Source organism: Fibrobacter sp., from assembly GCF_017545445.1.
Classification (GTDB): domain Bacteria; phylum Fibrobacterota; class Fibrobacteria; order Fibrobacterales; family Fibrobacteraceae; genus Fibrobacter.
Genome location: NZ_JAFWOM010000123.1, coordinates 1 through 45,026 on the forward strand (window position 1 = coordinate 1; position 45,026 = coordinate 45,026).

At 48.5% G+C, this 45,026-nt stretch carries 33 protein-coding genes; 22 read left to right on the top strand and 11 right to left on the bottom strand.

What is annotated here, in order from left to right; all coding sequences use genetic code 11:
* From rpoB to IKG78_RS13560, 6 genes are all read left to right on the top strand, one after another.
* Positions 1 to 2,844, top strand: a 2,844-nt coding sequence (rpoB, locus tag IKG78_RS13535; protein ID WP_290944395.1) for a DNA-directed RNA polymerase subunit beta, incomplete at its 5' end; no start/stop codon positions are given.
* Positions 2,845 to 2,846: 2 nt separating this feature from the next.
* Positions 2,847 to 7,286 (top strand): DNA-directed RNA polymerase subunit beta', encoded by a 4,440-nt coding sequence (gene rpoC, locus IKG78_RS13540; RefSeq protein WP_290944398.1) that lies wholly within the window; start codon positions 2,847 to 2,849, stop codon positions 7,284 to 7,286.
* A gap of 66 nt (positions 7,287 to 7,352) precedes the next feature.
* On the top strand, positions 7,353 to 7,742 hold the full coding sequence (rpsL, locus tag IKG78_RS13545) for a 30S ribosomal protein S12 (RefSeq protein WP_072980597.1): 390 nt from the start codon (positions 7,353 to 7,355) through the stop codon (positions 7,740 to 7,742).
* Positions 7,743 to 7,758: 16 nt separating this feature from the next.
* A complete protein-coding gene (gene rpsG, locus IKG78_RS13550) occupies positions 7,759 to 8,235 on the top strand; it encodes a 30S ribosomal protein S7 (protein ID WP_290944405.1) in 477 nt (158 codons plus the stop codon).
* 432 nt (positions 8,236 to 8,667) lie between these two features.
* On the top strand, positions 8,668 to 9,741 hold the full coding sequence (locus IKG78_RS13555; RefSeq protein WP_290944407.1) for a hypothetical protein: 1,074 nt from the start codon (positions 8,668 to 8,670) through the stop codon (positions 9,739 to 9,741).
* A gap of 10 nt (positions 9,742 to 9,751) precedes the next feature.
* Positions 9,752 to 10,738, top strand: a complete 987-nt coding sequence (locus IKG78_RS13560; protein ID WP_290944409.1) for a hypothetical protein — start codon at positions 9,752 to 9,754, stop codon at positions 10,736 to 10,738.
* Between the two features lie 9 nt (positions 10,739 to 10,747).
* Here IKG78_RS13560 and IKG78_RS13565 read toward each other — a convergent pair whose 3' ends face one another.
* Positions 10,748 to 12,010, bottom strand: coding sequence for a glycosyl hydrolase (locus IKG78_RS13565; protein WP_290944411.1), 1,263 nt, complete (start codon positions 12,008 to 12,010; stop codon positions 10,748 to 10,750).
* Between the two features lie 201 nt (positions 12,011 to 12,211).
* Here IKG78_RS13565 and IKG78_RS13570 point away from each other — a divergent pair, with 201 nt between their 5' ends.
* The 3 genes from IKG78_RS13570 to IKG78_RS13580 all read left to right on the top strand — a co-directional run bounded on the left by IKG78_RS13570 (position 12,212) and on the right by IKG78_RS13580 (position 18,154).
* Positions 12,212 to 16,507, top strand: a complete 4,296-nt coding sequence (locus IKG78_RS13570) for a DNA translocase FtsK (protein ID WP_290944414.1) — start codon at positions 12,212 to 12,214, stop codon at positions 16,505 to 16,507.
* Between the two features lie 257 nt (positions 16,508 to 16,764).
* Entirely contained in the window at positions 16,765 to 17,562 is a 798-nt protein-coding gene (locus IKG78_RS13575; protein WP_290944416.1) for a hypothetical protein, read from the top strand.
* A gap of 1 nt (position 17,563) precedes the next feature.
* Positions 17,564 to 18,154 carry a hypothetical protein gene (locus IKG78_RS13580; RefSeq protein ID WP_290944418.1) on the top strand — a complete coding sequence of 197 codons (591 nt, stop codon included), beginning with the start codon at positions 17,564 to 17,566 and terminating at the stop codon, positions 18,152 to 18,154.
* Between the two features lie 6 nt (positions 18,155 to 18,160).
* Here the strand turns inward: IKG78_RS13580 and rsmG are convergent, their stop codons facing one another.
* Complete coding sequence (gene rsmG / locus IKG78_RS13585; RefSeq protein ID WP_290944420.1) at positions 18,161 to 18,952, bottom strand: 16S rRNA (guanine(527)-N(7))-methyltransferase RsmG; 792 nt, start codon at positions 18,950 to 18,952, stop codon at positions 18,161 to 18,163.
* 339 nt (positions 18,953 to 19,291) lie between these two features.
* On the opposite strand from rsmG, the gene IKG78_RS13590 reads away from it, so the two are divergent.
* The 5 genes from IKG78_RS13590 to IKG78_RS13610 all read left to right on the top strand — a co-directional run bounded on the left by IKG78_RS13590 (position 19,292) and on the right by IKG78_RS13610 (position 25,411).
* Positions 19,292 to 20,671, top strand: coding sequence for a hypothetical protein (locus tag IKG78_RS13590; RefSeq protein WP_290944422.1), 1,380 nt, complete (start codon positions 19,292 to 19,294; stop codon positions 20,669 to 20,671).
* A gap of 192 nt (positions 20,672 to 20,863) precedes the next feature.
* Entirely contained in the window at positions 20,864 to 21,250 is a 387-nt protein-coding gene (locus tag IKG78_RS13595; protein ID WP_290944424.1) for a hypothetical protein, read from the top strand.
* Between the two features lie 45 nt (positions 21,251 to 21,295).
* On the top strand, positions 21,296 to 21,973 hold the full coding sequence (locus tag IKG78_RS13600; RefSeq protein ID WP_290944426.1) for an epoxyqueuosine reductase QueH: 678 nt from the start codon (positions 21,296 to 21,298) through the stop codon (positions 21,971 to 21,973).
* Positions 21,974 to 22,060: 87 nt separating this feature from the next.
* Positions 22,061 to 23,020 carry an FISUMP domain-containing protein gene (locus tag IKG78_RS13605; RefSeq protein ID WP_290944428.1) on the top strand — a complete coding sequence of 320 codons (960 nt, stop codon included), beginning with the start codon at positions 22,061 to 22,063 and terminating at the stop codon, positions 23,018 to 23,020.
* 66 nt (positions 23,021 to 23,086) lie between these two features.
* Positions 23,087 to 25,411, top strand: a complete 2,325-nt coding sequence (locus IKG78_RS13610; protein ID WP_290944430.1) for a YgiQ family radical SAM protein — start codon at positions 23,087 to 23,089, stop codon at positions 25,409 to 25,411.
* Positions 25,412 to 25,609: 198 nt separating this feature from the next.
* Here IKG78_RS13610 and IKG78_RS13615 read toward each other — a convergent pair whose 3' ends face one another.
* Positions 25,610 to 26,455 carry a 50S ribosomal protein L11 methyltransferase gene (locus tag IKG78_RS13615; RefSeq protein WP_290944432.1) on the bottom strand — a complete coding sequence of 282 codons (846 nt, stop codon included), beginning with the start codon at positions 26,453 to 26,455 and terminating at the stop codon, positions 25,610 to 25,612.
* A gap of 467 nt (positions 26,456 to 26,922) precedes the next feature.
* On the opposite strand from IKG78_RS13615, the gene IKG78_RS13620 reads away from it, so the two are divergent.
* The 5 genes from IKG78_RS13620 to IKG78_RS13640 all read left to right on the top strand — a co-directional run bounded on the left by IKG78_RS13620 (position 26,923) and on the right by IKG78_RS13640 (position 30,937).
* A complete protein-coding gene (locus tag IKG78_RS13620; RefSeq protein ID WP_290944434.1) occupies positions 26,923 to 27,957 on the top strand; it encodes a DUF4172 domain-containing protein in 1,035 nt (344 codons plus the stop codon).
* A 275-nt stretch (positions 27,958 to 28,232) separates the two neighbouring features.
* The gene (rpmH, locus tag IKG78_RS13625; protein WP_014546417.1) at positions 28,233 to 28,388 is read left to right on the top strand and encodes a 50S ribosomal protein L34; all 156 of its coding nucleotides are present in this window, start codon (positions 28,233 to 28,235) and stop codon (positions 28,386 to 28,388) included.
* Between the two features lie 38 nt (positions 28,389 to 28,426).
* A complete protein-coding gene (locus tag IKG78_RS13630; RefSeq protein ID WP_290944462.1) occupies positions 28,427 to 28,765 on the top strand; it encodes a ribonuclease P protein component in 339 nt (112 codons plus the stop codon).
* Positions 28,749 to 29,000: a membrane protein insertion efficiency factor YidD gene (gene yidD, locus IKG78_RS13635; RefSeq protein WP_290944436.1), complete on the top strand. Its 252-nt coding sequence runs from the start codon at positions 28,749 to 28,751 to the stop codon at positions 28,998 to 29,000. Before IKG78_RS13630 ends, yidD begins: the two co-directional genes overlap by 17 nt.
* Positions 28,997 to 30,937 carry a YidC/Oxa1 family insertase periplasmic-domain containing protein gene (locus IKG78_RS13640; RefSeq protein ID WP_290944438.1) on the top strand — a complete coding sequence of 647 codons (1,941 nt, stop codon included), beginning with the start codon at positions 28,997 to 28,999 and terminating at the stop codon, positions 30,935 to 30,937. Before yidD ends, IKG78_RS13640 begins: the two co-directional genes overlap by 4 nt.
* A 90-nt stretch (positions 30,938 to 31,027) precedes the next feature.
* Here the strand turns inward: IKG78_RS13640 and IKG78_RS13645 are convergent, their stop codons facing one another.
* Positions 31,028 to 32,185 carry an LD-carboxypeptidase gene (locus IKG78_RS13645; protein ID WP_290944440.1) on the bottom strand — a complete coding sequence of 386 codons (1,158 nt, stop codon included), beginning with the start codon at positions 32,183 to 32,185 and terminating at the stop codon, positions 31,028 to 31,030.
* Between the two features lie 169 nt (positions 32,186 to 32,354).
* Here IKG78_RS13645 and IKG78_RS13650 point away from each other — a divergent pair, with 169 nt between their 5' ends.
* The gene (locus IKG78_RS13650; RefSeq protein WP_290944442.1) at positions 32,355 to 33,416 is read left to right on the top strand and encodes a hypothetical protein; all 1,062 of its coding nucleotides are present in this window, start codon (positions 32,355 to 32,357) and stop codon (positions 33,414 to 33,416) included.
* Positions 33,417 to 33,485: 69 nt separating this feature from the next.
* A complete protein-coding gene (locus tag IKG78_RS13655; RefSeq protein ID WP_290944444.1) occupies positions 33,486 to 34,232 on the top strand; it encodes a hypothetical protein in 747 nt (248 codons plus the stop codon).
* Between the two features lie 63 nt (positions 34,233 to 34,295).
* Here the strand turns inward: IKG78_RS13655 and IKG78_RS13660 are convergent, their stop codons facing one another.
* From IKG78_RS13660 to IKG78_RS13670, 3 genes are read right to left on the bottom strand one after another with little or no spacing between them, the layout of a single operon-like run.
* Entirely contained in the window at positions 34,296 to 35,207 is a 912-nt protein-coding gene (locus IKG78_RS13660) for a hypothetical protein (protein WP_290944446.1), read from the bottom strand.
* A 3-nt stretch (positions 35,208 to 35,210) separates the two neighbouring features.
* The gene (locus tag IKG78_RS13665; RefSeq protein ID WP_290944448.1) at positions 35,211 to 37,607 is read right to left on the bottom strand and encodes an RNB domain-containing ribonuclease; all 2,397 of its coding nucleotides are present in this window, start codon (positions 37,605 to 37,607) and stop codon (positions 35,211 to 35,213) included.
* Between the two features lie 2 nt (positions 37,608 to 37,609).
* Positions 37,610 to 38,389, bottom strand: a complete 780-nt coding sequence (locus IKG78_RS13670; RefSeq protein WP_290944450.1) for a lysophospholipid acyltransferase family protein — start codon at positions 38,387 to 38,389, stop codon at positions 37,610 to 37,612.
* Between the two features lie 140 nt (positions 38,390 to 38,529).
* On the opposite strand from IKG78_RS13670, the gene IKG78_RS13675 reads away from it, so the two are divergent.
* Entirely contained in the window at positions 38,530 to 39,597 is a 1,068-nt protein-coding gene (locus IKG78_RS13675; RefSeq protein WP_290944452.1) for a glucokinase, read from the top strand.
* A 73-nt stretch (positions 39,598 to 39,670) separates the two neighbouring features.
* Here IKG78_RS13675 and IKG78_RS13680 read toward each other — a convergent pair whose 3' ends face one another.
* The 4 genes from IKG78_RS13680 to IKG78_RS13695 all read right to left on the bottom strand — a co-directional run.
* Complete coding sequence (locus IKG78_RS13680; RefSeq protein ID WP_290944454.1) at positions 39,671 to 40,729, bottom strand: FISUMP domain-containing protein; 1,059 nt, start codon at positions 40,727 to 40,729, stop codon at positions 39,671 to 39,673.
* An 84-nt stretch (positions 40,730 to 40,813) separates the two neighbouring features.
* Entirely contained in the window at positions 40,814 to 41,146 is a 333-nt protein-coding gene (locus IKG78_RS13685) for a hypothetical protein (RefSeq protein ID WP_290944457.1), read from the bottom strand.
* Between the two features lie 38 nt (positions 41,147 to 41,184).
* Positions 41,185 to 44,328 (bottom strand): FISUMP domain-containing protein, encoded by a 3,144-nt coding sequence (locus tag IKG78_RS13690; protein ID WP_290944459.1) that lies wholly within the window; start codon positions 44,326 to 44,328, stop codon positions 41,185 to 41,187.
* A 20-nt stretch (positions 44,329 to 44,348) separates the two neighbouring features.
* Positions 44,349 to 45,026: FISUMP domain-containing protein (locus IKG78_RS13695; protein ID WP_290944460.1), on the bottom strand; the 678-nt coding region annotated here is incomplete at its 5' end.

Below are 45,026 nucleotides of genomic sequence, written 5' to 3' on the forward strand. Positions count from 1 at the left end.
GGCCAGAGCCAGTTGTCCCAGTTCATGGACCAGATGAACCCGCTTTCTGAACTTACTCACAAGCGTCGTCTCTCCGCTCTCGGTCCTGGTGGTCTTACCCGTGAACGTGCAGGCTTCGAAGTCCGTGACGTTCACTACACGCACTATGGCCGCCTCTGCCCGATTGAAACTCCGGAAGGTCCGAACATCGGTCTTATCAACTCCCTCGCATCTTACGCCGTGGTGAACCACTTCGGCTTTATCGAGACTCCGTACCGTATCGTGGGCCTCATCGAATTCAAGGATGCTCAGGGCAACAAGTGCTTCTTCCCGGAAGAGAAGTGGCATTTCGGTATCTTCAAGGGCTTTGTCCATGATCCGCATCTCTTTGTGGAACTGGAACTCACCCAGAAGGAAATCGACACGGTTCGCTTGAACCTCGACAACCGCCAGCGCGAATTGTTCGAAGGTTTCGTGAACAAGGTATTTGCAATCAAGGATGCCGAAGGCAACGTTACTTATCACAAGAACGGCTTCGCTCTTGATGACTTTGACGGTACTGCTGACTACGAACAGGTGGGCGATGTCGTGGAACAGGTCGTTTCCGACTATATCACTTACCTCACCGCTGACGAAGAAGACGCTTTCAAGGTGGCTCCGGCTTCTACCGAACTCGATGATGACAACCGCTTCAAGGGCGACATGGACGGCTACGTCATCGTCCGCGACAAGAGCGAATACCCGCACTTGATGAAGCAGGACTCCATCGCGATTGGCGACGACGAAACCGAACGCATCGACCTCATGGACGTGGCCCCGATGCAGATCGTGTCTGTCGCAGCTGGTCTTATTCCGTTCCTCGAACACGACGACGCTAACCGTGCTTTGATGGGTTCCAACATGCAGCGCCAAGCTGTGCCTCTGCTCCGCGCCGAAGCTCCGGTCGTGGGTACTGGCCTCGAACGCCGCGCCGCTCTCGACTCGGGTACGGTCGTCCGTGCCAAGCACGACGGTCGCGTGACTTTCGTTGACGCTCGCAACATCACTGTGCAGCGTGGCAACATGGTGAACGGCGTATTCGAGCCGCTTACCGGTCTCGGTGAAAACTATGAATTCCTCGGCAAGGATCCGATTGACGAATACACGCTCCGCAAGTTCGAACGTTCCAACCAGGATTCCTGCATCAACCAGAAGCCGATTGTGAACGTGGGCGACTTTGTGAAGGTCGGTGACGTCTTGGCTGACGGTGTTTCTACCGACCATGGCGAACTCGCTCTCGGTAAGAACATCCTCATCGGCTTCCTCCCGTGGAACGGTTACAACTACGAAGACGCTGTCATTATTTCCGAAGAACTCGCTATCAAGGACACGTTCACTTCTATCCACATTGAAGAATATGAACTCGAAGTCCGCGATACCAAGCGCGGTCCGGAAGAATTGACTCGCGAAATTCCGAACGTCGGTGAAGACGCTCTCCGTAATCTCGACGAAAACGGCGTGATCCGCGTCGGTGCCGAAGTCGGCCCGGACGATATCCTCGTCGGTAAGGTGACTCCGAAGGGCGAAACCGAACTCACTCCGGAAGAACGTTTGCTCCGTGCCATCTTCGGTGAAAAGGCCGGCGATGTGCGTGACTCTTCCCTCAAGGCTCCTCCGGGAATGAAGGGCGTCGTGCTCGAAACCCGTATCTTCAGCAAGAAGGACAAGGCCGACAAGAAGAGCAAGGAAAAGGATCAGGAAACCATCGAAGAAATTCGCATGAATTTCCAGAGCCAGATTGATCGCATCAAGGATGCATGCCGTGAACACTTGTTCGACCTCCTCGCCGGTAAGTCCGCTGGCAAGGTCATGGACAACGAAACTCACGAACTCCTCATCCGTGAAGGCCAGACTTACAACGAACAGAACCTCAAGTTCATCGACGTGACGAAGGTTTCTCCGCTCTCCACGTTCGTCGTGGATGACGATGACCTCCAGGACAAGGTACTTTCTCTCGTTCTCGTCGCTCGCGACAACCTCGATACCCTTACCCGCACGATGGAAAAGGAAATCGACAAGGTCACGAAGGGTGACGAACTCAAGCCGGGCGTGCTCAAGTGCGTCAAGGTCTATATCGCGAAGAAGCGTTGCCTCTCCATCGGTGACAAGATGGCTGGTCGCCATGGTAACAAGGGTGTCGTTTCGAGAATCGTCCCGGTCGAAGACATGCCGTTCACTGAAGACGGCCGTCCGCTCCAGATTCTTCTGAACCCGCTGGGCGTGCCTTCCCGTATGAACATCGGTCAGGTGCTTGAAGTTCACTTGGGCTGGGCTGCAAAGACGCTTGGCTTCAAGGTGACGACTCCTGTGTTCGACGGTGCGAAGTTCGAGGACATCTGCAAGGAACTCGAAAAGGCTTACCAGAAGAACCCGATCGTGAACTACGAAATGGATCCGGAAAACAACAAGATTATCGGTAAGGCTAAGCTTTACGACGGCAAGACCGGCGAAGCTCTCCTCAACCCGGTGACCATCGGTTACATGTACTACCTCAAGCTCGGTCACTTGGTCGACGACAAGATTCACGCACGTTCTATCGGTAGCTACGCTCTCGTGACGCAACAGCCTCTTGGCGGTAAGAGCCAGTTCGGTGGCCAGCGCTTCGGTGAAATGGAAGTGTGGGCTATGGAAGCTTACGGTGCTGCTTACACGTTGCAGGAACTCCTCACCGTCAAGTCTGACGATGTGCAGGGCCGTTCCAAGGTCTATGACGCCATTGTCAAGGGTCAGAATACTCCGAAGCCGGGTATCCCTGAATCCTTCAATGTTATGATTCGCGAAGTTCATTCTTTGGGTCTCGACATTGAGACCACTGGAGACAAGTAATTATGGCTGAAGAAATGACTGAACAGTTTGGCGACATTTCTATTCATCTCGCCTCCCCGGACCTGATCCGTTACTGGTCCTATGGCGAAGTGACAAAGCCGGAAACGATTAACTACCGTTCCTTCAAGCCTGAAAAGGATGGTCTTTTCTGCGAAAAGATCTTTGGACCGGTTAAGAACTGGGAATGCAACTGCGGTAAGTTCAAGCGCATCCGCTACAAGGGCGTCATCTGCGACCGTTGCGGCGTCGAAGTGACTCACTCCAAGGTCCGTCGCGAACGCATGGGCCACATCGAACTTGCTATTCCTCTGACCCACACCTGGTTCGTGCGTAACCAGCCGTGCGTCATCGGTGCACTCCTCAACCTCAATACCAAGGACCTCGACCATATCATCTACTACGAAAAGTACGTGGTGATTGATCCGGGTACGACCGACCTCGAACCGAATTCCCTCATTGACGAAGCCCAGTATCAGGACCTCGTTGCCGAAGGACGCGAATTCGAAGCCAAGATGGGTGCTTCTGCTATCAAGCAGCTCCTCGACCGCGTCGATTTGACCAAGCTCTCCGAAGAACTCCGCTTGCAGGCTACTTCCAAGTCGAAGACCAAGCAGGACGATGCCGTGAAGCGCCTCAAGGTCGTCGAAGCTTTCAAGAAGTCCCAGATGGAAAGCTTCAAGAGCTATTACAAGAATCCGGACCCGTCCCGCGATTCCAGCAAGGCTTGGCTCAAGGGTCTTGCCGAAGCTGTCGCCGAATTCAAGGTCGATTACGAATCCAAGCACGAAGACTTTGTGCTTGCCGATGCTTACGAAGAATTCCGTCACCGCTATCCGAGCGAAGCTCGTTTGCTCGCAAACCAGCCGTCCTGGATGATTCTCGACGTTCTTCCGGTGATTCCGCCGGATCTTCGTCCGCTCGTTCCGCTCGAAGGTGGCCGTTTCGCAACGTCTGACTTGAACGAACTTTATCGTCGCGTCATCAACCGCAACAACCGCTTGAAAAAGCTCATCGACATCCGTGCCCCTAACGTGATTCTCTGCAACGAAAAGCGTATGTTGCAGGAAGCTGTTGACCAGCTGTTCGACTGCGGCAGACGCACCGCTCGTGCAGGTTCTGCACGTCCGCTTAAGAGCCTCGCCGAACTCCTCAAGGGTAAGCAGGGCCGCTTCCGTATGAACCTCCTCGGTAAGCGTGTGGACTATTCCGGCCGTTCCGTGATTGTCGTGGGACCGGAACTTCGCATGCACCAGTGCGGTCTCCCGAAGCGCATGGCTCTCGAACTTTACAAGCCGTTCATCATCCAGCGTTTGGAAGAAGAAGGCATCGTTTATACGCTCAAGTCTGCAAAGAAGTACGTTGACGCAGAACGTCCGGAAGTTTGGGACATTCTTGAACAAATTATTGAAGACCACCCGGTCATGTTGAACCGTGCTCCGACGCTTCACCGCTTGGGTATCCAGGCGTTCTATCCGAAGCTCATCGAAGGTAACGCGATTCGTCTCCACCCGCTCGTCTGTACGGCTTTCAACGCTGACTTCGACGGTGACCAGATGGCTGTGCATCTTCCGCTTAGCTTCGAAACTCAGCTCGAATGCCGCGTGTTGATGCTTTCTTCGAACAACATTTTGCACCCGGCTTCCGGTCAGCCGATCGCTGTGCCGGGCCAGGACATCGTGCTAGGGCTCTACTACCTGACCAAGCCGCGTCCGAACCGCAAGGGCGAAGGCATGCACTTCTACGATGCTGCCGAAGCTATCCGCGCTTACGAAAACGGCGCTGTCGATTTGAACGCGAACGTCTATCTCAAGCTCAAGGCCGGTCGCAAGATTTACATGGGCGCTGTCGAAAAGGATTGCACCTGCGTTCGCGAAATGGCCGATGACAATGGCAATATCGAAGTCAATGTCAAGGCAGGCGAAAAGGTCAAGTTCCTCACGCTCAAGGAAGACAACGTCATCAAGACGACTGTCGGCCGTATCATCTTCAACGAATTCGTTCCGGCAGCGCTTGGCTACGCCAACGAAACCTTCGGTAAGAAGGTCATTGCGAAGTCCATCGACGACCTCTATCGTCGTACCGGCAACCGCGTGACTGTCGATTACCTCGACGACCTCAAGGCCAACGGTTACAAGTGGGCAACGCGTGCTGGTTCCTCCGTGGCTATCGCCGAAATGGTGATTCCGAAGGAAAAGCAGGAAATGCTCGACAAGGCTGCCGAACAGGTTTCCAAGATTCGCGCCCTTTACGAAGACGGTGTCATTACCGACGGTGAACGTTATAACCAGACGATTGACGTGTGGTCCAAGACGACGTCCGACGTTGCTGCAAAGCAGTGGGATTTGCTCTCTCACGACCGTGACGGTTTCAACCCGGTCTATATGATGGCTGACTCCGGCGCTCGTGGTAGCCGTGAACAGATTAAGCAGCTGTCCGGTATGCGTGGTTTGATGCAGAAGCCGATCAAGCAGCTCGGTGGTCAGGAAGTTATTGAAAACCCGATTAAGTCCTGCTTCCGTGAAGGCTTGAACGTGATGGAATACTTCATTTCGTCTCACGGTGCTCGTAAGGGTCTTGCTGATACCGCTCTTAAGACGGCTGACGCTGGTTACCTTACCCGTCGTCTCGTTGACGTGGGCCAGGACCTCGTGATTACCGAACCGGACTGCGGTACGACGAATGGTATCGAAGTTTCCGCATTCAAGGACGGTGACGATACTGTCATTCCTCTTGAAGAACGTTTGCTCGGTCGCGCCCCGGTCGAAGACATCAAGCACCCGGTGACGGGCGAAGTGATCGTGAAGGCTGGCGAACTCGTGACTGAACGCGACCTCCCGAAGATTTCTGCTACGGGTCTTGAACACATCAAGATGCGCTCCGTGCTCACTTGCGATTCCAAGACGGGCGTTTGCGCCAAGTGCTATGGCCGTATGTTGGCTTCCGGTCGTCCGGTTGACCTCGGCGAAGCGGTCGGCGTGCTTGCAGCACAGTCCATCGGTGAACCGGGTACGCAGCTTACCCTCCGTACGTTCCATATCGGTGGTGCTTCTTCCCGTTTGACTGTCGAAAGCGACAAGAAGGCTATTGTCGATGGCCGCGTCGAACTCGAACAGGTCGAAACGGTTGAACACGAAGGCCAGAAGGTCGTCGTCTCCCGTATGGGCGAACTCGTTATCTTTGACAATACCGGCATCAACAAGGGCCGTTACCAGATTCCGTACGGTGCTATCATGCACGTCGAGAACAACGCTACCGTCAAGAAGGGCGACAGCATGTTCGAATGGGATCCGTATAACAGCCCGATTATTACGAACGTTGCCGGTACGATTGCATTTAGCAACCTTATTGAAAACAGAACTTACCGTATTGAACGCGATGAAATGACCGAAGTCGAAACTTGGATCGTCATCAGCGACAAGCAGCACGGTAAGAACCAGCTGCGTCCGGTCATTATCATCAATGACGAACGTGGCGAAAAGGTTGGCCACTTCATGTTGCCTGACGGCGCTATCCTCGCCGTGCACCAGGGCGACAAGGTCACTTCTGGCCAGGTTATCGCGAAGCTCCCGCGTGCTGCTGGTAAGACCCGCGATATTACCGGCGGTCTTCCGCGCGTCGCAGAACTCTTCGAAGCCCGCGTGCCGAAGAACAAGGCCTTCATCGCACCGGTTGACGGTCTCGTCAAGTACGGTAACGAAGTGCGCAACAACCAAGAAGTTATTATTCAGCAGATGGACGGCAACGAAGAGAAAGTGCTGGTTCCGCGTGGCGTACATCTGGCGGTCAATGACGGTGACCGTGTCCGTGCTGGTCAGAAGATCAGCGAAGGCAGTGTGGATCCGCACGATATCCTCGACGTTCTCGGACCCGAGGATGTGCAGCGCCACTTGGTGAACGAAATCCAGGCAGTGTATCGCCTGCAAGGTGTGGCTATTGCAGATAAGCACATCGAATGTATCGTTCGTCAGATGATGCGCAAGGTCCGCATTATAGATCCGGGTGAATCCGAACTCTTGCCGGGCGAAGAAATTTCCAAGACCCGTCTCCGTACCGAAAACGAACGTCTGCGCGCTCTCGGTAAGGCCGAAGCTAAGTATCAACCGATGCTCCTTGGTATCACTAAGGCTTCTTTGGCAACGGACAGCTTCATTTCTGCAGCGTCCTTCCAGGAAACCCAAAAAATCCTTACCCGCGCCTCCATCGAAGGTTGCGTGGATCCGCTCATGGGTCTTAAGGAAAACGTGATTATGGGAAGACTCATTCCGTGCGGTACTGGTGCCCGTCACTTGAGGAACGTCCAAGTGATTGATGCCGATGCCGACGAAATGGAAGAACGCTCTCGTTTGCAGAATGTACAGGCCGATAATTATGATTCTGGTTCCGGAATCCAGCTTTTGGATAACGAAATCGGGTCTTCTGATGACGAAGATACGGATAATTAAGGCTAAGTACTTGAAATATTTGGAAATAAAACTATATTTGCACTCCAAAATCTAGGAGATTAAACAGTGCCAACTATTCAACAGCTCGTCCGTAACGGACGTGAACAGATCAGCAACAAGACCGCTTCCGTGGCCTTGAAGTCTTGCCCGCAGAAGCGCGGCGTTTGCACCCGTGTTTACACCAGCACCCCGAAGAAGCCGAACTCTGCTCTTCGTAAGATTGCTCGTGTGCGCCTTTCCAACAAGATGGAAGTTACCGCTTACATCCCGGGTGAAGGCCACAACCTCCAGGAACACTCCATCGTGCTTATCCGCGGTGGTCGTGTGAAGGACGTTCCGGGTGTTCGTTATCACATCATCCGTGGTACGCTCGATACCCAGGCAGTGAACGGTCGTCAGAATGGCCGCTCTAAGTACGGTGTTAAGAAAAAAGGTGCCGCTCCGGCCAAGAAGTAAGGAAAGGAAGTAATCTATGTCTAGAAGAAGAAAGGCTCTCCATCGCTCCATCCTCCCGGATCCGCGTTTCCACTCCACGCTCGTCACCGAACTCGTCGGTGTCGTGCTCAAGCAGGGCAAGAAGACCATCGCTGAACAGATCGTCTATACCGCTCTCGACCTCCTCGACAAGAAGGTTGAAGGCAAGGAAACCCCGCTCGAAAAGTTCGAAATGTGCCTTGAAAACATCAAGCCGCGTGTCGAAGTCAAGTCCCGTCGCGTTGGTGGTGCAAACTACCAGGTCCCGATGGAAGTTGCTCCGGATCGCGCCAAGGCTCTCGCTCTCCGCTGGCTCCTCGATGCAGCTCGTAACCGCAACGAAGCCAACATGGCAGAACGCCTTGCTGCAGAACTCGTTGCCGCCAAGAACAGCGAAGGCAACGCAGTCCGCAAGAAGAACGATACGCATAAGATGGCCGAAGCCAACAAGGCTTTCGCTCACTTCCGTTTCTAATTCCTGCGCGCAAGCACAGAATTATCCTAGAGAAGGGTCCGCGACTTTATCGCGGACATTTTCTGCTTTTATGCGAAATGCCGGGAAAAGAGTATACTCATTCTTGCTGCTCTCGCCTTGCTTGTCATTGAGCAAGCTCATGACTCGGCGGGTATCAAATGAGAGTCCACGAGTGGTCTCTCGCTTGATACCCTTGCTTGTCATTGAGCAAGCTCATGACTCGGCGGGTATCAAATGGGAATCCACGAGTGGTCTCTCGCTTGATACCCTTGCTTGTCATTCCCGCCTCCGAGCGGGAATCTCCTTCTTGTCATCCTCGAAGCGAAGCGTAGGGGATCCAGTGCCTATTCAGGATTAATTGTTGATATTATCCGATTAGGATTATCTAAAAAGGATAATCTTTTTTGGATAAAAATTGTATTTATGTTATATATGGAACTTCTGCGAAATCTTTGCTTGTTGTTTTTGGTGCTTGCTGCTCTCCTTTGCGGGTGCTCTCAATCCAACGAAGAGGGTGTGAAAAGCGCAAAGCGGTTTGAGGAGCTGAAGGCTCTGCCTCTGGATACAGTTCTTTCGCGTGCGTTTGCGTTTTACGAGCAGTACCAGGCGACGAATGACACGCTGCTACGCGATTCCATGAACGATTACAAGAGCCACTTCTTTGCGAGATGGAAACGATCCACGGATTCTCTTTGTGCAACGATTCCGGCAGATGATTCTCTGGCGGCTGATTTACGTGACATCTATGAAGTTGTGCTGGAGTTCAAAGCTAAACGTATGTATCGTTATATTCTCGACAGGGAAAAACGCGATTCCCTTGAGAATACTTTAAATGAAAAGAGAAAGAACGCTAAGCCTATCGACATTGCTGATATTCTTGCTGATATGAAAAAATGGAAAGAAAATCCGGACTCGATACGAACACTTCATAATCAACGAGATAGTGTCGAGAGCGCCGAAATTTGGGGCATTCCGCTTGAAGAGGCTTTGGCGGGCTTGAAAAATGATTCAAACAACGTTTTGAATCGTGTATATTTTGTTCAAACAATGGATTTGGTTTATATGGATACATCTGCTTCTGATATGAATGATTTGGATAAGATTAATTTATACCGTATAAAGCGGAAAGACTGGAAAAAAGTGAAATCTGCCTGCTTGAACAAAACGCCAATGGGCCAACAAGTTATTGTTCTAAACGATGAATATGAATCTTTATTGAATAATTTTATGAAAGCGAATGTCCATGAGAGCCGCCAAGAGAGATATACGTTATTGCCAAATAAATATCCTTTTTGGTATCCGATGATTTCTGTTGTCCCTCATCATTCAGGCGACGACTATCATTTCAATTCGTTTCCGACCATATGGAGTGCTGTGTTTAACAAAACTCATGACATGGTAATGCTGAATGTAGAGGAATCCTTCAATAATGGAGGGTCTTACTATTTATCCAAGAAAAACGGAAAATGGAAATTGGTAATGCATAAGCGTGGTTGGGTGGCGTAAGGAGTCTTTTATGAAAAAGATTTTTGTGAACTGCGTTTTGGTGCTCCTGGCTATCGCTCTCCTTTGCGGGTGCTCTGAGTCTAATGAAGAGGGTGTGAAAAGCGCAAATAGGTTTGAGGAGCTGAAGACTCTGCCTCTGGATACTGTTCTTTCTCGAGCGATTGCGTTTTACGAGCAGTACCAGGCGACGAATGACACTCTGCTACGCGATTCCATGAACGATTACAAGAGCCACTTTTTTGCGAGATGGAAACGATCCACGGATTCTCTCTGCGCAACGATTTCGGCAGATGATTCCCTGGCGACCGAATTGCGAGAAATCTATGAAGCAGTTTTGAAATATTTTTTTGAATATGATTTTAAACACAGGTATTGGCTTACGCTTGATACAGCAAGGCGTGAATCTCTTCTTGTGATGGTAGGTAGCGCACAAAAGGTAGAACTGGAAAACTATGGTATTCGAGAAGCGGCGATTATGGGTATTCCATTTGAAGAAGCTTCGTCTGCCTTGAAAAAGGATTCTGTTGGTATATTCAAAATCGTTTATTTTGTTCAAAGCTTGCGAGTGCGTTATATTGATACTGTCGCCGCTGATATGGAGGCTTTGCAAAAGATCGATCCGTTCGATATAAAATGGAGTGAAAGAAAAGAAGCGATATCTGCCTGTATGGAAAAAACTCCGATAGGCCAGCAGGTTCTTGTTTTAAACAAGGAATATAAATCGTTATTGAGCAATTTTATGAAAACGAAAACCCGTAGGGATAGCCATTTTTTGTTTCGAGAGATTTCTGCTTTGTGGCGTTTTTGGAATGATCCTTTCCCTTTTCACTCATTCCCGACCGCGTTGCGTGCAATATTTAATAAAAATCGTGATATGGTAAATTTATACGTGGATAACGGCTACATCCAAGGTTTGTTCGACTTGTCCAAGCGTTCGGGAAAATGGGAAGTTGTAATGTTTCGATCCGAATGGAAATATAGAGGCCACAAACGATGATTTTTGAAATTACTGTTGCATCGACAGCCTGTAGATACTTTGTGTGTTTGCTTCGGGAATGTCCAGCATGTGTTCGCCTGCAGTAAATGTCTGCACGCTGCTTTGCCACAAGATGCGGCCCTGATAATCTAGCTGCAGAACGCTAGCTTTTACGGTACTTGCCACTTGGATATGGAGCTTTCCGTTACTAAAATTGAGTTTCCATTGGCCTGCCCGTCGCGCATTCTCGATGCTAGCAGACTGGCTGCTGGAGGAACCTACGCCAAATGAACTTGAACCACCGTTAGAAATATCGCGCGAACTGCTTGACGAACTTGCGGCACTCGAAGAATTCGCATTACTCGAAGAACTCTGGGGCGGAGCACTTTGCATCTTCGCGACCCCCGCCTTCCACGCATCGACTGCCGCCTGCGACGTGTTGAGCGCCCAGTCGCCCTCGTTTGCTTCCTTGCTCTGGCTGAACCACATCACCGCAAATACACGGGAGAAGTCGGTCGCAAAGTGTTCGAACATGTCGGTAATCCATTCGGCCTTGTTGCCACCCCTCTCGGAACTCGAAATTTCGGCGATGAAAAGAGGCTTGTTGATTTTGGCGAGTGCATCGTATGCTTTCTTGAATACCTGCGAGAATGTCTGCCAGCTGGACCAGCTTTGGCAAGTGCCCCAGTTGTAGCCGTCGATGGAAATGTAGTCGACGTATTCGTCACCGGGGTAGTTGCCGGTGAGCGTCGAACCCTTTCCTGAATTCGAGGCGTTGGTGGTCCACACCCACTTGACGTTCTTCACGTTTTCATCGCGGAATATTTTGACGATATGGCGAAACGCTTCGGCGACGTTCGCGTCGGTATTGCCGGCGCCTGCCTTGCCTACGCCCCAGTCGTACCAGTCGCCGTTCGCTTCGTGGAGCGGCCTGAGCCAGATTTCTTCGCCGTAGCCTTTGACACCCTTGGCGTAGTCGCGGATGTAGCTGTCCGCCTTGCCGTTGACCAGGTCCTGCGCGTTGTAGCCGTTCGCCATCCAGGTCACCACAAGCGTGGAACCGTTGTTTTTCGCGACATCTGCGAACTCTTCGGTCGCGTTCCAGTCGTTCATGTCGAAGAGCGCGAAATAGCTGATGAGGTCAATGTGCGTGCCCTGCAAATCTTGGAATGCCTGCACGTTTTCTTGAGTGGGCTGCGGGTATTGTCCGGGACCTCCGACCCAAGCGCCTACTTGGAATGCCATCGCTGCGACAGGTGTGACGCAAAGAAACATGAAAAGTTTGTTGTTCATAAAGACACCGTTAAGTTTTTTTACTCTTAAAAGATATGTTAAACGCTTTTGAATAGTTCGAATAAAAGCGAATAAAAATTTCAAAGTGTCTCTAGTGTTTTTTTGAAGAAGAATCGATTGAAATCTTTGATGGGTTCCGTAAAAAGCTGGATTTTTTATTAAAATTCTCCAAAGATAATAGAACTTTTAAAAAGAGCCCCCATGCACAACATTCTTGCCCAAATTACCGTTGCAGACATTGGAACATTTGAACAGGCCGAATTCAAGACTGTCGTTGATACATCTTCAAGCCAGACTATTCTTGAAATTCTAAAATCGTTTGGCGTTGAAGGTCAAATCGTCGGAACGGAAACCGGCCCCATAGTAACCAGCGTGTATTTTGCGCCGGCACCGGGAATTCGCATCAATTCCATTACAGAACGCACCGACGATTTGCAAGTCGCATTGGGAGTTTCAAGCTTAAAAATTACTCTTGCGCCAGAAAAGAAAGCCGTCGCCATCGAAGTCCCTAACCCGCACCCCTGCAAAATTCCATTCGGCAACATTTTCCATTCTGCACATAACGGAATGCGCCTGCCCGCAGCACTTGGAGTGGATACAAAGGGCAACCCTGTTTATCTTGACATTGCGCAAACTCCGCACTTGCTCATCGCGGGGCAAACCGGTTCTGGGAAATCCGTCTGTCTCAATTCCATTATCGTATCCTTGGCGCTCCACTGCCGCCCTGTCGATTTGCAATTTTTGCTCATTGATCCCAAACGCGTAGAGTTCTTTCCTTACGAGCAAATGCACAACCTCATTTCTGGGCACGTCATCAAGAATGTTGATGAAGCTATACACTCGTTGAAATGGCTAGTGCAAGAGATGGAAGTCCGCAACAACATTCTTGAAAAATGCAGATGCCGAAACATCAATGATTTCAAGAAAAAGTTAAATCAAGGGCAAATCGAGGGCATGCCAATTCCATATACGCAGGACATGCCCTACATCGTCGCTGTCATCGATGAATATGCAGATTTGATGATGCGTTCTTCAAAAGATTTGACCGACTGCATCATGGCTCTGGCACAGAAAGCCCGAAGCGTCGGCATACACCTGATTCTCGCAACGCAAAGACCCAGCACAAAAGTTATTTCAGGAGATATCAAAGCGAACTTCCCGACAAGAATCGCATTGAGAACAGCAGTGGCGACCGATTCCTCGACCATCCTCGGATGCGGTGGAGCCGAAAAGCTTTTAGGCAAAGGAGACATGCTCCTTTCGTGCGACGGGGACATCAGGAGGATTCACGGATGTTATATATCCGACGAAGAAATCGACAAGGCTATATCGGCGTTGCCGTCCGATAATTTATTCTACTTCAACAATGAAAATATTTTCACAACCGATTTTGAAGCGTATATAAGCAATCAATTCAAGGATCGCCCGACATGGGGCGAAATCAATGCCGTATGCAAGGCCGCCCTAGAAAATCTAAATGATTATTTTGTGCAAAAAGAAATCGCCGTTAATTTAAATGTCTGCAAAGAAGAACTAGCCGACATTTGGCAACAAATACGAACCGCTTGCGAGAACCCAGAAATTTGCAAACAAATTATAGAACATTATATTAAAAAGCCGACAATAGCGGAATCGAAATTTGTAAAATTTATCATTTATACGAATTTTAATTTCAAGGATTGCGAAGGAAACAATCCCTTTATAACGCATATTCTTGAAAAAGCCATCAATGAAGGCGACAAAACGGCCCTTATTTCTGTAGGATTCTTCTGCAATTCCATCGGTTATGACAATGAGTTAATCAAAAAAGAAATAACGGCCATGTGCGAAAGCAACGAGAAAGCAAAAGAATTCATCTATGAGCACTTTGAAAATTTCAAGTCGATTATCATCGAATGGGCGCAGAGTGGAGATGAAAGGGCGAAAAGTTTCCTATGCTCGCATTACAAAGATTGTGCAGAATTCAAGGAATTGATGATAGAACAGGCTTATCATTTAGATGAAAAAGCAAAGGATTTCGTTATTCAAAATGCATCAGAATTTAACGAGTCTATAGTTATTTGGGTCAAAAACGACGCCGAACGTATTTTCAAAAGTCCTTTAGACCATAAATTTGTCATAGTAGATTGGGCTATCGCAGGGATCAAAAACGCAGATAAGTTTATATGCAATCTAAGTAGAGAATACGATGGGTTTAGATATCGCTTAGGATGGTTAGCTAATGAAGGAAATAAAAAAGCAATTGATTTTATATTGAATCACCATCAATTCTTTGAATTTATATTTTCAAAAAAATACAAAGCATTCGATGGTTTAGACAGCGTTATTTATAGTCGAGCGACAGAAAGAATTTCGGCAAACAAAAATGATAAAGCCGCTAAAATTTTGAAATGCCGACATCCAGAGCTCTTTAAGGGCTTTATAATTGAATGGGCGAACGGCAACGATGCGAATGCTTTAGATTCCATTTTAAACAACTATGATCTTTTTGAAGAAATAATTGGCGATGAGCTAAAAAAGTCCGTATATAACAGATCCTATACTCGCACAAACTATAATAGTAATGATCAAAAAGCCAAAGAATTTTTCTTCAAGAATATTTTCCTATTTGACCAATTCAATAATTACAGAGACGCAATATCAAAATGGGCCAATGAAGGAGACCTGAATTCCATTAATTTCATTTACGAGAACTACACAAACTTCAAAAAAACAATAGAAACCTGGGCGACCCATAGTGAAAAAGATGCAAAACGCTTTATTTTTAAACACATGATTGATTTTGAATCTACTATAATCAATTTAGCAAACATTCAAGAAGACCAAGATACTATAAAATTTATTTGTACCCATCCATACGTTTTTAAAGATATCATAAAGGATTGGGCAGTCAATAAAAATGATCAAATTGCAAAACAATGTATTTACAGCCATCCATACTATTTTAATGAAACCATAAAGGATTGGGCAGTCAATAAAAATGATCAAATTGCAAAACAATGTATTTATAGCGATCCATCCAATTATAATCCATACGATTTTAAAGATATCATAAAGGATTGGGCAAACCGCAATAATGACTACAAAGCCAAAAGTATTATTTATAGCAATTCGATTTTATTCAAAGAAACAATAATTGAATGGGCTAACAACAATAACCCAAAGGCACAAATTGCAATTTATAATAATCCATCCAACTTTAACGAAATAATATTTAAATGGGCAAACGATCACAAAGATGAGAGAGCGATAAATATCATCTATAGTTTACCACAACATTTTGAAAAATCCATCGTCGATTGGGCCGAAAACGGAAATAACAATAAGGCAAGAAATTTCATTTATGCATACTACGATAAATTTAAAGAAATGATGGGTGGATACCACATTTTTAAAGATGCCATGATTAAATGGGCAAACAATGGTGACGTAAAGGCAAAAGAAATTGTTTACAAGCACTCTCAAGTGTTCAAAGAATTATTGACTGATTGGGCCGATAATAAGAATGATGAAAAAGCAAAAAATATTATTTATGGCCATTTGCATAATAACGAAAGTGAGAATTCAATCGCTAATATCATTGACAATCCAGACAACTGGACAGACTCCACTTGTATAGATTTTATAAAAAAAGAGGCGCTAGAAGGCAATGAGTATGCACAACATATTATAACAAGCAATGATTTTCTAGAAATATTTGGATTTTTTGAGGAGGAATCAGAACTTAATCTGGATTTGATAATTGATTTTTTTGTCATACATAGAGATTTAGATTGGGTTCATGATTTTATTTGTGAATGGTGGTGGAAGCATAGAGAATTAGAAGAAACCTTTTTCGAATGGGTTAGAGAAGGGGATCCTCTTGCAAGAGAAAGGTTCTTCGAAAGACTTGACGAAGACATTGATCAATATAAAGCGCTAGAAAATAGTGACTTTAGAAAGACAATAATTTTACTCACAGATGAAGGCGACGAAAGAACAAAAAAGATAATTCTTGAAAATTTTGACTTTTTTAAAAAAGACAATGTTGAAAATTCCATAATCAAGTGGGCTGAAAGTGGAGATAAAGAAGCTGAAGATTGTATAGCAACTATTTATACTTATTATGATAAATTTGAAGATTCTATAATTAAACTGGCTGAAAGTGGAGATGAAAAAGCCGTAGCAATTATTTATAACCATTATGATGAATTTAAAGATTCTATAACTAAATGGGCAAATGAATGTAATGAAAAAGCTCAAAAGCTAATTAGAGAAAATGTATATCAATTCAAGGAATCCCTCATCAGTAGTGCAATAGCAGGAAAAGAGTGGTCGAAAAATATCGTTCTCGATTCATATTACTATTATTTTAAATGCAAGTTCAATCTCAACCATTATATAGTTAAATGGGCTGAAGAAGGCGACGAAAGAGCGCAAAAGATAAAAGAAGATTTGGATGCTCAAAATCGAGAACTTGACCAGGACGACCTCGATTATCTGACGTCTTTGTTCTAAACTCAGTAACTTTTAAGATATTTTCTCTTACGGTTTACATCTATAATTTTCGAGTCGATATATCTAATGCAAGGGCCGAGAGCTTTCGCATTTGAAGCGGGAGGTTCTGCCAACGCATCGAAGGGCTCGATTCTAGCCTGAACTACACATTCTCTAAAGCCCTGCCGCTTTCTAGCAGGACTCTTTTAGGGAGTTTTGCAAAAAAGTTTAAAACGTCAGTCACAACTGGCGTTTTTTGCATAAAAAAGGACAACACTATGGAAAATCAGATACAAACCACCCAGAACAACGCCCACTTCGTCACGTACGCCTACTCCAAGGATTTCCACGGCAAGGAGCCTGACTACAACGTCGATCACGGCGAAGGTATCGGCTACGATATCCAGCTAGAATGCATGATTTACACCACGAGCTTGGAAGAAGCCGAGCACGACATTCTCGAATACGCCAAGAAATACACGAACAAAGAAAAGCCGCTCTTTGGGTTCCATGTGTTCGAGCGTCCGGGCAACGCCTATATTATCACGACCAAGGAAGGAGCGACCGAACGTACTTCTGAACGTTGGTACGGTCCCGACGGCACGCTTGTAGCAAAGAGCGACACCTCTACGGTATCAAGCGATCCCGAAGAAAAACGAATGTTCAAAGGCTGGGAATGCACTCATTTCAAGAAGGGCGATATCGTCGAATTCTATACGCCTAAACGTCATTACATTGCTCTGGGAATCGTGATGAGCGACGTTTGTCCGCCAGATGTGGCTGCGATGTTGCACGACCGACACGGCAATAGACGCGGATACGATGCCGACAAAGTCCGTATCGTCACGCCGAACTACAACGAACAAGGCTCATTCGGCGTTGGCACGTCTCTCAAATATTCCATGATTTGGGTCCACACCATCAACGTCTTTAAGCTGAGTTTGCCTTTGACAAAGACAGACGAAATCATGCTGCGATTCGTCGAAGAAACCGAACGCAGGAAAGGCGAAGCGCTGGAACAGGTTCACCAAGAATTATTGAAAGAAAAGCAGTTGAAAGAAGCGGGGAATCTTTAAGATGAAACAAATCATTGTCTTTTTCATCGCGTTCTTTGTTACGGTTTCCCTTGGCATCGCGCAGGATTTCCGCAAGCCGACTCGTCCGAAGTACGACTTCACCCGCTCTACTCATGGAGAGCCGTTTGCTTACGAAATCAAAGGCGGAAAAGCCATCGAAGTAAATGGAGTGGCTGTCTGTGAATATCGAATGGCAAGCGGGAAGCGCCTTCATTACAAAGCAAGCGAATTCGATGTGGAATTTAGCGATAAATGTCCCGATTTAGGATTCTCGTTTCTGACCATGTGGGAACCATACACAAAGCTTGGCAAAAGCAAAACTTGGGTCTGTTCTTACGGGTGGGGCAGTCATAACGGCTATGTATTTCGCTTTATGAAAAGTTCATGCCCAGACGTGATTATCGCGACAAGCGTTGGAGCGTGGCTCGAAGAACTCAATTTCGGACAAGGCGGATTCGAAGTTAAAGATTTTGCCAACATTCCACAGGTAAGAACAAGATACAACTTGAACACTTTAGAGAACAATCCAAAATTCGCTGAACGCGTGAAATACCGGGCGGCAAGAGGATTGATTTACAAGCTAGAGCCGTAAGCTATATTATTCTTCTCTTTCGAGGATAATCAATGCACGGTCTTGGGTGCTGTTCGGGATGGTGTAGAAATGTTTTCCAATAAATTTGTAGCCGAAATCTTCGGGATAAAACGTTTTTAATTCGTCTGCAACAGCAGGGCCTTTCATGAAATATACGCGACCGCCGACCTTGAGTGAATTCGCGATACGCGGAAGCGTTTTTTCCATAAGTTCGAACGCTCGGCTAATTACGCCATCGACGGGGATGGTCATGCTGCGGCTTGTGACCTTGTGTCCAAAGACATCAATTCCCTTGAGGCCCATTTTTTCGATGACCATGTTGAGGAAGTTGATGCGGTTCGGGCGCGGTTCGCACAATGTCAGCTGAATACGCGGATTCACGATTTTGAGCGGGATTCCCGGAAAGCCGGCACCGCTGCCGACATCGATCATTCGCGCTGGCCACTTGGGCACGTAGGCGTTGATAAGTGTGCAGTCGGCGTAATGGCGTTCCACCATCGTCTCGAATGCGTTGAGGCGGGTCAAGTCCTGGTCGTCGTTGTTCGCACGGAGCAATTGGTGGAATTCCCAAATTTGCTTGAGCGTCTCTTGCTGGAGTTCTACACCGTAGTAATGCAGCAATTTGTCGAGGCCTGCAAGTGATGGCGTGACGCGCTTGCCGTTGAAAAGCGGAAAGTCGGTGCGGGGGGCCTTGAGGTGCGGCACAAAGTCGCGACCCGCCGCCGAAGCATTGCGATTCAAGGATTTATCCGCCAAATTTGCACGCGGCTTAGAATTTTTCGACCAAGAAGATACCATATCAGAAATTTAGAAACTCATTCATGCATAGGTCTAAACAACGCGAGATAAATAGTCCAATAATTTGAGGATAATGATTGTTCGTCGTGAGAATGGAGGCGTCGGCCAAGGCTATTCCTTCGCAAGAGTGTGCAAAACGAGTGTCGCGGACGACTGCTTGCAGGCGTACATGACCGAGTGAAGCCACGGACGCCGTAGGCGTCCACTCTGAGCTGGGGCCCCGCTCGCATGACGTACTTTTTGCATTTAAAAACAGACTTTGAACTTAAAACCAACATTTTAGTTCATTTTTGGTCCAAAAGTGCCTCTTTTGCGTGTTTATATAATGGAGGTACTCTTTTGACTAGAATTCTCATTTTCGCACTCATCGTTTTCGCGGCGGCCATCGCTCCCACCCACGCATATGCGTCACAGCCACCTTTTGACGAAGCCCAAGTCTTTGAATGGTGGGACGACGGCATCATCACCCCCGAACAGGCCGACGAAATTTTTTCACGGCTTGAAGAAGAAAACTACGATGAAGCCTGCCTGCTTGCCGAGGTTTACGCCCAAGAGCCTTGTGCAGCCTCCCCCAAGCAAGAGAAAAAGCCTCGCCAAAAAAAGCCAAAAGTTGCAAAAGACAAGCCGACAAAACCCGAGCGCACCGCATCCATCATTCCGCACGGGCACATCACCTGGAAAGGCCAGTACGATTCCGACGGACACTTGAAAAAACACCGCAAGGAACTGCAGGTCCAATTTTATTATTTCAAATTGCGTCTCGGTTCGCAAGAACTGCTGAGCTACCAACGCAACGGGCTTGAGTCCCATTTTGGACAAATTTCAACCATTGAATTGCACAGCCATTTGCCGCTCGACACGCTATGGGGAACTTCATTTTCCTTCCCCATCGGCAAATTCCAAGTGGGGGCTGCTTTGGATACATCCAAGACATTCCATGCTCGGCTCGGTTTTAAACCGAACCGTCAAAACGAACTTGCCGCATCTTTTTGGAAATTCCCAGACGCAAATGCCGTCGCATTGCAAGCTCGCTCGACGCTCGGGCAAGTTTCCGCATGGTACCAATTCGGGCAAGACCGTCCACTCGTCAAAATCCAGCTGCAAAGCGAAAAGCGATGGCTTTCATGGAAAACGACCGCTTATCTCCACGGCGACAGCATTCCGCTGGGGCTCAATTTAAGCAAAGGCATCGCCGAAAACTGGCTGTGGGCATCGCAAACAGTCAACCTCCAGTGGCCAGAACTGCACGACGCGACATTCTCCGCCAAAGCACGCGTCTTGAGCCCCACCGCATCCGATTCTGTCAGTGCCCGTTTCACGGCTGCATTTGCCGCAGGCCCAAAGCATTTCCGCCCGAGTTTCAACGTGACCTGCCTCGAAGCAAGCGACAACTGCGCAGCCACCGAATGGAAGGGCAACGTCGAATCCGCGTGGGAGCCGTTCTCGTTCAAAGCCAGCACTAGGTTCCGCCACGACAGCCGCCAAGATGACAAGCCACCCAAAATCGAATTCTCCGCAAGCTACCGCACAACCCTCGCATTCGCAAAATTGACGGTCGCTTTCCCCGAAACAAACCCGGCCAAAGGCATTTCCGTCCAAAACGAAATCAAGCTCGACAACGATTTTCTCGGTTGCAATTTCGTTTTCGCGTTCAAAAGGACAAAAACAAAACCTTTCCAGCCCAATTACGCCCACCTGAATGCTTCGTTAAAATTTTGAGACAATTGTTCCCGAAACGGATTTTTTCGCAAAAAATGGACACTTTTGTAACCAAGAAATTCAATAATATTACAGCTTGGAATACGGGATGAATATAATATTAATAATACCCAAACACTCTCGGACTCCTTTAGGTTGCCTCCTTTGCCTGAAGGGGTTCTTTTTTTAGGCCCATTTTTTTATCTTAGCGGTATGTTTTTTATTGCAGCAATTATTGGGGCGATTGTCTTTTTGCCCTCCATCGTACTGAATATCGCACTCGCATGTGGAGCGCCGCTTGGCATGTACGCCATGAACGGTCGCCATAAAGTCGTCCCGAAAGAGATCCGCCGGGCGTTCGTGATGCCTATTATTCTGCAATTTGTGGCTCTTTTCACGATTTTGAGCGCAGGGCATGTGCTGCCGGAGACGATTCCGTTTGGAATCATACGCATTCTCGCCTTCTTTTTCGCGGTTTATTTGACGTTTTACACGGCGACGGTCTTGTTCAGCCTGAGCGCGAAGGAACGGCACGTCATGGGATTTTTCGCCATCGCATCGACCATTTGTTTTTGGATTGTCGCGGTGGGGACTATTTAGTAGGCGGTAGGAAGTTAGAAGTAGGCAGTAGGAAGGTTTCCATCAATGGACAACAAGCAACAGCCAAAGCATAATTACCAAGTCGATTTAGATCGCATCATCCGCCGTCTCGAAAAGTCGTGCGAGGTGCCGACGCTTTTGTTGCACGCTTGTTGCGCGCCATGCAGCAGCTACACGATAGAATACCTTTCGCAGTATTTCAAGATTACGCTTTTTTATTACAATCCAAACATCGCACCCGCCGAAGAATACCGGCATCGTGTCAATGAAATCAAGCGTTTTGTTGCGGAATTTAAGACAAAGTATCAGGTTACGTTAGTTGAGGGCGAGTACGACCCGAAAAAATTTTATGATGTCGCCCGTGGGCTTGAAAAAGAACCTGAAGGCGGAAAACGTTGTCGTAAATGTTTCGAGCTACGCCTTGCAGAATCGGCAAGACTTGCAAAAGAGTTGAACTGCGACTACTTTACGACGACGCTCACGATTAGCCCGATGAAAGACGCTCAAGTGTTAAACGAAGTTGTGCAGGAACAATGCGATATTTACGGCATCAAGCGGTTGCCGAGCGACTTCAAGAAAAAAGGCGGCTACAAGCGTTCCATACAACTGTCTCATGAGTACAATCTCTACCGCCAGAATTTCTGCGGATGCGTTTATTCCATGCGTGAAGCGGAGGAACGCGAAGCCAAGAAAATCGAAGGGAGTGCGAGCGAAGCTGATTAAGCCGATCCCGTCACAAGGTCGGGATGACATGCCGGAAGTTATTTTATATACTTTCATAGAATGAAAAATATTTGGATTTATGCAGTGATGATTATTTTTTTGTTCATCGGTGGGGGTTGTTCCGATGATGTCGCCACTGCGCACGAAGAATCCAGTTCATCCGAAAGTTCCGCTATTATAATACTCACTTCGTCTAGTGAGGCTTTACCCCTTTCTTATTCTCGACCGCCGAAAACTGTTTTTTATTTCTCGAATAAAGTAGAAATTAAAAGTTCCTCGTCCGTCAAAAAAGTATCTTCATCAAGTCGTGTAAAATCATCCAGTTCAAAGCCTAAATCTTCATCTAGCATAGCTTCGTCGAGTGCAATTGCAAGTTCCAGTTCCATTGGCCCAAGGTCCAGTGCAGATCTTCGTTTTTATGATTGCAGCGAGTATGATTGCGTTACCACAGAGTATTTGAATCCAACTGTATCTTATGGGGAACTTTTAGACAAACGAGATAATCAAGTTTACCGAACTCTCGTCATCAGCAACCATGTTTGGACTGCTCAAAATATGAACTTTGAAACGGAAGATGACTCTCTTGCGAAAAGTTGGTGTTACGACGATAAACCTGAAAACTGCAAGCAATTCGGACGGCTCTACAATTGGGATGCGGCACAAAAAGCTTGCCCCGAAGGCTGGCACTTGCCCACCGCCGATGAATGGTTTGAACTTATTGAAAACCACACATGCGAAATAGAAGAAGACGAAGACAACGCCGACATGTACCATTGTGCCGGCATCTCATTGAAAGCACTTCAAAGCTGGGAAGATGCCATCCCCAACACTAACGAACATGGTTTTTCCGTAATTGCCGCAGGGATTGCCGTTCCTGACGAATTTAAATATATTGGTAAAGTAAGTGATTTTTGGACAGCCACAGCACCTTACGAAAAATACGCTGGAATTGTCACTTTTGATAGAACTGAAGATTTTGTCACAATTGTACTGACCGATAAAAAATACGGACTTTCCGTCCGTTGCATCAAAGGGCGTGCGAAATAACTGCTGTCGTTTTGCAAGCTGCGATTTTCTATCTTTGACTTAAAACCCTCAACCCCAAATTCCATTATGTACGATCCTCGATTTTTACCGATTTGCAAAGAAGACCTGGACGAACTGGGTTGGGATTACGTTGACGTGATCATCATCAGCGCCGATGCATATGTCGATCACCCTTGCTTTGGGCATGCGGTTGTCGGGCGACTTTTGGAACATGAGGGTTTGCGCGTGGCGATTTTGCCGCAGCCGAACTGGCGCGACGACCTGCGCGATTTCAAGAAACTCGGGAAGCCGCGACTTTTCTTTGCGATTTCAAGCGGTATGGATTCCATGGTGAACCACTACACCGCCGCCAAGCGCCTCCGCAGTGACGATGCCTTTACGCCGGGGAACAAGGCAGGATTCCGCCCTGATTACGCGACATATACGTACGCAAAGATTTTGAAGAAGCTCTACCCCGATGTGCCGCTGCTCATTGGCGGACTCGAATCGAGCTTGCGCCGCGTGACGCATTACGACTATTGGAGCGACAGACTCAAGCCGAGTATTTTATTCGATACGCAAGCCGATATTCTCGTCTATGGCATGGGCGAAAAGCCGCTGAAAGAAATTGTTCGTTTGCTCAAAAAAGGTGTTCCGTTCTCGAGCCTGAATTCCGTTCCGCAGACCGCCTACTTGGCGCCCAAAGGGAACGTTCCGAAGAACAGCAAGTGGGAAGATTTGCGACTGTACAGCTACGAAGAATGTCTGGAAAGCAAGAGGAATCAAATCGAGAACTGCCGCAGAGTCGATATCGAATGCAACAAGTGGTTCCAGCACCGTATTCTGCAAGATGTCGCCGAACAGACCGTGGTGATTAACCCCGCGTACCCGCCGCTCGAATACGGCGAACTCGACGAAAGCTTTGAATACCCTTACGCCCGCGAACCGCACCCGCGTTACAAGAAACGCGGCAACATTCCGGCGTTTGATATGATTAAGTTCAGCATCAACACGCACCGTGGCTGTTTTGGCGGTTGCAGTTTTTGCGCCATCAACGCACACCAGGGCAAGTTCATTGCGAGCCGTAGCCGCGAAAGCATTCTGCGCGAAGTCGAAATTGTGACGAATATGGAAGGCTTTGCCGGAACAATCACAGACCTCGGCGGCCCCAGCGCAAACATGTACAACATGCGTGGCCGCGATCCGAGCCGTTGCCAAAAGTGCGCCCGCGCAAGCTGCCTCACGCCCAAGATTTGCGACAACATGGACACGCATCACGCCGAAATCTTGAGCCTTTATCGCGAAGTGCGCAACCACCCGAAAGTGAAGCACTTGTTCATCGGAAGTGGCGTCCGTTACGACATGCTCTTGCAGGAGACGAATGACGAAGAGCTCCGCAAGGACCACGAAGAATACGCCCGCGAACTCATCGACTACCATGTGAGTGGCCGTTTGAAAGTCGCACCGGAACATACGAGCGACGCCGTGCTGAAATTGATGCGCAAGCCGAGCTTTACGCTGTTCCACAAGTTCAAGGAATTCTTTGACGACGAATGCAAACGCATCGGCAAAAAGCAGCAGCTAATTCCGTACTTTATCAGTAGCCATCCGGGATGCACCGAAGCGGACATGGCTGAACTTGCGCTCGAAACGAAGCAATTGGGTTTCCAGTTGGAACAAGTGCAAGACTTTACTCCGACGCCGATGACCATTGCAACCGAGATGTTCTACGCCGAAATGACGCCGGACGGAAAGCCGCTCTTTGTCGCCAAAACGCCCGAAGAAAAAGCAAACCAGAAGCAATTCTTCTTCTGGTACATTCCTGCAAACCGCCCGCACTTGCGCGAAGTTCTGGAACGCCTCAAGATGGGTAAAGTCAGCCGCTTGCTGCTAAGCCGTACCGCAATGGCCGAGGGCAAGGAATACTTCCCGAGCAAGGAACGCGAAGAAAACGAAGACTTCCGCAAACGCGAAATGCAAAAGCGCGACGAACGCACAAACGCATTACGCCCGAAAAAAGAGAAAGTCAAGAACCGCTGGCGAGACGAAGGGTACGAAGGTCGTAGCTTCAACGAAGGTCGTGAAAATCGCTTTGGCGAGAATCGAGGATTCAGCGAGAATCGCGACCGCTTTGGCCGTGAAGGGGAACGCCAAGAACGCCGCGGATTCCACAGCGAGCGCCGATTTGACGATCGTCGAGATTTCGACCGCAACGAGAATCGCCGCGGCAATGTTTTCGAAGACCGTCGCGACTTTGACCGTAACGGGGACCGCCGCGGGAATCAGCAGAATGCGCCGTTCCGCGAGCACCGCAATGTGGAAGACAAGAACCGCTTCAACAGTGGCGAGATAAACCTCGCCAGCCGCCGTTCGCATGGCAAAGGTTTCAAGAAGCCGACGTTTAAGAAATAGCAGCGAGACCACCGCCGTGACCGTCATCCTGAGGAGTGGAACGACGAAGGATCCAGTGACAGTTCTACTAAAAACAGCAATGCCGGCACAAAGGCCGGCATGACAAATTAATTATGCGAGCGTGGCTGCAACGTTGACGCTTCGCGTCTTGTCAAACGGCTTGGCAATGACATCGCAAGCGATGTCACTTCACTCGCCTTATGCGTTTGTCGCCAAGACACTCCACCACTCACCTTTTTCGCGTTCAACAGAAACCTTGAAGCCGGCTTCATCGAACCACTTGAGGATGTAATCCTTTTCGGTGACGAGCTGTCCGCTGATGATCAGTTCACCGCCTTCGGCAAGCAAATCTTCGATGTCGTCGCGGAGCGGCCAAAGCTCGCTGCGGATCATATTGCAAAGAATCACGTCGAACTTCGTTCCGTCCTTGAACGCATCCAGGAATCCGAGCACGCAGTCACTTTCGCCAAAGCCATTACGTTCAAAGTTTTCCGCAATGCAGGGAATCGTGAGCGGGTCGATTTCCGTACCTACAGCAAGGCTTGCGCCCTTGCGACGAGCAAACATCGCCAAGATGCCCGTACCCGTACCGATGTCGAGAACCGTCTTGCCCTTGAAATCAACGTTTTCCATGAGTGCAGCACAGCTACTCGTTGTCTCGTGCTCGCCCGTTCCAAATGCAGTCTTTGCCTCAAGTTCCAAGACAACCGCTTCAGGATCTTCCGGCGTGAACTCCACCCAAGGTGGACGCACCCAAAGGTGCTCGCTCACAGCCACCGGCTGCGCACGGTCACGCCACCACTTGTCCCAATCCTTCGCAGGTTCTTCTGTCATCGTGAAGTTGTACTGTGGAAACTCCGCCACGATGCGGTCGCGTTCCGCCTTGTCGCCCGTGTAAAAGCAGAACTCCGTGCGGCCAGCGGTCACCGGGTCGAGTTCTTCGAGCGTCGCAACACCCGCTTCGAAAAGCAGGTAGCTTGCAAGTTCATATTCTTCATCGGGACAGTTGCCCTGAGCTTTGTACCAAGTATCAATTTTCTGCATAGTTTAAATTTATGAAAATAAAGAACGGACAGGACGAGTGTTGAAAAAATTGGGCGCATTATACGATTCCAACATGTTTTTGAGGCGAATTAATGCCGTATACTTTGTTCTAATACATACTAAAACAGGAAAATCGACATTTAGTATGTAAAAAAAAATGAAAATCTGCTCAAAAAAGCCAAAATACAGCCTTTTAAAGCAATCTTTCAACAAAAAGGCCCTCTAAAGCAGCTATTTGCACTAAAAATTACATACTAAACACCCTAAATCGACAATTTAGTATGTAACCACACAAAGTAACAAACTGCCAATTACATATTAAAACACATAATGACCTTTTTAGTATGTAAATCAAGTGCAGAATCAAGCGCTTCAACACAATTTTTCTCAATTCAACACCACGACACCCAAACATCCAAACGAAAAGCCGCAAAAAGAAATATATTTAGGCAAACCACTTCGAACTTATGCTCTACATCCATCAATTTCCAGACTGGACGCGATTCCGCTTCGATTCTCCCAAGGTGCTCCAAGCGCTTGGGCAGACGCGCCTTGAAGAAGGCAAGCTCATCGGAATCATGCAAATCTGCGGACTCAAGGACATCGAAGCAAAACTCCTCGCCGAAGACATCGTCGCCAATTACGCCATCGACGGCTACACGCTGGACCCCGCGCACACACTTGCCGAAGTGGAACTCAAAAGCAAAAGCTCGCAAAACTATATCAAGAACTATCTCGGCGCCATCCAAAACGCCTCGCAGCCACTCACTGAAGAACGTATTTTCAACTGGCACGCCGCCATGGGTCAGAACAAAGTCAAGCACTACCGCGAAACGCCCAGCGAAGTACAGACAACGTTAGACGGAAAACGACTCCATTTTGTAGGCCCGAATCCGGAACGCCTCCAAAGCGAAATGGAAAATTTTTTGTCGTGGTTCGAGAGTGCTAATATAGACGGGGTGATTAAAGCCGCAATTGCACATTTCTGGTTCATCACAATCCGCCCTTTCGCCGACGCAAACGGCAGGCTCGCACGCGCCATCACGGCGATGCAACTCGCCCGCGCCGAAAGCACAACGCATTGCCAATATGCGCTGAACAAGCAAATTAACGACAACAAAGCCGACTACTTCAAAATACTCTCGCGCACGCAAGCCGCGAGCGGCGATCTCACCGAGTGGATTTTGTGGTTCCTGCAAATGATGCGGGATGCCATCAAGGATAGCGAACAACTTTTCGCTTCTGAAATCAGCCGCATCCAGTTCCGTAGTGCCCACGCAAACGACACGTTCAGCGTCCGTGAACAGCAGCTCCTCGACGAAATCATGGCGGGCCGCCTCGCACAGCCTTTCACCGCCAAAGAAGCCGCCGCCCTTTTCAACGCAAGCCATGACACAGCCCTTCGCGAGATCCAGAGCCTCATGGACAAGGGCGTTTTGCAGACGAATAACAAAGGCGGCCGCAGCATGCGATATCGGCTCAAAGGCGCCGGGAACGAATAGTGGGAACGGTGATTTCTCGAAGCTATCGCTGGATATGCGACTTTTTTTGAGAATCTCTTGCGGATTATGGTTCCTAAATTCAAAATCTCATGTCGTCTCGTTTATGGTTGTTTATAAAATGTTAATAGATTGTGTTGAAATTGAATGGTTTCTGTTAGAGTCCCGTTTAGGGCGAAAAATGCATGCTAGAATCGTCGTAACCCCTTGATAATTACAGACTTTTTACTAAATTTGAGTCTCAAAAAAATTTTGTTTTTCATAGAAAGGTTTTTATCATGAAAAGAACATTCCAGCCTCACAATCGTAAGCGCGTTAACAAGCACGGTTTTATGGCCCGTATGGAAGACCGTTGGGGTCGTGCTGTCTTGAGCCGTCGCCGTGCTAAGGGCCGCAAGGTCCTCACCGTTAGCGACGAAATCTATAAGAAGTAAGTCGGGGCTGGCTTATAGCCACTCTGCGTTCTTATCGGCTGCCCAATCAGCCCGCTTATCGGCAAGTAGCCGTCCAAGGAAAGTTCGTCCGTGCCCCTGCTTTTAGCATGCGATGGATCGAAGCTCCGGACGGTTTTTGTCGTTTCTGCTTCCTTGCAAAGAAGAAGAACGGCAATGCCGTGTATCGCAACAAGTGTCGTAGAATTCTGCGACCACTGTTTTATGGTATTGTCCCGAATATCAAAAAGCCTGTGTGGGCGATGATTATCGTGAGTGACAATTCCAAGGAAATGTCTTCCGAGCGTTTCCGCGAGTCTGCCCAGAAAATTTTCCACAAAATGGAATGGGACAAGCAGTCGGATGTGGCAGAAGGTTAAGCTAGCTTTGGTGGCCGCTCTTGTTGTGCCTATCCGTCTTTATCAACTGGTGCACCCTTATTTTTTCCACGGTGTCTGTCGTTTCCAACCAACGTGCTCAAACTATGCAATTGAAGCGTTACGCGTGCACGGACCGTTCAAAGGTTTCTATCTTGCGGTTTTTAGAGTCTTAAGATGCAACCCCTTCTGCAAGGGCGGCTATGATCCGGTTCCGCCCCCTAAGGATAAAAAATGAACAAGAATACAATCATTGGTTCCATTCTCATCGCGATTATCGTAATTTGGTGGATGGCTGTCAATAACGCTAACGCCGAGGCGCAGGCTGCCGCTCGCGCAAAGGCTAAGGCAACTGCCGCACAAGCTTCCAAGGATTCCGCAAGTGCCGCAGGGGCGCTCGTGCTTCCGAAAAAGACTCCTGAAATCAAGGCCGCTCCGGTTCTCGGCGGCGGTACAGACGAGAGACGTGGTTCGACTAATTCGACAGGCTCATCAACCGGCTCACCAACCTTGACGAAAGACGAGAGCGGTTCGGCCCTTCGACAGAGCTCACCGACCTTGGCAAATGATAGCTCTGCAGAAGTGAAGGCCCCGGCGGAAATCAAGGAACGCTCGGTGACGGTCGAAACGGACAAGTTCATCATGACGCTTACGAACAAGGGCGGCAAGGTGAAGAGCGTGATTGTGAAGGCTCTCCCGGACACGGCAGGCAATTTCCCGGAGCTCATCCAGGATACGACGCTTGGCGCATTTGATCTCAAGCTCGACAACGCGGACTTGAGCGAAGCGATGTTCGAACTCGGCAACACTCCCGAAAAGATTGTCGTGAACGATAGTGCGAATGTGCGTTTTGCCTTCCAGGATGTGAACGGCAATCAAGTGATCCGCTCCTACGGCTTTACCAAGGAAGGTCCGGCAGTCCGTCAAGAAAACAAGTTTATCGGGTTCCAGCCGTCTGCATATGAACTCGCATGGAAGGGCGGCCTCAAAGAAACAGAAGACATTCCGAAGTCCAAGGGAATCATGGGCGTTGGCGGTGGTGGCACCTATTACTTTAGTGAAGTTGTTTTTAACAACGTTTATTCTGTCGAACGTGAAACTCCGCGTGAACAAACGTCTTATAATGCAACTGAAGGCAAAGTCATTTGGGCGGGACTCCGTCGCAAGTACGTTGCAATGACGGTCCAGTTCGATGAAGCTGTTCCTGCAACTCTCAAGACGAAGCCGATGAGAGTCGAAGCAAACGAAGCAGATCCGGGTACGTACAAGCTTACGATTGCTGACGATTTCCGTAACTCGCAGTCGCTCAATTACAATTTGATGGTGCTTCCGCTCAAGTGGGACGATGTGGCATCGCTCAACAAGGACTACGAAAAGATTATCGTGAGTGGTTGGAGTTGGTGCGGCGCTGATGTCTGGTTCGTCTGGATTTGCAAGATGCTCCTCAAACTTTTAAACTTGTTCTATAGCATTATTCCGAACTACGGCGTGGCAATCATTCTCGTGACGCTCATTGTTCGCGGTGTTACGACTCCGTTTACCGTAAAGCAAATCAAATCGACTCGCGGCATGGCCACCCTCAAGCCGCAGCTCGACGAAATCAACGTGAAGTATCGTAGCGATCCGCAGAAGAAGCAAGCCGCCATCATGGAACTTTACAGCAAGAACAACATCAATCCGCTTGCAAGCTGCACGGGCGGCTGCCTCCCGATGCTCATCCAGATGCCGATTTTCATGGGACTCTTCTTTGTCTTTGGCCGTGCAATTGAACTCCGTGGCGCTCCGGCATTCCTCTGGATTACGGACTTGAGCCGCAGTGATGTTGTCTGGAATGGCATCAGCATTCCGGTGATTATGCCGGCAGGTCTTGCGATTCTCCCGTGGCTTATGGTGATTTCGACGTATTTCCAGACCAAGATAACGATGAACTCGAATGCTGGCATGGATCCTGCACAGCAGAAGATGATGGTGTGGATGATGCCTGCCATAATGCTTCTCTTCAGTGCCGTGATGCCGTCGGGTCTTGTGCTCTACTGGATTGTCGGTAACATTTGGATGATTCTCCAGTACAAGTACATCTACAGCAAGTTCCCGCCGATTAACAACGGCAAGACTCCTTCGGGTTCTTCCAAGCTCAAAGGCAAGAACGTCAAGGACGCTGAAATCGTGAAGTAACCCTTCGACAAGCTCAGGGACCACCCTCAGGGGGAGCCATTAAAAAAGAAGCCGCAACCACGGCTTCTTTTTTTTGCAGAAATTTTACCGCTATTCAATTTCAAAGGTCTTGCCAGCGTACATCTTGAGCAACGATTTCGAAAGAGATGTCTTGCTAGTGAGCTTGTCTGTGTCAATCGTTTTCTTCTCGCCCTTTATGTCGAAAGCGATTGTAGCACCTTTGTCCGTAACATCCATTTTTACGGTTGCTCCCATCACGAGCGGCAATTTAAAATCGCCATGCCCGGCAGGGAATCCGCATATCACGGGAATGTCGTACTTTTTGAGGTACTTCGAAAGCATGGCTTCGGTGCTTTCGTAATCGAGATCAGTGCCGGAATCGACAAATTCACCAAGGATAACGCCCTTTACGTTTTCCATGACACCATGCAGTTCAATCGAATGGAACATGCGGTCGATGTTGCGCAGGTTTTCGCCGATTTCTTCCATGAACAGGATAATGCCGTCGTTCTGGAACACGTCGATATCGGAAGAACCGATCAGCGGAACGAAAGTTGTCATGTTGCCGCCTACGAGAATCCCTTCGGCTTTGCCTTTTTGATTGTACTGATGCGTTGGCAATTTATATGTAGGAACCGTTCCTTTGAGCAAGTCGCGTAAAAGCGTACTGCTCGTATCTTTGCCTTGAGTCTGTGCGATAAATGAACTCATGGTGCCGTGAATGCTCATGACGCCCATCTTTGTTTCCAAGGCATGCAGCGTTGTGACATCGCTAAAACCAATCAACCATTTGGGATTTTCTTTCACGAGTTCCGGGTCGATAAGATCGACAAGTTGAATTGTGCCGTAACCACCGCGATTGCTGAGAATCGCCTTGATGCTCGTGTCTTTGAGGGCTGCGGTAAAGTCGGCGGCACGTTCTTCTGCTGTGCCTGCGTATTTGCCGGCTTCGAGTTTCCCGACGTTTTTCCCGATGACAGGCTTGAATCCCCATTCCCTGATAACGTCTGCGGTCTTCTGAATATTCGAATCGGGCGTGGTGTAAGAGAGCGAAAGCAAAGCCACTTTGTCGCCCTTCTTGAGAAACGCTGGTGCGGTACATTCGGCAAGCGGTTCGGATTTCGCATTGGAATCGAAAAGCGCTGCACTGTCTATAACGTCGTTGCTACAAGCCGAAAAAAACATCGTGAGCGAAATTGCCATGCACCACTTCGAAATGCTCGGCAGCCCCAATTTTTTAACATTCATAAAATTCCCCTCTGGATAATGCTAAAAACATTTTATAGAGTGGAATATATATTTTGACGGAGCGAAAAGTAAACTTTTTCTTTTAATTGTGCTTTAAATTATATTATTTTAGTAGATGAAAAAATGATTATACCATTAAATTGATTTGGGGATTTTTCAAAGGATTTTTATGAAAAAGGTTGCATTATTTGCTTTAGTTTGCTGCACGGCGTTATTCGCCCAAGAAACATCATCAGCAGAAACCTCAGCTGCTAAAATCACTACAGCAGGAACCGTCACGGAAACAACAGCCGTCGTTCCATCAACTGAAACCGTTGCCGAGAACCAAGTACGTCTTGATGAACAGGCGAAATCGCCCACGGAATCTGCTGCCACTGATGTCGCGGATTCTGCAACATCAAAGAATTCGGAGGTTGCAGCGGTTGCTGTAAGCAATCCATCTGCAAGCAGTCAAGAAGTGGCAGCGGTTGCTGTGCCCGAATCAAAACCTGCACTTGTGCGTCGTAGCGAACTGAAAGGAAGCGCTATCGGCACGTCTGATGAAACTCGCGATGAAACTCGCAATAAATCTGGCGAATCTTGCATTTTATGCGGCGAAGTTCAAAACGCCTTGGGTGACAGTTTGGCGAAAAAATGGTCGCATTTCATCGGTGCTGCGGTTACAGTTCCCATAACTCAATACAAAATAAATCATCAAAAAATTGATTTGATTGATTACGGCATCAATATTTCTTACATGGTCGCTAGCCGCTGGGGCTTTTCGACTAGACTATCCGTTTCTGTAGGCGGTTCTGCAACGGACAACATCCGTTTTGACGATTCGGACGATTGGCAAATCGGTACATACGGGGCTGTTGAACTCGGTGCAGGCATGAGCTTTGTGAACAACAGTTTCTTTACGTTTGCGCTGTTTGCTATGGCCGGCATCGAATATGTTATGTTTGAAACCGAAGAAAACGCTTACAGCCATAAGGAACTTGGCAGCGTTGATCGCAGCTTTAATGAAACTTTGGCAGCCCTTACTTTAGGCGGCGACATTTTGATGCGAATCGCCATTACGGAACGCGTCGGTCTTTTTGCAAGCGTGGGCGGTCGCTGGGTGGCTAGCACGGCTTCTGAAACGACGGTCAAATACAGGCAAGGCGATTACACGCGTACAGAAAGCGTCATTGACGACGGATGCGGCAATTTCAGCATCGTGCCTACATTAGGCATCATGTGGCGTTTTTAGCGAAATGTCATTATATGTCAGTGCTGTTTTGTAAATTATATCAGGTTTTGAATGAAAAGAGAGGTATAGATGTCGCAACAGCCTGAAAAAAATTTGTTCGTCTTACGCGTTTTTTGCTATGTATATGGCACAAAGAAGAGTTATAGCATTGATAAAAATGATTTCTTGTACTCCTCTAATGTCAAGCCTGGTTTCTATGTGATGGAAAATGATGTGGGGTACTATCAGTCTTTAGCTGAAGCGGAAAAGCAAATTCGCAAAATTTCCAAGCAAAAAGACGACGATATCTACGGCTTTTTTGTGACCGAATTGCCTTTAGGTTCGCTGATGAAGTCTTGCGATTATATTTCGTGCCGCCGGTACCTCGAAGATGGTTCGCTTTGGCTAAAAAGCGAAGGACCTAGCGATCTTCCGAGGCAATTGAGAGTCTGCAATAAAGAATATTTTAACGGTCGTGACCCCAAGACGATTCGTTTTAAGGAAGGCGATATTGTAGAAATTCCGCAGGATGATTATGTGAAGCTTGCGATCGTATGGAAAACTCCGTCAACTACAGAACAGGTAGAGAATTATCGCGATCAGCTTCGTAATCACAATGTTCAAGCGAAAAAGTTACTGAACGAACTAAGTATGGGCGATTCCTACAACATTGTCAGTTATTCAGTGTCGGAAGATGGAAGCGTAAGCTATTGTGTTTCTGACGAGCCTTCCGTGAATGTGCTGCCGCCTTCGAAGCCTGTCCCGCGAAAAATTGCAGCTGAACTGCGCAAACAATTGAAGCGAGCCAAAGAGGAAGAATTTGATTTGCCGTTTTAAAGGGAAAACAACTAGCGTATAAAGCACAGAGTGGTTGTTTCCATTTTGGAAACAACTGCTTTTCTATTTCTTCAACTTGTCAATCAGCCGTTTGGCAGGGAAACCGACGAGCTGGAAACCTTTTTCCCAGATAAAGTCTTTAATGCGTTCGGCACGGGTTTCGTTGCATTTGGGGAGCCAGCTTGCGTCAAAGTCTGCGTCGAGTCCAGCATTCAGAACGAGGGCGGCGTAGTCCTTGTTGAGGGCATCGTATGCGTGATGGCGTACGAAGTGCTTCTTTTCTTCGTAGTCGAAACGGCGTTCCAGAAGCTTGCGTTTCACGAATCCTGCCCCTTGCTGGATAAGTTCGTCGTATGCGAAGAACACGGGGCGTTCGGTGCGGTAGAGCGATTCCATGAGGACTTCGGCTTCGGTGAATTTTTCGCTCAAGCCGACTTCGAGCTTTCGGGTGACATCGTAGAATTCGGTCTGTTCCGGAGTCTCGAAAATGTGCAAGAAGAACACGCCAAGCGCGGCGGGTTTCATGTACAAGAAGAACGATTGCAGGTGCGGTGCGAATTCGTCGTTGCTTGTGAGCGATACGACGTCGGCACTACTTTTTTCTGCACGTTCGAAGAACTCTTTGAATTTGTTCTGGTAATAGACGATGGAATCGTTGATGAGCAGCAGACGCTCCACATCGCGTGTGATGAGGCCGGGAGCGTAATTGCCAGCGTTGTCGGTGCGGTTTGCCTGCAGTTGCAAATAACGCCGCCACATGCCAAAGTCAAAGCCGCGATTTTCGGTGAGGAAAAGCTCGATGTGGTTTTCCTTGAGAAAATCGTAGGTGTCGTTTGAAAGCGTCCGATGATTCGTCAAGAGAACGACTTTGAAGTCAGTCTCCGCGAGATGCTTGAGCGCAAAGCGGACGTAGCCGGGGAGGTCTTCCCCGACTTGGTAACTGGCATAGAGGGCGACTTTATTGCATGCGTCCATCAACTATCTTCCTCTGCGGCCTCCTCGGCTGCTGCGTCCACGACCTTTTTCGCTAGACCTGCGACCACGCCTTGCTTCTCGCGGCTGGCTTGCCACATGGAAACCTTCGCCGTCGCGGCGGTTGTTGCGTTCGTCGCGGTCCTTGCGGAAACCGCCACGTTCGCGGGCATTGCGTCCGGTGCGTTCAAAACTCGGACCGTCAAAATCCCTGCGGCCACGGCGACCGCTAGACATGTATTCCGGTTCGTCAAATTCGTCGTCTTCGTCCGGCTGGCTCACGTATCCGAGAGCTTCGGCGGCTGCGGCACGGTCTGCACGTTCGTTGAAGTTGCGGATGTCGCGTTCGGTGTCTTCGCGGCTGCGACGTTTTTTCGGTTCAGGGCTCAGCTTTTCGGTGATGCTGAAGTCAGCCTGACCGCGTAACGGATCAACGCGGAGGAGCTGCACCATGACCTTATCGCCACGGCGGAACGTGCGTCCGCTGCGTTTGCCGAATGCAAGCCCTTGGTCGGGATTGAACACGTAATAATCGTCACCAGCGATGTCGCGGTAACGCACAAGGCCTTCAGCAATCGGGTCGTCGATGGAAACATAAATGCCCCATTCCTCGATGCCTGTAACGCTCGCTTCGAAGCTATCGCCGATGCGGCTCTTCAAAATCCAGCAGCTGCACACCTTGATAGCGATGCGTTCCACCTTCATGTTCTTGATTTCATTTGCCGAAATCAAGTCGCAAACTTCAATCACGCTGTTTACGCGGTCAGCGGTGATTTCCTTGCCTTTACGTGCAAGTTCACGATGGCACCAGAGGTCGGCGTAACGGCGGATCGGCGATGTGAAGTGGCTGTAATCTTGCCAGTTCAAGGCGAAGTGCCCGAAGCTGTTGCTGTCGTAATGAGCCTTCTGCATACTGCGCAAAATGCGGTTCGTGAGAGTCTCGTCACCAGCGGCACGCTTGACCAAATGTTCGTACAGTTTGAACGCCGTCGGGTTCAAGTTCGTGTCGCCGCTGCGCGGCTTGCCCAAATCACGCAACATCACCGGAGCGTCCTTGAACAGATCCGGGTACATGTAGTACAGCTCCATGATGTCCTTGGTGTCTGGAGCTTCGTGGATACGGTAAATGCCTTGCAGTTTGCGCTGCTTGAGTTCCTTAGCGCAGCAGTTGTTCGCAATGAGCATGCACTCTTCGACCCAAGAGTTCGATTCGTCATGTTCACGTGGCACAATCTTGATCGGTTCGCCGTTCTCGTCGAACTTGCAACCGTATTCTGTTGTCTGGAATTCGAGCAAACCTTCCTTGGTGCGGTTCTGCTTGAGGAGCGCGGTCACTTCGGCAAGAGCCTTGATGGAGTCGTCGCCTGCTTCCATCATCTGCACGGCCTGCTGGTACGTGATACCCTTCGTAATCTTCACGACGCTGCGATGGAAATCCCAAGAGAGCACATTCGCGTGCTTGTCCAGTTCCATCATGCAAGTGAATGCGCAACGATCCACGCCTTCGTGCAAGCTGCAAACGCCGCTCGAAAGCTTTTCCGGGAGCATCGGCACTGCAGTCCAAGGCAAGTATTGCGTATAACTTCTTTCGAGAGCTTCTTCGTCGAGGTCGCTCCCTTCGGGCACGTAGTAGCTCACGTCTGCGATATGCACGCCGAGCTTGTAGCCGCCGTTTGCGGTACGTTCCACGCTGATGGCATCATCGTGGTCCATGGCGCCTTCGGGGTCGATGCAAAGAATGTCGAGCTTGCGGTAATCGATGCGGCCCTTGAAATCTTTTTCCGTCGGATCAGAGATGGATTCGACATACTTCTTGATGGCAGGGCTGAAGTCCTTGGGGAGATTGCTTTCTTCCATGAACTTTGTCTTGACTTCGTCCCAACTGACGTTGTTCAACTCGGCGGAACGATCGACCTTTGCCAAGTAGCTGTGCTTGAGCTTCGGGTGCGGATAAAGCGTGAAGCTGATGGTCTCGCCTTCCTTGCCTGGAGCTTGTCTGCGGTGGCACATTTCATAAACTTTGCCGGTATCGAGTTCGGTAACTTCCCAGTCTTCGTCACCGGTTTGGTGCAAAATGCCACGCTTGACGCGAGTGCCCGAATCTTTTTCGGTCTGCCTACGGCTGCGTGCACCCGGACGGCGGTTGTCTTCAACGCCCTGTTCTGCAAATTTCTTTAGACGCTTTTCGCGTTTTTCTTCGAGAGGCTCGCCATCGCCCAGCTGGTATTCCTTGTGGGCAGAACGCTTTAAAACGCCACGCTCGATCATGTCGGCGAGGAGCTGCTTGAAAGCCATCTTCTGTTTTTTCGGGAGGCCGAGAGCGCTGCGGAGCTGGCTCCCTACCATGGGTTCGTCACGGAGAATTGCAATAATTTGTTCTTCGCTCGGTAATTCTTTAGCCATAATTAAGCCTCCTTGTTTTCAGTTGCCACGCTTTCTGTCGCATTTTCTGCAGCTTTGGCGGCGGCAAGTTCCGCTTGCTTATAAGGCATAGCGGATTCAATCAAATCATGTGTTTCGTCGCGGAGATCGGCCATCGGTTTGTCGGCGTAATCTTCGTAACGGATGAGCGGATGGACGACCATCTCGACCGTGCCGGAATAGACTGCCCACTTGACTTTGGGGAGAATCTTTCCCGTATTAATAAATGTAACAGGTAAAATTGAAAAATGTTGTTCTTTCGCTAAACGGAAAATTCCATTTTGGAACTTGAGCATGTGACCGTCTTCGGTGCGGTGGCCTTCAGGGAACACGACAATGTTGTAATTGTCTTCGAGGCGTTTTTTGAGAATCTTGCCGAGGCCTGCGTTCATGCGTGGATTCTTGTGAATGGGAATGTTGCCGGAGTGGTCCAAAACCCATCCGAAAACGGGTGCTTTCCAGAGGCTAGCCTTTGCCATGAAAGATGCCGTCGCAATGGAATGCCAAACGACATTGATGTCCAAAAAACTTTGGTGATTTGCGACGATGACGTAGCTCGTGCCTTGGGGAATGTTTTCGGCGCCTTTGACCGAAACTTTGATGCGGAAAAGTTTGAAGATGATTTTTTGGAAGGAGAATGTGCAAATTTTGGTGCAGTCTGCCCAGCGGCCCCGGATACCACAGTAAAGTGTATAAGGGATGCCTGCGACAATCATGATGGTGAAGACGATGAAGTAATAAAGAAAAGCAAGAATAGCGCGCATTGTCTCTTTTTTATTGAAATAGGTGAATTTATGGACATATTCAATATAAATATATCCCTTTGAGTTTAATGTATATTTTTTGAGCGGATTAAATCGGTTGTTTTTATTATATTCAACGTGAAAATCATGGAGTTTTAACTATGGAAATTAAATGGCTTAATCCCGATGCAAAGTTTGACCGTCTTGTTTTGGCGGGCGATATCGGTGGTACGAACACGAACCTTGGCCTTGTGGGCTACAAGGATGGCAAATTTACGCTCATTCTCGAAACCGTTTGCCCGAGCCAGTGCATTGAAGGGCTCGACGCCCCGATCCGCGAAACGCTCAAGGTTGCCGCCGAAAACAACGCTTCGCTCAAGCCGTCCCACATTTGCATCAGTGCCGCAGGGCCTGTGGCAAACAACAAGTGCGTCATGACGAACCTCCCGTGGAGCGTCGATGGCGATGCGATTACGAACGCGACCGGCATTCCGACGCTTGTCATCAACGACTTTATGGCGATTAGCTACGGCATCCCGACGCTCGATGTCGATGACCCAAAACAGATTTTCAAGCTTGTACATACTGACGGAAGCACGCCTGCCCCGCAGAAGACGACCAAGGCCGTGATTGGTCCGGGTACGGGCATGGGTGTCGGATTCCTCGCATTTGACGGCGAAAAGTACATCCCGGCTTGCTCCGAAGGCGGCCACTCTACGTTCGCTCCGTTTGACAAGGATTCCCAGGATTTCCGCGACTACATGGAAAAACGCATTGGTACGGTGCCGGGCGTCGAACCGCTCGTCTCTGGCATGGGCCTTGCACACCTCTATGAATGGTGGCGCGACACGAAGGGCGTTCCCGAGAATGAAGCTTTCAAGAAGATTGAAGAAACCGATTGGCACGACCGCCCGAAGTACATCAGCCGCGCAAGCGATACCGATCCGGTTGCCGCCGAAATGATGCGCTTGTTCGTGAAGATGCTAGCCCGCTTCGCAAGCGATGCCGCGACGCTCTTCCTCCCACTTGGCGGTTTCTACCTTGCTGGCGGCACAGTGCAGAAGGATTTGCGCTGGCTCGAACGCGATAACTTGTTCATGACTTGGTTCGAAAAGAACTACAATCCGAACATCCGCCCGCTTTTGAACAAAATCCCGGTGTATATCATCAAGGATTACAGCATTAGCTTGTACGGCGCTGCCAACGCAAGCCTGAACTTGCAGAAGTAAGTTGAATCGCAAAATTCACAAAAAGTTTTCCAAAAAAGCTCCCCATTTCGGGGAGCTTTTCAGTTAGTTTAAGTTACTGATCCATTACGCAACGGACTGATGCGCCAAAATGTTTTTGGTCATCCCCATATCCAAGATTTGAAATACCAGCTTCATCGTATTTCAGAATCCAACCCTCGGCGCCATAAGATTCCAACTCATTGGCACTCCAATAAAATACAATTTCGCCCACCGGCCATATTCCATTAATTTGCTGACATGGACCATCAAATACGCCAACACCAACTGCCGAAAAACCGGATGCATTCGTCGCATCGGGCCACTTCCCGTGATATAGTGCAAGCATTGCCTCACGAGATCCACTAATGGATTCAAGCAATTCATTCCAATCGTCGTTAGTCGGAATATGCGAGCCTTCAGGACAAAGACCACGATGCGGATTTCCAATAAGTCCTGGAACATCATGAGCTCTAGCACGCTCCCATTCATCGCCAATATCCATTGCTGCCATCCAGACTTGGTTGCCAATTTTAATCGTTTTATAGGTACGATTGTCGCGTTTATCATATAGTTCTCCATATTTCAAACTGGAATTTGTCCAATCTTTACCAATCGGAAAATCATAAACATTTGCAATACGAATTCGTTTGTCACTACAGATATATAGAGAATCCTTGAAGAACACTCCTTCTCGGGCTGCCGTGCAAGTTTCACCAAACGATTCCTCTTCTACAGACGCTTTTCGCCATATACCACCGTCGCAAACAAAATGCGTTTTATTTCGTTCAATTCCATACACCCATTCTCCTTCGCTAAAAATTTTGTCTCCCGATTCGTCATATGTGCAACGGTATAAATAGGTATTGACGTATATAGTATCTTCTATTTCTGACCATTCGTTATTTGTACAATTGAAATAGCGCCCGTCTTTGGACTTCCGCATTTCGCCGCTGCGTTTTGCCGTACAACCGAGCAAACCCAGAGAGCAATCGCTTGTGTTGCCTGTGCGCCAACCATTATATTCCTTGGCTTCGTCCCATACATAGCAGATACGGTCGCCCGGAGTCGCAACACCTATCGAATCGCCCCACTTGACCTTGCCCCACATCGATCGTCGTCGAATTTTCGCCACAAGTAATCGTGACAACCGTTCCTTCCTTTGTCATGGAACAGCCCGTGCCGTCATCGCCATCCTTACCGTCTTTGCCGTTCAGCACTACGCCAATGGAATCGCCACCGCAGATAATCTTGACGCCGCTTTTGTCCTTGAGTTCCTTTGTCGTGCAAGTTGCAGCACCGCCCCTTCGGCAACGGCATACCACTTGCTGTTGGTGCATTTTCTAGGAGCGTACTCGCCTTTGACCCACACCATTTCGCCATCGTTGTCCTTTTTGCATTTGGGGAGCTTGGAAACATCCGAAATGACGTCGATGCCGCTTTGGTTCACTTGCGTGATGTTTTCTACCGTCGAATTGTCACTGCAAGCGGAGATAAGGAGTGATGCTAAAAGCGCGGGGGCGATTTTTTTAAAGATGTTTTTGCAATTCATGAATACGTTCCAGGTGGAAAATTGGTTAGCAAGGATGATTAATCGATGGAGTCTTTGAAACAACGGATGGAATTACCATAGTGTTTGCCGCCATTGCCGGAGCCACTGAGAAACGTTTCTTTCGCACCCAATCTCCAAAAATTGGCCCATCTATCACGATACTCAGTGGCGCTCCAGAAGTAGGTGTCAGAACCGATATATTCGAAGCGACCATTGTTGCAATCACCAACAGGAAGAGCAGAAAAACCGCTATAGTTCGTAGCATAATTCCATTCTATATGGCCCATAGACTGTTGTGCCATATAACCTACTTGTATAGAATTTTTTGTTGCCTTAAACAAAGCGTTCCATTCATCGCCTGTCGGGATATGCCAGCCCTCCGGGCAAATTCCTTGATGTGGATTCCCAATCATTCCTGCAGGTACGGAATCCTTTTGCCATTTGGAATCAATATCCATTGCGGCAGTCCAGGTGTAGTAACGGCCACCCTTCAAGCAGTTTGTGGTATCATTATTGTAACACCAGTTGTTACCCACCAAGTAACTGTGCGTTCCTTCGTCTGCGTAGTTCAAGTTCTCCGCCATTACTGTTATGCCGTTAATAACTACAGTCTTGTAAGTGCGGCCATCGCGTTTGTCTTCAAGTGTTCCATATTCTACTTCGGGATTGAAATAATTCTTGACACCCACATCGAAATCATATAGGATCGCATTACGGAACTTGTTATTTTCGCATATTCTTGTAGAATCCTTATTGAACGAACCGTTCAAGGCTACTGTACAAGCCTCGCCAGCTTGTTCTTCCGCAGTTGTAGCTTCTCGCCAAACTCCGGCATCGCATACAAAATATGTCTTGGTATCGACAAGGCCCAAAACCATTTTGCCTTCCTTGTCGCAATCATAGCCGACGGTGTTGTAAGCAACCTTATCAACCATCAACGTCCAAGCATGGTTTGCCGCACAACTGTAATAGCGGTTATCCTTGCTAGAACGCCCCATTTCACCTGTGCGGTTTGTAGTGCAGCCCATCAAGCCCAAATTCACATCATTCTCACTAGCATCACGCCATTGTTTTTCGGCCTCATCATAAACATAGTAGGCCGAAGTGCTGTCGCCCTTTTGAACATCGCCGTCGCTGCCTTTAACCCAGCCTTGAGTATCCACGATATAAGCGGTGGTACGGACCCATTCGCGTTTTTCGCACTTGTACCAATAGCCGTTTACAAAGCCCGTATTTTTGCTAATGTTTGCGGCTACGCTTTCGATGCAACCGCCCAACTTCTGTTCCACCACGGAGGCATCTCGCCATTCTTTTTTGACTGCATCGTACAAGTAGTATTTCGAATTCGTTACAGAACCGACTTTCACTTCACCGTCCTTACCGGCAGCCCACTCGTACGTGTCTTTTTCAAAATCGCTCGCAATTATCCAACGCATATAGCCAAGTCCATCGTCATCCTTGCAGATGTAGCGTGTCTTGGAACCTTTGCGTTTGCCGGCGGTCGCTGCCTTGACTGTTCCTGCCTTTTTCATTGTGCAACTGTCAAGGCCGTACTCCTTGTACCAGAAATTGCGCACAAACTGTTCAAAATTCGGAACTTTAGAAGACAACCCCCAGCCAGCCACGTTATCGCGAATTTTTGCAAGCCGTCCCGCGCTGTCCGCATCAGCCCCCCATTCGGCAATCTTCATGCGGGTCGTTGCGTCGTCCCATGTGCCGTCCTTTTCCATGTCGTTTGCAATTGTCTGCAAAAGCGTGGTGAGGTCTGCCACGGAGCGGTCTCCTTGGAACATGAGAGAGAATGCTAGCAAAGCGCCGTCTTCATCGGAACTGCCCGCGATGTTCAAGTCTTCGGAGTTGCTGAAATCCGTCGCATCAATGTTCAGCAAGCCGAATACTTCTTTTTGGGCCTGCTTTTTGGCCGCACGGACTTTCATTTTCTTTTGCGTGACCAAGTAAATCACGCGCTCGTATTCCAAATGCGTGAGCAAGTTGATGTTCACGATGTTGCGGTCGTTTACATCGGTAATTGCGAACAGAGTAAGCTCCGAATTGGAATTTTGCCCCGTCACCTCATTGCGATAATAGCCGGTCGCTTCGAGCATTACGTACTGGCTTACTAGCATACGAGCATTTATCTTGAATTCGCCCTTGTCGTTCAAAATTTTTCCGTTAAAGCTGTTGCCTGTTTGCGTGAGCGTGCGACCATCTTCCATTTCACGAACGAGCACCTTGGAACCCATCAGGAACGGGCCTTTCTGCGTCACACCCGAAACTTCATCCAAAGAAACAGCAATTTTTTCGGAATCAAGCGGAGCGATTTCACTGCTTCCGGAGCCGCTACCTTGCCCCACATCGATCGTAGTCGAATTTTCGCCGCAAGTAATCGTGACGACTGTTCCTTCCTTTGTCATGGAACAGCCCGTGCCGTCATCGCCATCTTTGCCGTTCGTGCCATTAGTTCCATTTTTACCATTGGTGCCATTTTTGCCATCCGCACCGTTCTTGCCGTTAAGTAAAACACCCACAGAATCGCCATTGCACAACACCTTCAAGCCGCTATTGTCTGCAAGTGTAACTGCCGTGCAGCTAGCGCCATCAGCACCTTTTGCTCCATCCTTGCCGTTGGTTCCGTTCTTGCCATCTTTTCCATTGCTTCCGTCTTTGCCATCCTTGCCGTCGGCACCATCTTTTCCATTGGCCCCGTCTTTACCGTTCAGCACAACGCCAATAGAATCGCCACCGCAGATAATCTTGACACCACTTTTGTCCTTGAGTTCCTTTGTCGTGCAAGAAGCCCCTGCCTGAGCAACGGAATCGACTGTCGCATACCATTTGCCATCGATGCAAACTCGAGCCGAAACTTCGCTTTTGACCCACACCATTTCACCGTTGTTTTCTTTTGTGCATTTGGGCAAATCTTTGACTTTGTTCACCACTTCCATGTTGGATTGCATCACTTGAGTGACATTTTCGACGGTGCTGTCGTCACCGCAAGCGGAGAGGAAGAGGAATGCAAAAAACGCGATGGACCCTATCGCTACGCTCCAGGGTGACAATGCTTGTTTGTCATTCTGGAACGACTGCAGGGAGTGATAGAATTCATGGTTCCTATTGCTACGTTCCTGGGGGGCAAGCTTCCATAGTGACACTTTCTTTAGGGCGGTGTTCATGAGTTTCATTGAGACTCTCTTTTTTAACGTTATTTCTTGACGCAGCGGACGGAGATGTATTGGTCGTTGTCCATTTTATTTGTCGCCGAGTATGAATCGCCATCGCCATTGAGGGCCAAGGCAAAATGGCTTGTATTCTTGACTTTTTCGGTGGATGTCCACCAATACCCCATCTTTCCGATGTTCTGGCAAGTTTGGTCCTCGTTGCACTTGCCGCCGGGGAGGGCCGTAAATTCAAGGAAGTCGTCCCCATTTTCAGGTGTCCATCCGCTCGTAGCCTTGAAATGGGCGCCGGCATCGTACAAGGGAGCTCCTTCCATGGAGTATTCTGCCAGGGCTTCGTATTCGGCGCTTGTCGGGAGCCGCCAGCCTGTGGGGCATGCGAGATTTGCGGCCTCGAAATCGTACAAAAGACCGTATGTTTCGCAGTTTTCTGCCTTGTCGCCATAACACATTGTTGTTCCAACGCTAGGAACGTAACGCAGGTTTTCCTTTGTCCAACATTGTTCCTTGATGACGACAGTTTTGTATTCGTAGTCACCACGAGTTATCGTCGAAACGCCGCATGTCCAAGAAGATTCATCGCTTGATGATTGCGGCGGTTGCACGCTGCTTGATGATGGTGGTTGTGTTACAATGCTTGAACTGGATGCAGCAACAGAGTTTGGCTCGACAGACGAGGAGGACCCTTCGGCAGGCTCAGGGAC

Excerpts from the sequence above, each read along its gene's own strand:
- rpoC (WP_290944398.1), top strand. The coding sequence starts at position 2,847 with ATGGCTGAAGAAATGACTGAACAGTTTGGCGACATTTCTATTCATCTC.
- rpsG (WP_290944405.1), top strand. The coding sequence starts at position 7,759 with ATGTCTAGAAGAAGAAAGGCTCTCCATCGCTCCATCCTCCCGGATCCG.
- IKG78_RS13555 (WP_290944407.1), top strand. The coding sequence starts at position 8,668 with ATGGAACTTCTGCGAAATCTTTGCTTGTTGTTTTTGGTGCTTGCTGCT.
- IKG78_RS13560 (WP_290944409.1), top strand. The coding sequence starts at position 9,752 with ATGAAAAAGATTTTTGTGAACTGCGTTTTGGTGCTCCTGGCTATCGCT.
- IKG78_RS13565 (WP_290944411.1), bottom strand. The coding sequence starts at position 12,010 with ATGAACAACAAACTTTTCATGTTTCTTTGCGTCACACCTGTCGCAGCG.
- IKG78_RS13570 (WP_290944414.1), top strand. The coding sequence starts at position 12,212 with ATGCACAACATTCTTGCCCAAATTACCGTTGCAGACATTGGAACATTT.
- IKG78_RS13575 (WP_290944416.1), top strand. The coding sequence starts at position 16,765 with ATGGAAAATCAGATACAAACCACCCAGAACAACGCCCACTTCGTCACG.
- IKG78_RS13580 (WP_290944418.1), top strand. The coding sequence starts at position 17,564 with ATGAAACAAATCATTGTCTTTTTCATCGCGTTCTTTGTTACGGTTTCC.
- rsmG (WP_290944420.1), bottom strand. The coding sequence starts at position 18,952 with ATGGTATCTTCTTGGTCGAAAAATTCTAAGCCGCGTGCAAATTTGGCG.
- IKG78_RS13595 (WP_290944424.1), top strand. The coding sequence starts at position 20,864 with ATGTTTTTTATTGCAGCAATTATTGGGGCGATTGTCTTTTTGCCCTCC.
- IKG78_RS13600 (WP_290944426.1), top strand. The coding sequence starts at position 21,296 with ATGGACAACAAGCAACAGCCAAAGCATAATTACCAAGTCGATTTAGAT.
- IKG78_RS13605 (WP_290944428.1), top strand. The coding sequence starts at position 22,061 with ATGATTATTTTTTTGTTCATCGGTGGGGGTTGTTCCGATGATGTCGCC.
- IKG78_RS13610 (WP_290944430.1), top strand. The coding sequence starts at position 23,087 with ATGTACGATCCTCGATTTTTACCGATTTGCAAAGAAGACCTGGACGAA.
- IKG78_RS13615 (WP_290944432.1), bottom strand. The coding sequence starts at position 26,455 with ATGCAGAAAATTGATACTTGGTACAAAGCTCAGGGCAACTGTCCCGAT.
- IKG78_RS13620 (WP_290944434.1), top strand. The coding sequence starts at position 26,923 with ATGCTCTACATCCATCAATTTCCAGACTGGACGCGATTCCGCTTCGAT.
- rpmH (WP_014546417.1), top strand. The coding sequence starts at position 28,233 with ATGAAAAGAACATTCCAGCCTCACAATCGTAAGCGCGTTAACAAGCAC.
- yidD (WP_290944436.1), top strand. The coding sequence starts at position 28,749 with ATGTGGCAGAAGGTTAAGCTAGCTTTGGTGGCCGCTCTTGTTGTGCCT.
- IKG78_RS13640 (WP_290944438.1), top strand. The coding sequence starts at position 28,997 with ATGAACAAGAATACAATCATTGGTTCCATTCTCATCGCGATTATCGTA.
- IKG78_RS13645 (WP_290944440.1), bottom strand. The coding sequence starts at position 32,185 with ATGAATGTTAAAAAATTGGGGCTGCCGAGCATTTCGAAGTGGTGCATG.
- IKG78_RS13650 (WP_290944442.1), top strand. The coding sequence starts at position 32,355 with ATGAAAAAGGTTGCATTATTTGCTTTAGTTTGCTGCACGGCGTTATTC.
- IKG78_RS13655 (WP_290944444.1), top strand. The coding sequence starts at position 33,486 with ATGTCGCAACAGCCTGAAAAAAATTTGTTCGTCTTACGCGTTTTTTGC.
- IKG78_RS13660 (WP_290944446.1), bottom strand. The coding sequence starts at position 35,207 with ATGGACGCATGCAATAAAGTCGCCCTCTATGCCAGTTACCAAGTCGGG.
- IKG78_RS13665 (WP_290944448.1), bottom strand. The coding sequence starts at position 37,607 with ATGGCTAAAGAATTACCGAGCGAAGAACAAATTATTGCAATTCTCCGT.
- IKG78_RS13670 (WP_290944450.1), bottom strand. The coding sequence starts at position 38,389 with ATGCGCGCTATTCTTGCTTTTCTTTATTACTTCATCGTCTTCACCATC.
- IKG78_RS13675 (WP_290944452.1), top strand. The coding sequence starts at position 38,530 with ATGGAAATTAAATGGCTTAATCCCGATGCAAAGTTTGACCGTCTTGTT.
- IKG78_RS13685 (WP_290944457.1), bottom strand. The coding sequence starts at position 41,146 with ATGAATTGCAAAAACATCTTTAAAAAAATCGCCCCCGCGCTTTTAGCA.
- IKG78_RS13690 (WP_290944459.1), bottom strand. The coding sequence starts at position 44,328 with ATGAAACTCATGAACACCGCCCTAAAGAAAGTGTCACTATGGAAGCTT.